General features: G+C 63.6%; 49 protein-coding genes, 5 tRNA genes, 1 pseudogene and 1 riboswitch (1 of these 56 running past the window's edge). Of the genes and pseudogenes, 37 read left to right on the top strand and 18 right to left on the bottom strand.

Annotation, left to right across the window (positions count from 1 at the left end; translation table 11 throughout):
• From def to orn, 3 genes are all read right to left on the bottom strand, one after another.
• Positions 1-45 carry the 5' end (the start) of a peptide deformylase gene (def, locus tag AB4068_RS14275; protein ID WP_441433708.1) on the bottom strand. The gene continues 528 nt to the left of window position 1, outside the view, so the window shows 45 of its 573 coding nt (coding positions 1-45); its start codon is at positions 43-45; its stop codon lies off the left edge, out of view.
• 124 nt (positions 46-169) lie between these two features.
• A tRNA-His gene (locus AB4068_RS14270) sits at positions 170-242 on the bottom strand.
• Between the two features lie 130 nt (positions 243-372).
• Complete coding sequence (orn, locus tag AB4068_RS14265) at positions 373-999, bottom strand: oligoribonuclease (protein ID WP_084784354.1); 627 nt, start codon at positions 997-999, stop codon at positions 373-375.
• A 151-nt stretch (positions 1,000-1,150) separates the two neighbouring features.
• Here orn and mptB (AB4068_RS14260) point away from each other — a divergent pair, with 151 nt between their 5' ends.
• Positions 1,151-2,776 carry a polyprenol phosphomannose-dependent alpha 1,6 mannosyltransferase MptB gene (gene mptB, locus AB4068_RS14260; protein ID WP_441433711.1) on the top strand — a complete coding sequence of 542 codons (1,626 nt, stop codon included), beginning with the start codon at positions 1,151-1,153 and terminating at the stop codon, positions 2,774-2,776.
• On the opposite strand, the gene AB4068_RS14255 is transcribed toward mptB (AB4068_RS14260), so the two are convergent.
• Together AB4068_RS14255 and AB4068_RS14250 are read right to left on the bottom strand one after the other, a co-directional pair.
• Positions 2,760-4,013 carry a glycosyltransferase 87 family protein gene (locus tag AB4068_RS14255; protein ID WP_441433707.1) on the bottom strand — a complete coding sequence of 418 codons (1,254 nt, stop codon included), beginning with the start codon at positions 4,011-4,013 and terminating at the stop codon, positions 2,760-2,762. The genes mptB (AB4068_RS14260) and AB4068_RS14255 overlap by 17 nt on opposite strands.
• A 34-nt stretch (positions 4,014-4,047) precedes the next feature.
• Positions 4,048-5,361 carry a glycosyltransferase family 87 protein gene (locus AB4068_RS14250; RefSeq protein WP_284991225.1) on the bottom strand — a complete coding sequence of 438 codons (1,314 nt, stop codon included), beginning with the start codon at positions 5,359-5,361 and terminating at the stop codon, positions 4,048-4,050.
• A 270-nt stretch (positions 5,362-5,631) separates the two neighbouring features.
• Between AB4068_RS14250 and mptB (AB4068_RS14245) the strand changes: the two genes are divergently transcribed.
• Positions 5,632-7,203 (top strand): polyprenol phosphomannose-dependent alpha 1,6 mannosyltransferase MptB, encoded by a 1,572-nt coding sequence (mptB, locus tag AB4068_RS14245; RefSeq protein ID WP_441433706.1) that lies wholly within the window; start codon positions 5,632-5,634, stop codon positions 7,201-7,203.
• Positions 7,204-7,210: 7 nt separating this feature from the next.
• Here the strand turns inward: mptB (AB4068_RS14245) and AB4068_RS14240 are convergent, their stop codons facing one another.
• Entirely contained in the window at positions 7,211-7,888 is a 678-nt protein-coding gene (locus AB4068_RS14240; RefSeq protein ID WP_441433705.1) for a DNA alkylation repair protein, read from the bottom strand.
• 137 nt (positions 7,889-8,025) lie between these two features.
• Between AB4068_RS14240 and map the strand changes: the two genes are divergently transcribed.
• Positions 8,026-8,793: a type I methionyl aminopeptidase gene (gene map, locus AB4068_RS14235; protein ID WP_306959387.1), complete on the top strand. Its 768-nt coding sequence runs from the start codon at positions 8,026-8,028 to the stop codon at positions 8,791-8,793.
• 31 nt (positions 8,794-8,824) lie between these two features.
• On the opposite strand, the gene AB4068_RS14230 is transcribed toward map, so the two are convergent.
• From AB4068_RS14230 to AB4068_RS14220, 3 genes are all read right to left on the bottom strand, one after another.
• Complete coding sequence (locus AB4068_RS14230; protein WP_441433704.1) at positions 8,825-9,409, bottom strand: GNAT family N-acetyltransferase; 585 nt, start codon at positions 9,407-9,409, stop codon at positions 8,825-8,827.
• 134 nt (positions 9,410-9,543) lie between these two features.
• Positions 9,544-9,616, bottom strand: a tRNA-Arg gene (locus AB4068_RS14225).
• Positions 9,617-9,661: 45 nt separating this feature from the next.
• Positions 9,662-10,930 (bottom strand): hypothetical protein, encoded by a 1,269-nt coding sequence (locus AB4068_RS14220; RefSeq protein WP_284991190.1) that lies wholly within the window; start codon positions 10,928-10,930, stop codon positions 9,662-9,664.
• A 278-nt stretch (positions 10,931-11,208) separates the two neighbouring features.
• Between AB4068_RS14220 and AB4068_RS14215 the strand changes: the two genes are divergently transcribed.
• The 3 genes from AB4068_RS14215 (at position 11,209) to ettA (ending at position 14,137) form a co-directional block, all read left to right on the top strand.
• Positions 11,209-11,775, top strand: a complete 567-nt coding sequence (locus tag AB4068_RS14215) for a single-stranded DNA-binding protein (RefSeq protein WP_332603588.1) — start codon at positions 11,209-11,211, stop codon at positions 11,773-11,775.
• Between the two features lie 362 nt (positions 11,776-12,137).
• Positions 12,138-12,407 carry a DUF6993 domain-containing protein gene (locus tag AB4068_RS14210; protein ID WP_441433703.1) on the top strand — a complete coding sequence of 90 codons (270 nt, stop codon included), beginning with the start codon at positions 12,138-12,140 and terminating at the stop codon, positions 12,405-12,407.
• A gap of 47 nt (positions 12,408-12,454) precedes the next feature.
• On the top strand, positions 12,455-14,137 hold the full coding sequence (gene ettA, locus AB4068_RS14205; protein ID WP_306959392.1) for an energy-dependent translational throttle protein EttA: 1,683 nt from the start codon (positions 12,455-12,457) through the stop codon (positions 14,135-14,137).
• A 108-nt stretch (positions 14,138-14,245) separates the two neighbouring features.
• Here the strand turns inward: ettA and AB4068_RS14200 are convergent, their stop codons facing one another.
• A complete protein-coding gene (locus tag AB4068_RS14200) occupies positions 14,246-15,151 on the bottom strand; it encodes an acyl-CoA thioesterase (protein WP_441433702.1) in 906 nt (301 codons plus the stop codon).
• Positions 15,152-15,214: 63 nt separating this feature from the next.
• On the opposite strand from AB4068_RS14200, the gene AB4068_RS14195 reads away from it, so the two are divergent.
• Entirely contained in the window at positions 15,215-15,889 is a 675-nt protein-coding gene (locus AB4068_RS14195) for a hypothetical protein (protein ID WP_441433701.1), read from the top strand.
• A gap of 45 nt (positions 15,890-15,934) precedes the next feature.
• Here the strand turns inward: AB4068_RS14195 and AB4068_RS14190 are convergent, their stop codons facing one another.
• From AB4068_RS14190 to pepN, 4 genes are all read right to left on the bottom strand, one after another.
• Positions 15,935-16,408 carry a globin gene (locus tag AB4068_RS14190; RefSeq protein WP_284991194.1) on the bottom strand — a complete coding sequence of 158 codons (474 nt, stop codon included), beginning with the start codon at positions 16,406-16,408 and terminating at the stop codon, positions 15,935-15,937.
• 1 nt (position 16,409) lies between these two features.
• Entirely contained in the window at positions 16,410-17,138 is a 729-nt protein-coding gene (locus AB4068_RS14185; protein WP_059387781.1) for a mechanosensitive ion channel family protein, read from the bottom strand.
• A 147-nt stretch (positions 17,139-17,285) separates the two neighbouring features.
• A complete protein-coding gene (locus AB4068_RS14180; RefSeq protein WP_059387782.1) occupies positions 17,286-17,765 on the bottom strand; it encodes an OsmC family protein in 480 nt (159 codons plus the stop codon).
• 99 nt (positions 17,766-17,864) lie between these two features.
• On the bottom strand, positions 17,865-20,426 hold the full coding sequence (gene pepN, locus AB4068_RS14175; RefSeq protein ID WP_441433700.1) for an aminopeptidase N: 2,562 nt from the start codon (positions 20,424-20,426) through the stop codon (positions 17,865-17,867).
• A gap of 137 nt (positions 20,427-20,563) precedes the next feature.
• Between pepN and AB4068_RS14170 the strand changes: the two genes are divergently transcribed.
• The 3 genes from AB4068_RS14170 (at position 20,564) to AB4068_RS14160 (ending at position 23,096) form a co-directional block, all read left to right on the top strand.
• Complete coding sequence (locus tag AB4068_RS14170) at positions 20,564-21,565, top strand: hypothetical protein (protein ID WP_441433699.1); 1,002 nt, start codon at positions 20,564-20,566, stop codon at positions 21,563-21,565.
• Between the two features lie 137 nt (positions 21,566-21,702).
• Positions 21,703-22,185, top strand: coding sequence for a ribose-5-phosphate isomerase (locus AB4068_RS14165; RefSeq protein WP_284991197.1), 483 nt, complete (start codon positions 21,703-21,705; stop codon positions 22,183-22,185).
• Positions 22,185-23,096, top strand: a complete 912-nt coding sequence (locus AB4068_RS14160) for an Fpg/Nei family DNA glycosylase (protein ID WP_332603593.1) — start codon at positions 22,185-22,187, stop codon at positions 23,094-23,096. The genes AB4068_RS14165 and AB4068_RS14160 overlap by 1 nt, the downstream gene beginning before the upstream one ends.
• Positions 23,097-23,165: 69 nt before the next feature.
• Here AB4068_RS14160 and AB4068_RS14155 read toward each other — a convergent pair.
• Positions 23,166-23,239: transfer RNA gene (locus tag AB4068_RS14155), tRNA-Gly, on the bottom strand.
• A gap of 154 nt (positions 23,240-23,393) precedes the next feature.
• Between AB4068_RS14155 and AB4068_RS14150 the strand changes: the two genes are divergently transcribed.
• The 6 genes from AB4068_RS14150 to AB4068_RS14125 all read left to right on the top strand — a co-directional run bounded on the left by AB4068_RS14150 (position 23,394) and on the right by AB4068_RS14125 (position 28,621).
• A tRNA-Pro gene (locus AB4068_RS14150) sits at positions 23,394-23,468 on the top strand.
• A gap of 68 nt (positions 23,469-23,536) precedes the next feature.
• Positions 23,537-24,904 carry a trigger factor gene (gene tig, locus AB4068_RS14145; protein ID WP_059390251.1) on the top strand — a complete coding sequence of 456 codons (1,368 nt, stop codon included), beginning with the start codon at positions 23,537-23,539 and terminating at the stop codon, positions 24,902-24,904.
• 242 nt (positions 24,905-25,146) lie between these two features.
• Positions 25,147-25,758: an ATP-dependent Clp protease proteolytic subunit gene (locus AB4068_RS14140; protein WP_284991226.1), complete on the top strand. Its 612-nt coding sequence runs from the start codon at positions 25,147-25,149 to the stop codon at positions 25,756-25,758.
• A 37-nt stretch (positions 25,759-25,795) separates the two neighbouring features.
• Positions 25,796-26,455, top strand: a complete 660-nt coding sequence (locus AB4068_RS14135) for an ATP-dependent Clp protease proteolytic subunit (RefSeq protein ID WP_234749864.1) — start codon at positions 25,796-25,798, stop codon at positions 26,453-26,455.
• Positions 26,456-26,639: 184 nt separating this feature from the next.
• Positions 26,640-27,926, top strand: a complete 1,287-nt coding sequence (clpX, locus tag AB4068_RS14130) for an ATP-dependent Clp protease ATP-binding subunit ClpX (RefSeq protein ID WP_284991201.1) — start codon at positions 26,640-26,642, stop codon at positions 27,924-27,926.
• An 80-nt stretch (positions 27,927-28,006) separates the two neighbouring features.
• Positions 28,007-28,621 carry a mycothiol-dependent nitroreductase Rv2466c family protein gene (locus tag AB4068_RS14125; RefSeq protein ID WP_059389364.1) on the top strand — a complete coding sequence of 205 codons (615 nt, stop codon included), beginning with the start codon at positions 28,007-28,009 and terminating at the stop codon, positions 28,619-28,621.
• Between the two features lie 34 nt (positions 28,622-28,655).
• Here AB4068_RS14125 and AB4068_RS14120 read toward each other — a convergent pair whose 3' ends face one another.
• Positions 28,656-29,531, bottom strand: a complete 876-nt coding sequence (locus tag AB4068_RS14120) for an Fpg/Nei family DNA glycosylase (RefSeq protein ID WP_284991202.1) — start codon at positions 29,529-29,531, stop codon at positions 28,656-28,658.
• A 400-nt stretch (positions 29,532-29,931) separates the two neighbouring features.
• Entirely contained in the window at positions 29,932-32,553 is a 2,622-nt protein-coding gene (gene valS / locus AB4068_RS14115; RefSeq protein ID WP_441433698.1) for a valine--tRNA ligase, read from the bottom strand.
• 63 nt (positions 32,554-32,616) lie between these two features.
• Here valS and AB4068_RS14110 point away from each other — a divergent pair, with 63 nt between their 5' ends.
• The 7 genes and pseudogenes from AB4068_RS14110 (at position 32,617) to ndk (ending at position 40,361) form a co-directional block, all read left to right on the top strand.
• Positions 32,617-32,994, top strand: a complete 378-nt coding sequence (locus AB4068_RS14110; protein WP_306959414.1) for a DUF488 domain-containing protein — start codon at positions 32,617-32,619, stop codon at positions 32,992-32,994.
• Positions 32,991-33,632, top strand: coding sequence for a class I SAM-dependent methyltransferase (locus AB4068_RS14105; RefSeq protein WP_441433697.1), 642 nt, complete (start codon positions 32,991-32,993; stop codon positions 33,630-33,632). Before AB4068_RS14110 ends, AB4068_RS14105 begins: the two co-directional genes overlap by 4 nt.
• Before the next feature lie 9 nt (positions 33,633-33,641).
• On the top strand, positions 33,642-34,400 hold the full coding sequence (locus tag AB4068_RS14100; protein ID WP_284991206.1) for an SDR family oxidoreductase: 759 nt from the start codon (positions 33,642-33,644) through the stop codon (positions 34,398-34,400).
• 335 nt (positions 34,401-34,735) lie between these two features.
• Positions 34,736-38,062 (top strand): annotated as a pseudogene (gene ileS / locus AB4068_RS14095) (isoleucine--tRNA ligase); the annotation flags it as partial.
• Positions 38,063-38,068: 6 nt separating this feature from the next.
• Positions 38,069-39,430: a bifunctional folylpolyglutamate synthase/dihydrofolate synthase gene (locus tag AB4068_RS14090; RefSeq protein ID WP_441433710.1), complete on the top strand. Its 1,362-nt coding sequence runs from the start codon at positions 38,069-38,071 to the stop codon at positions 39,428-39,430.
• Between the two features lie 2 nt (positions 39,431-39,432).
• On the top strand, positions 39,433-39,888 hold the full coding sequence (locus AB4068_RS14085; protein ID WP_307055087.1) for a DUF4233 domain-containing protein: 456 nt from the start codon (positions 39,433-39,435) through the stop codon (positions 39,886-39,888).
• Between the two features lie 53 nt (positions 39,889-39,941).
• Complete coding sequence (ndk, locus tag AB4068_RS14080; protein ID WP_284991209.1) at positions 39,942-40,361, top strand: nucleoside-diphosphate kinase; 420 nt, start codon at positions 39,942-39,944, stop codon at positions 40,359-40,361.
• 77 nt (positions 40,362-40,438) lie between these two features.
• Here the strand turns inward: ndk and AB4068_RS14075 are convergent, their stop codons facing one another.
• Positions 40,439-41,122: a vitamin K epoxide reductase family protein gene (locus tag AB4068_RS14075; RefSeq protein ID WP_441433696.1), complete on the bottom strand. Its 684-nt coding sequence runs from the start codon at positions 41,120-41,122 to the stop codon at positions 40,439-40,441.
• 469 nt (positions 41,123-41,591) lie between these two features.
• Here AB4068_RS14075 and AB4068_RS14070 point away from each other — a divergent pair, with 469 nt between their 5' ends.
• From AB4068_RS14070 to glgP, 14 genes are all read left to right on the top strand, one after another.
• Entirely contained in the window at positions 41,592-44,735 is a 3,144-nt protein-coding gene (locus AB4068_RS14070) for an Rne/Rng family ribonuclease (RefSeq protein WP_441433695.1), read from the top strand.
• A 144-nt stretch (positions 44,736-44,879) separates the two neighbouring features.
• Positions 44,880-44,976, top strand: a riboswitch (TPP riboswitch).
• The gene (locus AB4068_RS14065; protein ID WP_441433694.1) at positions 44,968-46,488 is read left to right on the top strand and encodes a bifunctional hydroxymethylpyrimidine kinase/phosphomethylpyrimidine kinase; all 1,521 of its coding nucleotides are present in this window, start codon (positions 44,968-44,970) and stop codon (positions 46,486-46,488) included. Its footprint overlaps the riboswitch before it by 9 nt.
• A gap of 420 nt (positions 46,489-46,908) precedes the next feature.
• Positions 46,909-47,217: a 50S ribosomal protein L21 gene (gene rplU / locus AB4068_RS14060; RefSeq protein WP_028267456.1), complete on the top strand. Its 309-nt coding sequence runs from the start codon at positions 46,909-46,911 to the stop codon at positions 47,215-47,217.
• Between the two features lie 60 nt (positions 47,218-47,277).
• Positions 47,278-47,541: a 50S ribosomal protein L27 gene (gene rpmA, locus AB4068_RS14055; protein WP_003803426.1), complete on the top strand. Its 264-nt coding sequence runs from the start codon at positions 47,278-47,280 to the stop codon at positions 47,539-47,541.
• 145 nt (positions 47,542-47,686) lie between these two features.
• On the top strand, positions 47,687-49,276 hold the full coding sequence (gene obgE, locus AB4068_RS14050) for a GTPase ObgE (RefSeq protein WP_284991215.1): 1,590 nt from the start codon (positions 47,687-47,689) through the stop codon (positions 49,274-49,276).
• Complete coding sequence (gene proB, locus AB4068_RS14045; RefSeq protein ID WP_284991216.1) at positions 49,266-50,456, top strand: glutamate 5-kinase; 1,191 nt, start codon at positions 49,266-49,268, stop codon at positions 50,454-50,456. The genes obgE and proB overlap by 11 nt, the downstream gene beginning before the upstream one ends.
• Positions 50,453-51,823 (top strand): gamma-glutamyl-phosphate reductase, encoded by a 1,371-nt coding sequence (locus tag AB4068_RS14040; protein ID WP_441433693.1) that lies wholly within the window; start codon positions 50,453-50,455, stop codon positions 51,821-51,823. The genes proB and AB4068_RS14040 overlap by 4 nt, the downstream gene beginning before the upstream one ends.
• 79 nt (positions 51,824-51,902) lie before the next feature.
• The gene (locus AB4068_RS14035; protein ID WP_059389357.1) at positions 51,903-52,142 is read left to right on the top strand and encodes a hypothetical protein; all 240 of its coding nucleotides are present in this window, start codon (positions 51,903-51,905) and stop codon (positions 52,140-52,142) included.
• Between the two features lie 55 nt (positions 52,143-52,197).
• Complete coding sequence (gene nadD, locus AB4068_RS14030) at positions 52,198-52,818, top strand: nicotinate-nucleotide adenylyltransferase (RefSeq protein WP_059389356.1); 621 nt, start codon at positions 52,198-52,200, stop codon at positions 52,816-52,818.
• Positions 52,819-52,825: 7 nt separating this feature from the next.
• Positions 52,826-54,070 carry a hypothetical protein gene (locus AB4068_RS14025; protein WP_441433692.1) on the top strand — a complete coding sequence of 415 codons (1,245 nt, stop codon included), beginning with the start codon at positions 52,826-52,828 and terminating at the stop codon, positions 54,068-54,070.
• A 63-nt stretch (positions 54,071-54,133) separates the two neighbouring features.
• On the top strand, positions 54,134-54,532 hold the full coding sequence (gene rsfS / locus AB4068_RS14020; protein ID WP_059389355.1) for a ribosome silencing factor: 399 nt from the start codon (positions 54,134-54,136) through the stop codon (positions 54,530-54,532).
• Between the two features lie 143 nt (positions 54,533-54,675).
• Positions 54,676-54,751 (top strand) — tRNA-Ala (locus AB4068_RS14015).
• Between the two features lie 323 nt (positions 54,752-55,074).
• The gene (locus AB4068_RS14010) at positions 55,075-56,091 is read left to right on the top strand and encodes a LacI family DNA-binding transcriptional regulator (RefSeq protein WP_441433709.1); all 1,017 of its coding nucleotides are present in this window, start codon (positions 55,075-55,077) and stop codon (positions 56,089-56,091) included.
• A 622-nt stretch (positions 56,092-56,713) separates the two neighbouring features.
• Positions 56,714-57,671: alpha-glucan family phosphorylase (gene glgP, locus AB4068_RS14005; protein WP_441433691.1), on the top strand; the 958-nt coding region annotated here is incomplete at its 3' end.

Here is a 57,671-nt window from a genome sequence, read left to right as displayed (position 1 = left end):
GTGAAGCACGGGTTCGCCCCAGATGGTGACTGGCAGGACGGTCATGTCAGGTGTTCCTCTGGTTCTCGGGTCTGGAATGGCCGGAATCGGCCGAAACAAAGCAAAGGCCGCACTGGATAACCAGTACGGCCTTTGGCTGCGATCGATAAACTGCTACCGACCTCATGAGGGTGAGCGACGGGGGTTGAACCCGCGACCTCCTGGACCACAACCAGGCGCTCTGCCAACTGAGCTACGCCCACCATGAGCCTTTTGCGCTTTCGGAATGACCCGTTAGCTGCGAAGGCAACGACAAAAACTATACCCCGTCTTGAGGGGTGGTTTTGCCACTTTTGACCGTTTGGCTGAAATTTCCCGAAAAGGTGCCTCAGATCACGTGTCCTCCGGAGTCTCCGGGCCGGCTGCGATCTGCTTGGAAATCTTCTGCGCTGTGGCCGTATCGGGACCCGGAGCCGGGACGAACACCGCCTCCCGGTAATAGCGCAGTTCGTCGATGGAGTCCCTGATGTCGCCAAGCGCGCGGTGGCCGCCGTGTTTAGCGGGGGACTGGAAATAGGCGCGGGGGAACCATCGGCGCGAGAGTTCCTTGATGGTGCTCACATCGATGACCCGGTAGTGGAGGTGTTCAACGATGTTGGGCATGTCCCGTGCGAGGAACATCCGGTCGGTTCCGACTGAGTTGCCACCCAGCGGGGCCTTCTTCGGATCCGGTACCCACTTCTCGATGTACTCCAGGACGATCGCTTCGGCTTCGGCCATGGTCTTGCCGTGCGGGAGTTCATCCAGGAGTTTCGAGCGGGTGTGCATGTCGCGGACGAAGTCGTTCATCTGTTCAAGTGCGGCGTCTTCGGGTTTGATGACGACGTCGACGCCGTCACCCAGGATGTTCAGCTCCGAATCGGTGACCAAGGCCGCAACCTCGATCAGGGCGTCGTTGACCAGGTCGAGACCGGTCATCTCACAGTCGATCCAGACGATGCGTTCATTAGTAATAGGCACCCGACCAGCCTACAGTTCAGGCGCATGGGAAGGGTGGCGGGGCGCTCCATTCCGCCCCTGCGGCGTACCGCGGCTGGTAAACTGGGCCGTTGTCGAGCGGTTGTTGCCTGCATCGATGAGCTGGACCAATGTACGTAGGGACTGGAATATCATGACGGCAGGCGGAACGGGCGTGGGCACCTCAAATAGCCGGGATGAGGCAAAGGAACCTGCGGTGCCGTCAGAGAAGGCCGCCGCCGGGCTCTACTCCCCGGATGCCGCGCACATCGGAGCCGGCAGCCCCGGACAGATCAAGGCCTACGTGGCTGTCTGGCAAGGTTTTTTTGGATCCCTGATGATCTTCGTCGGCTCAATCGGAGCCGGCTGGATCGCCAACGGCTCGCCCATGTTCAGGCACCCCCTTGTCATCGCCCTGCGCACCGAAGGTTGGGGCGTGACGACCTCCACGATCCTGCTGACGGCGGGGGCCATGCTTTTGGTCAGGTCATGGTTGAGGCTCGGGCAAAGGCTCAAGGACTGGGGGCCGGGCTCGCTCAGGTCCGTGGTTGTCGCCGTTGCGGCGTGGGCGGCTCCCCTCATGTTTGCCGTGCCCATCTATTCGCGCGACGTATACGCCTACACCGGCCAGGGCAGGCTGGTGCTGGAAGGCCAGAACCCTTACACGGCCGGCATTTCCACGCTCAGCAACTGGTTTTCCCTGGGCGCCGATCCTGCCTGGGCTGAAGCCAAGACGCCGTACGGACCCTACTTCCTGTGGCTTGCCAGATGGGTTGTGGGCATCACCGACGCCCAGCCCGACTTTTCCGTTCTGCTCTTTCGGGTGCTTGCGACCGTGGGGGTGGTGCTCTGTGTGGCGTATGTTCCCAGGCTCGCCGAACTCCACGGGATCAACCCCGGCCGTGCGTTGTGGATCGCCGTGGCCAACCCGCTCTTTCTCATCAGCTTCGTCGCCAGTGCCCACAACGATGCCCTCATGGTGGGCCTGGCGGTGGCCGGAATGTACTTTGCAGCCACCGGTCGCCATATCACCGGGCTTCTGCTGGTGACCGCTTCCATCGGCATCAAGCCGATCACCGTTCTCCTCTTGCCTTTCATAGGCCTCATGTGGGCTGGTCCTGCCGCGAGTTGGGCCCGCAAGTTCCTGTTCTGGGGCGCGACGGCGGGTATCAGCTTCGCCGTCCTGGCAGTGAGCGGAATTCCTTACAACCTTGGCTTTGGATGGGTCTGGGCCATCCTCGATCCCACACCGGGCTATACGGGATATTCGCCTTCGGGCTTCCTCGGCCAGCAGGTCGAGGTGATCGCCAATCTCCTGGGCTTGCCGGGCTCCACCGTGGCCACCGGGCTCCGGACCCTCATGAAGTGGGCCGGAATCGGGTTGGTGGTTGTTCTGATGTTCCGCGGCGACTATTCACGGCTGGTGCGGCGCGCCGCCCTCGCGTTTGCCGCCGTCGTCATGCTTTCGCCGATTATCCAGCCGTGGTACGTCCTGTGGTTCATCCCGCTGCTCGCGGTCACGGGCATCAGGGACGACTGGCAGATCAAGTCCCTCTATGTCGCCGTCACGTTTTTCGTTGCCTTTGGCGCGCAGGACCAGATTTCGGTGTTGTCTTTCGTGGAATTGAACGTCAAAGTGTCCTCCCTGGCCTTCCTGGTGGCCGTGGGATTCACCGTCTACCTGATGGTGTTGGACGTTCACACACGCCGACTCTTGATCCGCTCCAGCCCAACGCAACTGCTTCGCAGGCTTGAACAGCGGCTCAGGCGCTCCGAATAGCGCTTCGTGCGCCGGACTTGCGGCCCAGCTCCACGGTCCGCTGCACGGACCACCAGAGCAGGACCACCAAAAGCACATTCCGTGTGGTGAGCACTGCCGCCATCACGGGGTTGGCATGGATCAGCGGCGTGTAGAACAGCGGGTAGATGACGAAAGTCGTCATGGCGATCCCCATCAGGAGGGCGGCAGGAACCCTCCAACGGTTCCAATCGTGGGTCAGCCCGGCTACAACCACCGGCGCAAGCCAGATGATGAATTGCGGCGAACCCACCTTGTTGAACACGATGAACGCGGTGGTCATCATGAGGGCGCCCTCGAGAAACAACTCTTCCGGCTCGGCACCCCGCCGAAGCGCCCAAAGCAAAAGGGCAGAGCCCGCGACGGCGGCAAGCACCAAGAGCGGCTGCATCAGGAACGCTGCCACGTTGGCTCCCGGCCCATACACCTCCGTGGAATTGATGGCGACGTTGTCGGCGATTTTGGAACCGCCGATATTGAGCACGCTCAACCAGACCCAGGGGGTTGAGAACGTGGCTTCCAGTTGCATGCCGCGTTCGCCCTGGTTGGTCAAGAAGTCGAGGATATGCGGCAGGCCGCCCGAAAGGTAGGTGCCCAGTGCGACGGCGGCAGTGACGGCGGCGCCGCAGGCGATGATCCGCAGCCTGCGGTGGCTTGCGATGACGATGGGCACCAGAACGGCGGCTGGCCAGACTTTGATCCACGTGGCGATGCTGAGGAGGATCCCGGCTGCCACAGGTCGCGTGGCCGCATACAGCAGGGCGACCAACACGATGGGTGCCGTGATGCCCTCCACCCGGGCGAAGCTGAGATAGCCCATGAAGGCGGTGAAGAACAGCCACCACCAAGCAGGGGCAATTCCCGTTGTCCTGCGCGGGCCGCGGGTCAGGATGAACAAGCCGGCGGCATTGAGCGCAGTGATGATCAACGTCCACACCAGCAGGTAAGGACCCGGGCCCGCGATGTTGGCCAGGAAGATCGGAATCTGGGCAAGCACCGGGTAAACCCAAGGGCTGATCGCTCCGTGGAGATCCGCGGGGTTGTAGCCGGCCATCGCCCATTGGCGGTACTGCTCAGTATCGCTGAACGTGTTTCCGGCCAGGAAGAAGCTTGCCATCCAGCCGAGGAAATACACGTGGATCGCGGCGAAACCCCACCATACGCTGGATGGACGGCCGAACCAGGCGACGGCGGCAGGCGGCAGGGCGGCGTCGCGCACGCGGGCCAGCCCGTCGAATAATCGAACGGAAATCTCAGGACTCCTTGGCAGCGGCGGCCGGTTCGTTGGCCGGGATCTTCTTGCCCAAAAGGTACAGGCGGCGAACGGACCAGCAGAACAGGACCACCAGCAGGACATTTCGCACCGTCAAAACCAGCGCCATGAAGGGGTTGTTGTGGCTGAGCGCGTCGTAGAAGAGGGGATAGATAAAGTATGTGGCCACACCGATGGCGATGAGCATCGCCGCGGGAACCCGCCATTCTTTCCAGCTGTGGGCAAGCCCGACCGCGACTGCAGGCGCGAGCCACACCATGAACTGGGGTGACCCGACCTTATTGAACACGACGAAAGCCGTGGCCATCGTCAGGGATCCAGCCAACAACAGTTCGGTGCGGTCCGCCCCGCCGGTTCGCTTGCCGTTGTGGAGTGCCCAGAAGGTCAGGGCCGCCACCAGGATCGCGGCCAGGGCGAGAAGCGGCTGCATGAGGAAGGACATGAAGGCGGTGCCGGGGCCATCCACTTGCATCGAGTTGATGTCCGTGTTCATGTACATCCTCGAGTCACCCACGTGGAGGACTGACAGCCACAACCAAGGAGTGGTGAAGGTGGCTTCCAATTGCATGCCACGATCGCCTTGCTGGGTCAGGAAGTTGAGGAGCCGCGGCAGTTGACCCACTGCCGCCGTGAGGGCGATGACGAAAACGCTGGTCAGAATTCCGGCAGCGACCACTTTGGTTCGCTGCTTGACCACGGTGAACAACGAAAGCATGACGGCGGCCGGCCAAACCTTCATCCACGTGGCAATGCTCAGGAGGGTCGAGGCAATGAAAGGGTGTGATACGCCGTATGCCAAGGCGATCAGCACGATCGGGGCAGTCAATCCGTCCACCCGGGCGAATCCAAGCCAACCCATGATGAAGACGAAGACCAGCCACCACCATCCCGCCGGGATGGCCTCGTGACGGCGGCCCCGTCCGGTGAGCTTGGCTAGAGCGACGCCGTTGAGCACGGTGATCATGAGCACCCAGAGAAAGAAGAACGGACCGGGTCCGGCCAAGCCTGCGATCGCCATAGGCACCAAGGCGAGAACGGGGTAGACCCACGGGCTGGGGCCGCCGCTGAGGTTCTCATCCCGGAACCCGGCGGAGGTCCAGTCCCGGTAGATGAAAGTGTCGCTAAAGGCCTCGCCGCGCAGGGAAAGGATCAGCGCGAACACCAGGAAGACCAAGTGCACGACGCAGAAGCCTACAAGCAGGCCTTTGGGGGAATTGAGCCTTACCTCCAGCGAAGGGGGAAGAACCCGATGACGGAACCGTGTGAGCGCGCTGAAGAATGAGTCCGTGGAAATGGGAGGATCCTTGTCAGGTAGTAATCGTCACAGGGTGCCGTAAGGCGCAGCGGCCCGGAGCCGCCAGAGCCCCATCCATTCTATCTCAGGCCACTTTCGCAGGCCGACCGATGGTCCGGTTGGCCCCGGGAAGCCAAGGGTGGCGATGCTACAGTTGCAATAATCCATGGCATCCGGAAGTGCCACTTTGGCCTGGATGCGGCAGGGAACCGGACAGGATTTTGTTTGATGGTGACGTCGAAGTTTCGTGAGCGTGAGGTGGGGAGTTCGTTGGCTCATCCAGAGGCGCTTGGCGATTCCAACGCCCCGGTACACGGCACCGTGATAGCCAAAGCGGCGAGGACGGCGATCCTCCAAGGGTTCGTCGGGTCGTTGCTCATGGTGGCAGGCTCGATCGGCGTCGGCTGGCTGGCCAGCAGCAGCGCCTTGATCCGTACTCCTATTTTCATCATGGCCAGGACATCTCCGGTTGGCGTGATCCTTTGCACCGTGATGCTCTGCCTCGGTGCACTCCTGCTCCTACGCTCTTGGCTGCGCATTGCCCAGCGGATCGGCGGATGGAACCCGTCCTCGCGTCCGGTGCTGCGGCGAGCACTGTGGATGTGGGCACTCCCGATGATGTTCAGTTTGCCGTTGTTCAGCAGGGACGCTTATGCCTACATCGGCCAAGGCCGGCTCATGGAGCAGGGCCTGAACCCATACACCAACGGCATCTCGGCCCTGAGCAACTACTTTTCACTCGGGCCCGACAAATTATGGACGGAAGCACCTACGCCTTACGGTCCGCTATGGCTCTGGATCGAACAAGGTGCCGTGTGGGTGAGCGCCAGCGTCCCCGAGCTTGCTTTGATTCCCTTCCGCCTGTCTGCCCTAGCCGGTGTCATCCTGCTCGCTGTCTACGTTCCCCGTCTGGCCGCGCTCCACGGCGTGAACCCGGACCGTGCGCTCTGGCTTGGCGTCCTCAACCCGGTCCTCCTGATCAACTTCATCGCCAGCGCGCACAATGACTCCTTGATGCTGGGACTGGTTGTTGCCGGACTGTACTTCGCCTCGGTAAGACGGCCTGTGTTGGGAATCGTGCTGATCACGGCCTCGATCGCCATCAAGCCGATTACCTTGATTGCCTTGCCTTTTGCGGGGCTGCTGTGGGCCGGTGCCCGTGCCGGTTGGGGCCGCAGAATGCTCTGTTGGACGGCCACCTTGGGTTTGTCCTTAGGCTTGCTGGCCGCCGCAGGACTGGTGAATGGCCTGGGCTTTGGCTGGCTTGGCGCCCTGCAGACTCCGGGCGCCGTCTGGATCTGGTACGCGCCGGTGGGTTTGCTGGCACACACGGTGGGATTCGTCGTCGGACTTTTCGGCGGTCCAGGCGTTCCGGTGACGGATGTTATCCAGACTGCCGGAACGGCGGTCTCGGCGCTTGCCATCGTCTGGCTCGCCGTTCGGACCCCCGGCCGCGGAATCGGCATGCCCGCGCCGCTCGACGACGAACCCGAGTTCAACAAGACTGTGCTTCGCCGGATGGCCTGGGCATTCGCCGCTGTCGTCGTCCTGGCGCCTGTGATTCAGCCTTGGTACATGGTGTGGCTGCTGGTGTTCTTCACCGTGACGGGAGTCGCGGACGGCGCCCAGCTCCGGACGGTCTTCTATTTGACGGCGTTCTTCACCCTTATTGCCCTGACAGACCAATTGAGTGTCTTCCAGTGGATCCCCATCGAGGTGGTACGCGGAGTGGCCATTGCCATTGCGGTTTCTTTCATCGCCTACTTGGTGTTCTTTGACAAGAAGACCCACGTGCTGTTCCGCCCGCGTCGCGGGATTTTGAAGCTCAAGCCGAAGTCCTGAACCGGATTCAGCCGAGGTGTTTCATGGCTTCACGCAGGGATAGCGGGCTGAGCCTGGTCCTCCGGCTTTCAACGTAGCTCCGCACCCATTGAGGATCGGTCTTGGCGTACTCCCGCAGGGTCCAGCCGATTGCCTTCCTGATGAAGAACTCCTTGTCGGCAAGGTTGGCGTCAAGTGCCGCGGCCAGAAGTTCTTGGTCAGTGGCCGACTTTGCCTTGAGCTGGGAGGTGATGGCCGCCCGACGGATCCAGAAGTCCTCGTCGCTTGCCCATGTCCGCAAGAGCGGGGTCAGCGTGCTTCGGTGGTGTTGCAGAAGGGCGCAAATACGGTCGGAGACACCGTCAACGAAGTCCCACCATGCGCCGGTCCGGATGATTTCTTCGTACAGCGGCAGCATCTCCAGATCCTTGGCCACGGACTTGAGCGAGGTCAGATCGATGGCCGCGTAGCGTTCTTCCCGCCATGTGGCTTCCCGCCACAGCAGCCGGACATCGTCACGAAGTTCGGAAGGGGACCCGAAAGGGATTTCCTTCGCGGTCGCGAGGACAATGCGACGGACTACGGGGACCCTGACACCGAGGACAGGCATGGACGATTTCATGTAGGCCTGTGCCGCCTTCGCGCGGTCCGGGTCTGCCTCTGCCTGCAGGCGTTCACGGATGATGGCGATTCTTCGGTGTTCCATACGGCGACTTTAGGACACCCGTGGGCCGGCGCGGACGCGCAACCCTGTTGACCGGGCTGATGGTGCCCATAGAGTGGGTGGAAGGGTTTGTCCGGTGGCCGGTCCGGCCCCCTCTTCTTGATGCTTGGAGGCCTTTGATGTCCATGGTGAAGACGCCAGAAGAGATTGCGCTCATGCGCGAAGCCGGAAGGGTGGTTGCCAACACGCTTTCGGCGGTTCGTTCGCACGCCGGGGTTGGCGTGTCGCTCAAGGAACTGGACGAGGTTGCAGCCGCTTTCATGGAGGCCGCCGGAGCTAAGCCGGCGTTCCTGAACTACCGCCCGCGGTGGGCGTCCACGCCCTTTTCAGGGGTCATCTGCACGAGCGTCAACGACGCCGTGGTGCACGGCATCCCGGACGGGTATGTGTTGCAGGATGGCGATCTGTTGAGCGTCGATTGCGGGGCCTTCGTGGAGGGCTGGTGCGGGGACGCGGCAGTCAGTTTCATTGTGGGCACCTCGGATCCGGTGGACCAGGAATTGATCGATGCCACCGACGCCGCCCTCGCCCGCGGTATCGACGCTGCCCGGATTGGAAACAAGATGGGCGACCTTGCGTACGCCATTGGCGGAGAAGCCAAGCGCAGCGGCTACGGGATCCTCGCCGATCACGGCGGGCACGGCATTGGCCGGACCATGCACGCCGAGCCGAGCGTGCCGAACATGGGGCGGCCCGGCCGCGGCGTGAAGCTCGTGGACGGCTTGGTGATCGCCATCGAGCCGATGTTGATCCTGGGCGGCAGCGACGACTACTACCACGACGACGATCAGTGGACCTTGCGCTCGGCCAACGGCCGCCGTGCTGCGCACAGCGAACATACCGTGGCGATCACCGCGGATGGACCGCTTGTCTTGACGTTGCCCTAGCTGGGTAGTTTCGGCATACGGGACCGGGAAGTCAGCGCCGCAGGCGCATGACCGCCCTTCCGGGCACCGCCGTGGAAACCGTGGAGAAGCCGGCCGCCCCAAACAACTTCACAGTTCCCTGGTAGAGATCGGCCGGACCGGCCTTGGGCCGAAGCGACGGATCAACGGGGTAGCCTTCCACGATGTCGGCGCCATGTGCGAAGGCATGCCCGACGGCGGCCTCCAGCAATGCGCCGGCCACCCCGCTCCGGCGGTGGCCGGGAGAAACCACGAAACAGCTCACCGACCAAACTTCCGCGCCTTCCAGGCCGCCCGTTCCTGCGACCTTGAGGACTTGGGATCGTTCGATGCGCGGATAGCACTGGCGCGGCTCCACCGCGCACCAGCCCACTGCTTCGCCGCCCCGGAAAGCGAGGACGCCAGGTTCGGGGCCGTCGTCGAATTTGGCTTTGAGCTGTTCCTTCCGTGCCTTGGGGGAAGTGTTCTTCCAATCCTGACCGGCGAGAGCGAACCACCGGCACCAACAGCGCGAAGGCTCGCCGCGGACGCCGAATAGCCTTTCGACATCCGGCCAGCTTGCGGGGCCCGTGATGATGGCTTCGGAATTGTTTCTCATCCGACCAGCCTAGATACCGGACGTCCTGCCCGCCTCAGTTGGACGCAGAGAATGAAAAACACCCCGGTCCGAAGACCGGGGTGTAACCGATGGCCCGACTCATCCATGAAGGATGTCTCGACTCATCACACAAGTGCCCCAGGAGGGAATCGAACCCCCGACCGTCGGATTAGAAGGCCGCTGCTCTATCCTCTGAGCTACTGGGGCTGGAACCGCACCCAAGTGTATCGCTGGGTTTGGCTAGCCAACAATTCAGGAGGATTGCCGGGCCTTCAGGACCGGGCAGGGGATTCGTACTATGCCTTTGAAAAATACAGGAGAGGTCGGAATATCGTAGAAGTCGGTATCGGACGCGGGTGCACAGAGATTGCGCGCGGTGCGGACGTGCTCGGCCCAGACAGGACCATTGTTTCTGGACGTCGAGGGCGGGAAGTACATCGACGCCAAGAGAAGCGAGAAAGCCATGAGTGCCGCAATGGGTGCAGCACGCCCAAACCTTGCCAACGCGGAAGCAAGCAACGGAACCGTGGCGAGGACGAACATCGTAGGCACTACCGAGTACCTCCCAAACACGAACCTGGCGGGCCAATCCGCCGCCGAGAAGGTTGCGTAGTCCAGGTACGGTGCCGGGTTCGAAGCGACGCAGGCAACCCAAATAACCATCGAGGCCGTGATGAAGAACGCGGCCAGCCATTTCTCCCGCGCAGAGCCCAAGATCAGGACAGCCACCGGGACGGCGAGGACGAGGAGCGAGGCCACGATCATCGGAGCAGCTCCGAAGTTCACGATTTGTTGCATGACACCGGACGCGGTGCCGTAGACGATGGGTCCTGCGGTGTTGATAAACCACCCGTAAACCGGGGACCAGGGGTCAAGCTGGTAGCTCGCGCCGCCGCTTGTTCGAGGATGCGTCACCGTCGCAATAACCTGGCAGGCAAGACCCAGGCTGAGACCCGCGCGGGCGGCCCACATGTTTTTGTCCCTCAGCCGGTGAAGGAAGAGCGGAACAAAGACAATCGAGATGATCTCGGTCAAGGAGGCGAGGGCCGCGACGACAAAAAGCATGCCTCCCTCGAGTTTGGACTTTGCCGGTTTCATCAATAGCCAGGGAGTGAGCCAGAGCAGGTACCAGTGCAGGTTCGCGAAGTTTCCAAGAGCCTCAAAAGCGCCGACGTTCACGAAAATGGGAACCGCGGCCCAAGCTACGCGGATCCAGGTGTTGCTGGTCAAGGCTTGGGCGCAGTGGTACGTCATGAGGGCGACGCCGGCCACAGCCGCGCAAGCCAATACAGTAAGCGCAATAGCGTAGTCCTCAAGTGCGAAGAACCGGACAACCACCTCGGCTGCGAGGCGGGGGACGACGTGGAGATAGCCTGCGTAGGGCCGGATCGGCGTGAAAGTCCGGGTCGGGTTCAAAGCGTCCGTGAGAAACACCGCGCCGTCTTCCGCCCAGACGACGCCTTGGGCCGTTGCTGGGATCCGCCAGAACGACACCAGCGTCAGCAAAATAAGGGCGCCCACATAGGACGCACTTCTAGCCAGAGTAATTTTCACGATCTGTCCCCCAAAGAGCAGGCCCGAGACTGGGCGATCGTACCCAATTTAGATGGCGGTTCCGTATTTTCAAAAACCCCGCCGGTCCTTGTGGGCGGCGCCCCATTCTGCGTCCAACTTGTCCTCCACAATCCGCGTAAGAACAGGGCTATCCACATACGTGGATTTGGTACTCCCGCGGGCGTTCGCGGCACGCGAAGCTGGGAGAGCCAGACAGGCAGCTCAACTCACGTTAGGACAAGACCATGAATGACATCATCACTGTCCGGGGATTCGTTGCCACGGAACCCAAAAGTTCGACGACCCCGGGCGGAACCCGGACGGCATCGTTCCGGCTCGGTTCAACGGAGCGCAGGTTCGACCGTGCCAATGATGTCTGGGTGGATGGCAACACAAATTGGTTCAGCGTCCAGGCGTTCAGGCATCTAGCGGGAAACATTGGCTGCAGCGTCAAGAAGGGCCAGCGGGTCATCGTCGTCGGGAAACTGAAGCTGAGGCAATGGGAACACGACGGCAAGATCTACCACGTCGCCGAAATCGTCGCCGAGTCGGTGGGTCACGACCTCATGTGGGGCTCGGCGAACTTCATCCGGACCACCGGCAGCAACAGCCCGCAGACCATGCCCGCCGCCCCCGAGGTGGAGCCAGAGACCCCATGGCCTTCGGCGGAGGAAGATGCGGAAGGCGACCCGCATGACGACGAGGATGGCAGTGCCGCAGCCGAGCGGGAAGTTATCCTTCCGGCAGGAGAAGGCGATGAGTCGGTTCTCGTTGATACTGAGACGGGAGAACTTGTGGACGCCAAGGTTTGAAATGGAACTGGCCTTGAAATGGAGCCGGTCTTGAAACAGGGGCCGCCGCGGATGCCATGCGGCGCGGCGCGTGGTGTACCGCATGGCAGAATAGCCGGGTGATGAGCAGGGGAAAGCCGCAAAAACCATCTGGACGCCGCCACGCTGCCGGAAGCCCGGGTTTGCTGCTTGCGGTGCCGTTACTTCTGGCCGGACTGGTGTCCGGCTGCACGGCGCCTGCACCAACGGTGTCAAGAAGCACTGGGGTTTCATCGCCTACCCCCTCGACTACAGCCAGCTCCACTCCCGCCGTCACACCCAGTGCTGGCAACCCCTCGGCATCGACTTCGCTCAGCGCGGGCACTGCCGCGCTGAAGCAGACCATGGAGTCCGTACTCAAGACCATTGCCGCGGCAACCCCCAAACCGGCACAAGACGCACTGCGATCACAGCTCGTTTCGGCCGGCATCGCCGACTCTGCCCTAGAGGTGTCCGCGAGCAAGACGCCGACGGGACTGGATGTCGACGCCATCGAGGCCGCGGCCAGGCTGGACAAGGACTGCGTCATGGGTGAGATCAGGGACGGGCAGGTTTCAGTGTCGGTCCTGCCCGTGTTGGCCAGCGGCAAATGCTTCGTCGGGGATTCCCGCTAGCAGGGCCGAATGTGAGTTATGCCTTGCCACCCATTAGATTTAACGGCATGGCGGAATTCATTTACACGATGACCAAGGCTCGCAAGGCCGTTGGCGAAAAACTAATCCTGGACGATGTCAGCATGTCGTTCTTCCCTGGCGCGAAGATCGGTGTCGTTGGCCCGAACGGAGCCGGTAAATCCACGATCCTGAAGATCATGGCTGGTATCGACACACCGTCGAACGGCGAAGCCCGCCTCAGCCCCGGCTACTCCGTGGGCATCCTTCTGCAGGAGCCGCCCCTGAACGAGGAAAAGACCGTCCTGGGCAACGTCCAGGAAGGCGTGGGCGAGATCTACTCGAAGATCCAGCGCTTTAACGCGATCTCCGAGGAAATGGCCAACCCGGATGCAGACTACGACACCCTGCTGGAGGAAATGGGCCACCTTCAGGAAGCCATCGACGCTGCGGATGCGTGGGACATCGATTCCCAGCTCGAGCAGGCCATGGACGCACTCCGCTGCCCGCCGGGCGACTCCGACGTGACGGTCCTGTCAGGTGGTGAGCGCCGCCGCGTGGCGCTCTGCAAGCTCCTGCTGCAGAAGCCTGACCTCCTGCTCCTTGACGAGCCCACCAACCACTTGGACGCCGAAAGTGTTCTGTGGCTCGAGCAGCACCTCTCTTCCTACCCCGGTGCCGTCCTCGCCATCACCCACGACCGCTACTTCCTCGACCACGTCGCCGAGTGGATCTGTGAAGTGGACCGCGGCCGTCTTTACCCCTACGAAGGCAACTACTCCACGTACTTGGAGAAGAAGCGCGCCCGCCTCGAAATCCAGGGCAAGAAGGACGCCAAGCAAGCCAAGCGCCTCAGCGAGGAACTTGAGTGGGTCCGCTCCAACGCCAAGGGTCGCCAGACCAAGTCGAAGGCCCGTCTGGCCCGGTACGAGGAAATGGCAGCCGAGGCTGACCGCACCAGGAAACTCGACTTCGAGGAAATCCAGATTCCGCCGGGACCGCGTCTGGGTGGCCTGGTCCTGGAAGCGAAGAACCTGCAGAAGGGCTTCGAGGACCGGACCCTGATCGACGGGCTTTCGTTCACACTGCCCAGGAACGGCATCGTCGGCGTCATCGGTCCTAACGGCGTGGGCAAGACCACCTTGTTCAAGACCATCGTCGGGCTGGAACCGCTGGACGGTGGCGACCTCAAGATCGGTGACTCGGTCAAGATCTCCTACGCCGACCAGAGCCGTGGCGGTATCGACCCCAACAAGACCCTGTGGGAGGTCGTCTCAGACGGCCTGGACTTCATTCAGGTCGGCCATGTTGAAATGCCGTCCCGCGCCTACGTCGCGGCCTTCGGCTTCAAGGGGCCGGACCAGCAGAAGAAGGCTGGTGTGCTCTCCGGTGGTGAGCGTAACCGCCTGAACCTGGCGCTGACCCTTAAGCAGGGCGGAAACCTCCTGCTTCTTGACGAGCCCACCAACGACCTCGACGTCGAAACCCTCAGCAGCCTTGAGAACGCGCTGCTCGAGTTCCCCGGCTGCGCCGTCGTGGTCTCGCACGACCGGTGGTTCCTCGACCGCGTTGCCACCCACATCCTGGCCTACGAAGGCGACGAGGAAAACCCCTCGAAGTGGTACTGGTTCGAGGGCAACTTCGAGTCCTACGAGGAGAACAAGGTGGAGCGACTCGGCCCGGACGCTGCCAAGCCACACCGTGTCACGCACCGCAAGCTGACCCGCGACTAAATCGGATCGCTCCGCAGAAGGCCGGCGCACTGGATATATCTTCCGGGGCGCCGGCCTTCTTTGCTGCACGGAATCTCGGCCGCGTTGTGGCAGCTACCTGAGCAGCGATTACGGGATCCGGAGCATGCCCTCTTGCGCCACCGTGGCGACATGCTGGCCATCGCGGCTGAAGATCTTGCCCGTGGCAAGTCCGCGGGCGCCTTGGGCGCTGGGGGACTCCTGCACGTAAAGCAGCCACTCGTCGACGCGGACGGGCCGGTGCCACCACATGGCGTGGTCAAGGCTAGCGACGCTCATGCCTGGCGTCATCCAGCTCAATCCGTTCTTGCGAAGCACCGATTCCAGGATGGTGTAGTCGCTCGCGTAGGCCAGGGCGGCCAAATGAAGGTTGGGGTCGTCCGGCATCGGGCCAAAGGTCTTCATCCAGACGGCATTGCTGGCTATCCGGTTTTTGGGCGCTTCGACATAGATTGCGGGATCGATGTGGCGGACATCGAAGGGCCGTTCGAAGGACATGTGGCGGGCGAGCGGGTGGTCGTACTTCTGCAGGAGTTCGGCGGTACTCGGCAGCGTTTCGGGGTCCGGGATTCCGGCCGGCATCAAGGACTGGTGTTCCACGCCCTCCGCCTCGGTCTGGAAGGACGCGATCATTGACAGGATCGGTTGGCCTTCCTGGTAGGCGTGCACCCGCCGGGCCGAGAACGAGCGTCCGTCGCGAAGCCGCTCAACACTGAAAGTGATCGGCTGGTTGGCGTCGCCCGGACGAAGGAAATAGCCGTGCATGGAATGGACCGTCCGATCCTCGTCCACCGTGCGCATTCCGGCCACGAGTGACTGGGCGAGCACCTGCCCGCCAAATACCCGGTGGCGCGGCTGTTTCTGGGAGGGTCCAAGGAAGATGTCCTCGGCTGTCCTCGCGCCGTCGAAGTCGGCGAGGGACAACAGTTCGATGAGGGTGGATGTGGGGTCCTCAAGGGCAACCTGATGTTCCAGGCCGGCGTGCGCGTCAGTCATGGTTCGACTCTAGACGCCACCCTGACCCCTCTCAACCGCGGACATGCCGGTAGAGTCGATGATGTGTCCGATGTATTGACCCAGTCCTTCCATTTCGTCGATCCCCGTGATCTGGCGGATCTCCGCACCTATGTCACGCGTGCCAAGAGCATCGATGATGGCGCCATCCGGCTGCAGGCCTCCGGCCGCGTCCTGGCTGCATATGTGTGCGTCTTGAGGCCGCGCCTCCTGGGCGAAGCGACCCCCACTATTCTCGGGCTACGGACTATCGCCCTTGCCGAAGACGCGCATGCGGACGTCACCGTGACTCTTTCCTCGGTCCTCGACCGCCTGGCGCGTTCCGGTGCCGACGACGTCGAGCTTCCCATCCCGCCGTCGACCGTTTCCGAATCGTGGGCGGGAGTCGGGGCGCCCCGCAGCGGCTGGGAGCCGCTGCGTTCAGTGCCCGACGCCGAACTCAAGTCTGTCGCGAATGCCGGCATTGCCGAGGTGGCCGGGATTGTTCCGGATCAGCCCGGCGCATTGATCGTCAACAACGCGAGGGCCGCGGTGTGGGGACGGGAGATCCCGGGACTCGACCGCGTGCCCGCAGGCGCTGCGTTCGCCGCCTTGGCGCTCGGTTTCCTGGGCGACGGCGAACACCGGCTCTTCCGCAACGGCCGTTGGTTCCGGCTCAGTGGGAGCCGGGGCCACATCCTGGCTCGATCCGGATCAGGCCTGGGCTTCCAGGCCCGCTGAACCCGAGCCTAGGCCCGGCCCGACACACAGCACCGTCCTACAAGCTCAGGGCTGCTGGACCGACGGGCTATTGACCATCGTGAGCGCAGCCCGCTCCATGTAATCCCACAACGTCCCTTCGTGAAGCGGCGACAAGTTGAGCGAATCGACTGCCGCGCGCATGTGGAAGAGCCAGCGGTCCTTGGCTTCGGGCGTCACTTGGAACGGCATGTGCCGCATCCTCAAGCGGGGGTGACCGCGTTCCTCGCTGTACGTGCCCGGACCGCCCCAATACTGCTCAAGAAACATGAGGAACCGCCGCTTTGCGGGGTCGAGGTCTTGTTCCGGGTACATCGGCCGGAGCAACGGGTCTCCCGCTACACCGTCGTAAAAGACATCGATCAGTTTCACGAAAGTCTCGTGGCCACCGATGGCCTCATAGAAACTGTCGGTGTACGCAGGCTGGCTGAACGGATCGTTTTGCATCAACTGACGCCGCTCTGCCGGCTGGGGTGCTGCGGATTCCGGCTGGCTGCCCATGTCACTCACCTGCTTTCTGCTCTCGAATCTTGAGGGCTTCCTTTGAAGTCGGAGGCGCACCGGAGGCGGCGGTTTCGGCAGGCGCCGTCCCTGGAGGTGCAGGCGGAACGTCGTCCGGGACGGTTGAGTCTTCAGGCACGTAATCGCCTTGCGAGCGGTTGCCCACCCGCAGGATTTCCCCGTTGCGCAGATACCAGATGGCCCCGTCTTCAGCCTTGAGCCGGGTGATCCGGAGTCCTACCGATTCAACGGTGCCGATCACTTCAGTGGTTACGATCACATCGCCGATCCCGAACTGGTCCTCGATGGTGATGAAGATGCCGGACAGGAAATCGCGTATGAGCTGTTGGGCGCCGAAGCCAATGGCCACACCCAAAATACCGACGCTCGTGAGCAGCGGGGCAATATCCACATTCAGGTATTTGAGGACGTAGATGATGACAATGACCACCACCACCACGCTGAGCACGCTTGTCAACAGTGAGCCGATGGTGTGGGCGCGCTGGGCGCGGCGTTCATGGTCGAGCGCCCGGAAAGCCGGCTGGACCCACCTGAAATGCGGTTTCTTGAAGAAGCTGGTGCCCTCTGCCACCCGGCGGGTTATGCGCAGAATGATGAACCGGGCCACAACCCAGACCACCAACCCGATGCCTAGCGTCACGAAGATGGACGCGTAATCGATCTTGGCTGCATCGGCCACGATGTTGTCGGTCGACGAGGCGACGTTCATATGCGGGAATGCTCCTCACGGGATCCAATTGTTCGCCTGGCCCCTGATTGCCGGGCGCTGAACACTCTGTCCACGGTCAACCCTATCGCCGTAGCGTGGCCGGATCCGCATCGTGGTTCTTGGCCGGACGGCCTTCTTGACACCTGATTAGCTGGCGGCCGCCGTCGTGCTCGGCTCATGCAGAACGGGAAAATTGACGCTCCGGGCAATAAAGCACACCTGGTTGGCCTCATGGTGCAGTTTGTCCACCAGGGAAAGATGCGCCGGGTCGGCAACCGTGACGTGCGGCTTCAAGGTGACGTTCTCGAACTGGCCGCTGCCATCGCGATTGAGCCTCATCATGCCCTCGGCGTGATCCACGTAATCGGTCACTACCACCCCGTGCTTGACGGCGACATGCAGGAAAGACAGCATGTGGCACTGCGAGAGGGCGGTGAGGAGCAGTTGTTCGGGGTTGTATCGGCTGCGGTCGCCATGGAAGGTGGGGTCCGAGGAGCCCTTCAGGACGGGCAGGCCGGGGATCTCGACGTCGTGGTCCCGGGTGTAGCCACGGTAGGTGGATGTCCCGGTGCCCAGGTTTCCGGTCCAGCGCACGGTCAGCGAGTAGTGGTGTTCGTCCAGGCTCATGCGGAAAGTCTAGCGGCGGTGCACTCGCGGGCGGCACACGGAAAGGCCCCGGTTCCAGTGAAGCGGAACCGGGGCCTTTCGGTGGGCTATCCGACCGTTTTAGATGTCTGCCGCGCGGGCCTTCAAAGCACGGGCTACGCCGTCGCGGTTTTCTAGCATCATGCGGCGCAGGGCACTGCTATCCGCCGGCAGTTCGGCGAGGAACTTGTCCGTGCGGTCAACCGTGGCCTGCGTTGTCAGTTGCGCAGGGTAGAGCCCGACGACGATTTGCTGGGCCAGCGCATGGGTGCGGTTGGCAACAATCTCCGGAACCGCCTCGAAATACTGTTCCGCGTACGGCTCCAACAGGGAGGTGTCCAGCACCCGGGTGAAGCCCGTGACGGCGGAGCTTTGAATGGCGTTGGAGAGCTCGCCCGTGACCACGATCTTCTTCCACGCGGCGGCCTTGGCCTCGGGTGTGGGAAGGGCCGCCGTCGCCAAGGCTGCGGCGTTCTGGCCATTGGCCGTGTGGTCGCGCTCGAGTTCGGCGTCGATCCGGTCCTGGCCCTGGCGCCCGCCAACCACCAATGCGGTGAGAAGTTCCCAGCGCAAGTCCTGGTCGACCGTCAGGCCATCCAGGACCATGCTGCCGTCCAGGACAGACTGGACTGCGTCGAATTGGGAGCTGCTTGCGGCGAGCAGCGCGAAGGACTTGACGAATTGGAGTTGCGCGTCCGATCCCGCAGCCGCCGTGCTCGAAAGCTCCCAGAGAGCGTCCGCCGCGGCCACCGTGGCGGCATCCTTGTGCTCGGCTGCGACGTAGTACGTCAGGGTGGTGGCCAGCTGTCGAAGCTGGGTCTGGATCACTGAGGAATCGGTCTCGGACGCGATGTTCGCCAGGATCAACTCGGCGTAGCCGCGGGCCGGGGTTTCGCCGTCGCGCGCCGCATCCCAGGCCGAGCCCCACACGAGGGTGCGTGGCAGGCTGCCGGCGAAGTCCTTCAGGTGGGCTTTCGCAGTGGCCAAGGATGCGGGGTCGAGGCGCACCTTCGCGTAGGCGAGATCGTCGTCGTTGAGCAGGACCAGGTCCGGACGCGCCTTTCCGGCAAGGGCAGGGACGTCGGTCCGGGCGCCGTCGACGTCGAGCTCCTCCCTGTGGGTCCTCTCAAGCTTGCCTTCGGCTGAGAGGTCGTAGAAGCCGACGGCGAGGCGGTGCGGGCGCAGCGTGGGCTGCTCGTCGATAGCGGTCTGCACGATCGCAAAGGACGTGATGGTGCCGTTGGTGTCGACCTCGATCTCGGGGGAGAGGGTATTGACGCCGGCAGTCTCGAGCCAGAGCTTGCCCCACTGGTCCAGGTCGCGGCCGCTGGCAGCTTCGAGTTCCTTCATGAGGTCCACAAGCTCGGTGTTCTGCCAGGCATGCTTCTGGAAGTATTCGCGGACGCCGGCCATGAACTGTTCCGGCCCAACCCAGGCGACCAACTGCCGCAGCACGGAAGCTCCCTTGGCGTATGTGATGCCGTCGAAGTTGACCTCGACGTCCTGGAGATCGTTGATCTCGGCAAAAATCGGGTGCGTCGTGGGCAATTGGTCCTGCCGGTACGCCCAGGATTTCTCCACCGAGGCAAAGGTGGTCCAGGCCCGGTCGAATTCGGTGTTTTCGACCGCGGCCAGGTGGGACATGTACTCGGCAAAGGACTCGTTGAGCCAAAGGTCGTTCCACCAGCGCATCGTGACGAGGTCCCCGAACCACATGTGGGCCAGTTCGTGCAGCACGGTGATGGCGCGGCGCTCGATCTGGGCGTCGGTGACCTTTCCGCGGAAGACGTAGCCCTCGAGGATGGTCACCGCGCCGGCGTTTTCCATGGCGCCGGCATTGAACTCGGGAACGAAGAGCTGATCGTACTTCTCGAAGGGGTACGGGAATCCGAACTGGGCCTCGAAGAACTCAAAACCCTGGCGGGTCAGTTCGAAGATGTTGTCGGCGTCCAGGTACTGCATGAGGGACTTGCGGGCGAACACCCCAAGCGGAATGACCCGGCCATCGGAGCTCGTGACCTTGCTGCGGACCGATTGGTACGGTCCCGCGATCAAGGCGGTGACGTAGGAAGAGATGCGGGGAGTGGGGGCGAAATGCCAAACCGAGCGCGCCCCGCCGTCGTCCCCGGGAGTGGTTTCCAGCGGTACGGGAGTGGGCGAGTTGGAGATGAGGTCCCAATGCGACGGTGCGGTGACCGTGAAGGTGAATGCGGCCTTCAGGTCCGGCTGCTCGAACACAGCGAACATGCGGCGCGAATCCGGCACCTCGAATTGCGTGTACAGGTAGGCCTCGTTGTCCACCGGGTCCACGAATCGGTGCAGGCCCTCACCGGTGTTCATGTACGGGGCATCCGCGACTACCTTCAGCTCGTTTTCGGCGGCGAGCCCGGGCAGTTGGATGCGCACGCCGTCGGACACCACCGCCGGATCGAGTTCGGTGCCGTTCAGCGTCACGCTGTGCACGGTTTCCGTGATCGCGTCGATGAAGCTCGAGGAACCCTCGACGGCGGAGAACTTCACCACGGTCGTGGAGCCGAAGACCGTGGCGCCCTTGGTCAAGTCGAGGGTGACGTCGTACGAGGTCACGGTGAGCAATTCTGCGCGCTGTCCGGCTTCGGCGCGCGTCAGGTTCAGGCCTGGCAAGGTTTGCCTCCAAGAATGGTTTCGAGAAGCCGGTTGGTTTCAGCCAGCGCCGGCGCTGTGAAGTCATTCTTTCACTTGATTCCGCCTTGGCAAGGAAGCTCGATCACAGTGTCGCCGGCGCGGGGTAGCGTTGGAATATGGGAAAGATGCGCGACTCGCTGGACCTCCGGGCACTCCGCTTTGCAGTGGCATTTCCGCTGCTGCTGGCCGCCGCATTTGCCGTGTGCGCCCTCATGTTGCGCAACAACCTCCCGGATCCCGTGGCCATCGCTTGGAATGCCGACGGCGGAATCAGCTTTGCGCCGTTCCTCGCCTACGTACTCGGCGGAGGAGGGTTTCTGGTCGTCGCGGGTTGGCTGGTGTTCATCCAGGCTGTTCCCCTTGCCCGGCCGGTGATTATGCGCAGGGTCATGATGGGCATGGGCCTCATGGTGACTCTCTTCATTACCTCCGTGCTGGCCGCTGGCCTTGTGGGGCAAACAGGCCTCGCCGACGCCCGCGGCTCGCACGTTGATGCCACGGTCCTTGCCCTCGGCGCGGGTGCGGCTTTGCCCTTGGGCGTGGTCATGATGATGGCTTTCAAACCGGACCCGCATTGGACTCCGGAAGACGACGCCGCCCTCGAGGCCGAGCGGATCCGGACGGAAGACCCTGGCCTGGCGGAAGATTCCATGTTGCTGTGGGTCCATGCGCGGAGTTCGGTGTTCGTCATGATCTGCGTCGCCACCTTGTTCCCGGCCATGCTGATCGCGATTGCGCTCCCGTGGTTGGGCGCATTGTTGGCAGTGGTCGCGGTCATCGGAGCGTGTTTCCTGTTCGTCCGGGTGAGGGCGGACAGGAGAGGGGTGCAGGTCTTTGTTGCGGGGGTCCTGCGGGTCCTCACGGTGCCGGCCGTTGACATCGCCGGCGCAGCCGCTCAGGAAGTCAGGGCCGCGGACTTTGGCGGCTGGGGACTCCGGCACCACGGAGGTGCGACGGCCATGCTCGTGAGCAGCGGTCCCGCCGTCGTCGTCCGCCAGGTCAGCGGCCGCAGGGTGGCGTTCAGCGCCGGGACCTCGGCCACTGCGGACCGGCTCGCCGGGATCCTGAACCGCGTCGCGGCACGTGCCCAGCGCGGCGAGCAGCCTCCAGCCCCGTGAGCGCCGGAAGGTCTCCCGGTCTGCCGGCTTCGTCTTAAGAGGTGGGCCGGGGCACGATCCTAGTAACCTAGGAACCGCATCCCTCAACGCCGCGCCCGGCTTTGCCGCGTTCGCGCGCCAGACTGAATGGACTTCCTGTGACCACACCCCGCGTCCACATTGCCACGGACCACGCCGGCATGGAGCTCAGCGCCCACCTCGTAAGCCACTTGACCGCCAAAGGCTACGACGTCGTTGACCACGGCCCCAAGGTGTACGACGCCCTCGATGACTACCCTTCGTTCTGCATCAACGCTGCCACCGCGGTGGTCGCCGACCAAGAAGCCGGCGTTCACGCATTGGGCATCGTCCTGGGCGGATCCGGCAACGGCGAACAAATCGCCGCGAACAAGGTCAAGGGTGTCCGGGCCGCGCTCGCCTGGAACCTTTCGACCGCAAAGCTTGCCCGGGAGCACAACGACGCCAACGTGGTTGCCGTCGGCGGCCGCCAGCACACCGTCGAGGAAGCCACCGAACTGATCGAGGCCTTCCTGGAAGAACCGTTCAGCAACGACGAACGCCACGTGCGCCGCATCGGAAAAATCGCTACCTACGAGAACACCGGCGAAATCGTTGCCTAATGCCTGAAGGGCATTCCATCCATCGCCTGGCGCGCCAGTTCCAGGATGTTTTCGCCGGCCACGTGCTGGAAGTCTCCAGCCCCCAGGGCCGTTTCACCGCGGGTGCGGCGCTTTTGGACCGCCACGAACTGCTCGAAGCGACGGCGCACGGCAAGCAGCTCTTCCTCCGTTTTGACCACGGGGTGCTCCTGCATGTCCATCTGGGTCTCTACGGTGCGTGGAGCTTCGGTGGCGATGAATCCTTCACCGGGGCCTCGAGCATCGGGGCTCCGCGGCGGATCGGCGAACGGGAGAGTTTCTCGCAGGAAGCAGAGCAAGGTGCCGGCGAAGGGGGCGCCAGAAGCTACGCGGGTCCGCCTGAGCCCGTGGGTGCCGTCCGCGTTCGCCTCATTTCAGCGAACGGCTGGGCGGATCTCAGGGGCGCTACGACGTGCGCAGCGATCACCGATGCGGAGGCCGCTGCCGTCCTGGCGCGCCTGGGTCCCGATCCTCTCCACAACCGGCCCGACGATCGCGACGAGTTCGTCCGCCGCTTGCTGCGCCGCAAGACCGCCGTCGGGCTCCTCCTCATGGACCAGGCAATCGTGGCCGGAATCGGCAATATCTATCGCGCGGAGGTGCTGTTCCGCCAGCGCGTTGATCCGTGGACCCCGGGCAGCTCTCTGGGCGCCGAAACCGCCGGACGACTGTGGGATGACACCGTGGCGGCGATGTCCGACGGCGTCCGTGACGGGCGGATTGTTACGACCCCATCGGCTTTGTGGAGCGGCGGGAACGCCGGAGCGCTCGACGGCGAGGCGCACTTTGTCTACAAGCGGCACGGACAGCCGTGCCGGCGATGCGGCGAAACAGTGGGACTGGCCGAGATCGGTGCGCGCAAACTCTATTGGTGCCCCGGCTGCCAGAACTGAAGTGCGCCTTTGGCGGGCGCAAACAGGCGGAAACACGAAGGGCCCCTCATGGAGGGGCCCTTCGTTCTGTGGAGGGGACGACGGGAATCGAACCCGCGTAATCAGTTTGGAAGACTGAGGCTTTACCATTAAGCTACGTCCCCGGGCAAGGCTGCATGGGTCTCTACGAATCCATCAGAGGGTTCCGTGCATCTTTCCGGCGGCTGTTGAAGCCGGATATAACTAAACCTAATTCAGGGGCCAAGTGTCAAATGTGCATTCTCCGGCGAGATGCCCGTAGACTGTCCTGTGCATTCACGGGGTGTAGCTCAGCTTGGCTAGAGCGCCTGCTTTGGGAGCAGGAAGTCGCAGGTTCAAATCCTGTCACCCCGACTCTGTGTGCCTGTTCCGATCCGGAACGCGGCAGAACCCCATCCCACAAAACCAGGAGTACTTAGACTGTGAAGAGCGCTGTCGAGAACCTCACCGCCACGCGGGTCAAGCTCAACGTTGAGGTTCCCTTTGAGGAACTGAAGCCGAGCATCGATGCCGCTTACAAGACCGTTGCTTCGCAGATCCAGGTTCCCGGGTTCCGCAAGGGCAAGGTTCCCTCCAAGCTGGTTGACCAGCGCGTTGGCCGCGGCTACGTCCTGGAGACCGCCATCAACGATGGCCTCAACGGCTGGTACCAGGCTGCCGTCCAGGAAGCCGGCCTCCGTCCGCTGAGCCGTCCCGAGGTTGAGATCACCGAGGTTCCGGACCCGTCCTCGACCGACGGTGAACTGAAGTTCCAGGTTGAGATCGACGTCCGTCCCGAGGTTGAGCTCCCCGACTACGCCGGCATCAAGGTAGAGGTTGCCGCAGCCGATTCCTCCGACGCCGACGTCGACAAGGCCCTCGACGAGCTCCGCGGCCGCTTCGGCACGCTGAAGTCCGTTGACCGCCCGGCCGCCGATGGTGACTTCCTGACCATCGACATCACCGCCACGATCGACGGCGCTGAGATCGACTCCGCCACCGGCCTGTCCTACCAGGTTGGCGCAGGCACCATGCTTGAAGGCCTCGATGAGGCCGTCACCGGCCTTTCTGCCGAAGAAGAAGCAATCTTCGACACCACCCTGGTTGGCGGCGAGCACGCCGGCGAAGCAGCCCAGGTCAAAGTTGTTGTCAAGACCGTCAAGGAGCGCGAGCTTCCTGAGGCCAACGACGACTTCGCCCAGTTGGCATCCGAGTTCGACACCCTCGCCGAACTGCGTGAAGACCTTGCCAAGCAGGCCGCTGAGTCCAAGGTCGTCGGCCAGGGCGTCGAAGCCCGTGACAAGGTCCTGGACAAGCTCGTGGAGCTCATCGAGGTTCCGGTTCCGGACTCTGTAGTCGAAGAGCAGCTCGAAGCGCACTTCAACCCGGAGAACGCCCACGGTGAAGGCGATCACGACACCGAGGAACACCGCGCCGAGGTCAAGGCCAACACCGCCCGCGCCTTCCAGAACGAGATCATCCTTGACGCCATTGCCGACAAGGAAGAAGTGAGCGTCAGCCAGAACGAGCTGATCGACTACATCGTCACCACGGCAAGCCAGTACGGCATGGACCCGAACCAGTTCGCCCAGATCATCGATCAGAGCGGCCAGGTTCCCATGATGGTTTCCGAGGTCCGCCGCCGTAAGGCTCTCGCAGTTGTCCTCGGCCAGGCCGAGGTTGTCGACTCCGAGGGCAACAAGGTCGACCTCAGCGACTTCGTGCGCCCCGCGGGCGAAGAGGCCTCCGTCGAGGAAGCCGAAGAGGCAGCTGTTGTTCCCAGCGACGACCCCGCCGCAGTGAAGTTCTAGTTTCAACTCAAGCCGCCCCCGGATCATGGATCCGGGGGCGGCTTGGTTTAAGCCCCGGAACCGTGCAAAGTACGCCCTTCCGCAATCGTGCGCCGTCAGCGAACAGCGCGATTTGGGAGAACAAATCGCCGTGGAAAACGGTTAGTGTCCAAGTAGTGAAGATCAGGGATGGCAAGTTCAGCAATGGCCATGTCACCAGCGAGAGGTAAGTACTTATGTCACAGCACGCAGAGGCCCCCAGGATGGCAACCGTCGATCCAGCGGCCCAGGACAACTACATCTACAACCGCCTGCTGAAAGAGCGCATCATCTGGCTCGGATCCGAAGTCCGTGACGAAAACGCCAACGCGATCTGCTCCCAGCTCCTCCTCCTCTCGGCTGAAGACCCTGAGAAGGACATCTACCTCTACATCAACTCGCCTGGCGGCTCCGTGACCGCCGGCATGGCTATCTACGACACCATGCAGTTCATCCCGAACGACGTCGTGACGGTTGCCACCGGCCTCGCGGCCTCCATGGGCCAGTTCCTCCTTTCCTCGGGCACCAAGGGCAAGCGCTACGCCACGCCCAACGCCCGCATCCTGATGCACCAGCCTTCCGGCGGCATCGGTGGCACGGCGTCGGACATCAAGATCCAGGCGGAGCTGATCCTTCACATGAAGAAGGTCATGGCCGAGCTGACAGCCGAACAGACCGGACAGACCGTGGAGACCATCCTCAAGGACAACGACCGCGACAAGTGGTTCACGGCCACCGAAGCGCTCGAGTACGGCTTCTTCGACAAGATCTCCGCCCACGCAGGCTCTGTGGCCGGTGGCGGCGGAACGGCCAACTCGTCGAATTCCGAGAAGTAACCGGCACCAAGAAACATTCAGATCAGGAGCAATGAAAATGAACTACAACTTTGGATGGTCTGCCGGTAATCTCCCGTCCAGCCGCTACGTCCTCCCGCAGTTCGAGGAGCGCACGCCCTACGGCTTCAAGCGCCAGGACCCGTACACGAAACTCTTCGAGGACCGCATCATCTTTCTCGGTGTGCAGGTTGACGACGCTTCTGCCGACGACATCATGGCCCAGCTGCTGGTGCTCGAGTCCACGGACCCGGACCGCGACATCACGTTGTACATCAACTCCCCGGGTGGCTCGTTCACGGCCATGACGGCGATCTACGACACGATGACGTACATTCGTCCGGAGATCCAGACCGTGTGCCTCGGCCAGGCGGCCAGCGCGGCGGCTGTGCTGCTCGCGGCAGGTACGGCGGGCAAACGCCTCGCCCTGCCCAACGCCCGGGTTCTGATCCACCAGCCGTCGCTGTCCGGCGGCCAGGGGGGCCAGGCTTCCGACCTCGAGATCCAGGCCGCAGAAGTCATGCGCATGCGCTCATGGCTTGAGGACACGCTGGCCAAGCACTCCGGTCGGACGCCGGAACAGGTCAACAACGATATCGAGCGCGACAAGATCCTCACCGCTGCCGAGGCAATGAACTACGGATTGATCGACCAGGTGCTCGATTCCCGCAAGATCAAGCCCCAGGCTATCGCCAGGTAACTGGCCAAAACTCGACGCCGGTGCGGTTCAGGAAATATGGACCGCATCGGCGTTCTGTTTCAACCCAAGCAGCCCATTGTGTCCTACAGTGGAAGTTGTCATGGTGGCGCCCCCGCTGCGATCGGCGCGAAATCGCGGATAGGTACGGGGCTGCACCACCCGCATGAAACGAAGGGATTCCCACATGGCTCGGATTGGCGAGAGCACGGATCTGCTGAAGTGTTCTTTCTGCGGAAAGAGCCAAAAGCAGGTTCGGAAGCTGATTGCCGGGCCCGGCGTGTACATCTGCGACGAGTGCATCGAACTCTGCAACGAGATCATCGAAGAGGAGCTCGCCGAAGTATCGGATCTCGGTAGCTTCGAGTTGCCCAAGCCGCGGGAGATCTTCGACTTCCTCCAGGAATACGTCATTGGGCAGGAGCCCGCGAAACGCTCCCTCGCCGTCGCGGTCTACAACCACTACAAGCGCATCCAAGCGGGCCACGCACCGAAGACCGGCCTCGGTGAAGGTGGACACCATGAGGACGTGGAGATCGCCAAGTCCAACATCCTGCTGATCGGTCCCACCGGCTGCGGCAAGACCTACTTGGCACAAACCCTTGCCCGCCGCCTGAACGTACCGTTCGCTGTTGCCGACGCCACGGCCCTGACGGAGGCCGGTTACGTTGGCGAAGACGTCGAAAACATCCTCCTGAAGCTCATCCAGGCCGCCGACTACGACGTCAAGAAGGCCGAACAAGGCATCATCTACATCGACGAGATCGACAAGATTTCGCGCAAGAGCGAGAATCCGTCCATCACGCGCGATGTGTCCGGCGAGGGTGTGCAGCAGGCGCTTCTTAAGATCCTCGAAGGCACAGTGGCCTCGGTTCCGCCCCAGGGCGGACGCAAACACCCGCACCAGGAATTCATCCAGATCGACACCACCAACGTGCTGTTCATTGTGGCCGGTGCGTTCGCCGGGCTCGAGGACATCATTGGATCGCGGTCCGGCCGCAAAGGCATAGGCTTCGGGGCCCCGCTCAACGAGGTCAAGGACAACGTGGACAGCTATGGCGAGGTGATGCCGGAGGATCTGCTCAAGTTCGGGCTGATTCCCGAATTCATCGGGCGCCTGCCCGTGATCACCACTGTGTCCAACCTTGACCGTTCCGCGCTCATCCAGATTCTCTCCAAGCCCAAGAACGCCCTGATCAAGCAGTACCAGAAGATGTTTCAGCTGGACGGCGTGGAGCTTTTGTTCGACGACGACGCCCTGGACTCGATCGCGGACCAAGCCCTTGAACGTGGCACCGGAGCCCGCGGCCTGCGTGCCATCATGGAGGAAGTGCTGCTACCGGTCATGTTCGACCTGCCAAGCAGGGACGACATCGCCAGCGTCGTCATCACTGCCGATGCCGTGAACAAGAAGGGCCAGCCCACCATGATCGCGCACGAGGTCATTGCGAAGCGTCGGAATAAGTCCGCCTAGCCAGAGGTTGGCATGATTGGTGCCGGACACCGTTTTCGTCCGCCTACCCGCGCCCCTTACGCCTATCGAAGGAGTTCCCTGTGCCCGAGCAGACCGCCAACAAGGTCGATTTCTGGTTCGATCCCATGTGCCCATTTGCCTGGGTGACATCCCGCTGGATCGGTGAAGTGGAAGACGTCCGCGGCATCGAGACCAACTGGAACGTCATGAGTCTCTCGGTCCTCAACGAAGGCCGCGAACTGCCTGCCGAATACACCGAGAAGATGAAGCAGGGCTGGGGACCTGTCCGGGTCATCATTGCCGCCCGCGAGCTGCACGGAGACGAATACGTCAAGCCGTTGTACGACGCGATGGGGTCCCTCATCCACCACGAAGGCATCAAGGATTTCGCCGAGGTCATCTCGAAGGCCCTGGCTGAAACCGGCCTTCCCGCCGAGTTGGCACGTTTCGCCGATTCCGAGGAATACGACGTCCAGCTGCGTGCAAGCCATGAATCGGGGATCTCCTTGGTGGGCCAGGATGTTGGCACCCCCGTGGTCGCCGTCAACGGCACGGCCTTCTTCGGTCCTGTCCTCACCCGTATTCCCCGTGGCGAGGAAGCCGGCCGGATCTGGGACGCCACCGTCACCTTGGCCGGGTACCCGCACTTCTTCGAACTCAAACGCAGCCGCACGGAAAGCCCGGAATTCAACTAGCCCGGAATTCAACCAGCTTGAGCCGTGGGCCAGGCTATTTCAGGAACCGCGACGTTCGACGGTCTGCGAGGATCTTTCCGTTTGTCTGGCAGCCAGGGCAATACTGCAATGACGTGTCGGCAAAGGACACCTCGCGGATCGTGGTTCCGCACACGGGGCAAGGCTGGCCCGCCCTGCCGTGGACCCGCATGGTGTTCCGCTTGGTGTCCTTGAGTTCGCTTGACGCTTTCCCGACGGCGGCGGCCACAGCCGCACCCAGGACGCTTTCGATGGACTCATAGAGGACACGGGTGGTGTCCTTGTCCAGCGACTTGGCGATCGCGAACGGTGAAATCCTGGCTGCGTGAAGGATCTCGTCGCTATAGGCGTTCCCGATGCCCGCGATGACGCCTTGGCTCCGAAGGACTCCCTTGATCTGGTGCGCGTTTGTGGAAAGGATTCCGGCCAAGGTCTCCTCCGTGAAGGCCGGGCTCAGCGGGTCCGGGCCAAGGGTCGCTATTCCCGGAACGTCCAGGGGCCTGCGCACCACGTATACGGCCAGGCTTTTCTTCGTCCCGGCCTCCGTCAGGTCCACTCCGACGTGGGTTGAACCGTCGCTCTTGGTGAAGCCAATCCTTGCCGCGATATTGCTGCCGCCCATCCGAAGCTGGGTTTGCGACGGCTGCTCCGTGTACCGGAGCCACCCGGCCTTGGCGAGGTGGAAGATGAAATGGATGCCTTCGGCGTCGAGGCTGACGAACTTTCCGAAGCGTTCCACACCGACGATCTTGCGACCCTCCAGCGCTGAGTAAGGGGGATCGGCTGTCTTCAGCACGGCAAAAGAGGTGATCTGGATCTTCGTCAGTTCGGCACCGAGAAGATTCCTGCCCAGAAAGGCAGTCAGCCCGGCCACCTCGGGAAGTTCTGGCATAGCAACACTGTGCCACAAAGCACCGGCACCCAGAACCCCGGAGGCCCGCAGCGAGGCGTCCGAATTACATGCCAGTAGTTCGTGAAGGGGGCTTGTGCTGGCCGGGGAGCGGGTCAAGAATAGAACTTACCCACTTCGAAAGAAGAGGGACACGGAAACCAGAGATTCAGTGATATGCATCTGACGCAGCCTTCGGCAAAGTTGGATGCAAGCTACCAGTGACGAGGTAGGAAGACCTGAAAGTCCGAGGATTCCGCCAGACTGCCAAGACGTCACCGGGCAGCCGAAAAGTCGAAGCCCCACCAACGGCTAAACGCTGATGGGGCTTCCCCTTTGCCCTGAAATCCCAAGTGCCTGGAACTTCCCGGGCGGCCCGGAAAAACTCCCGGGCTCTTCCAAACTACGCCTGGGCGGGTTCCTCGGCAGGCGCCAGGACTACGTCGCTCACCGTGAGTTCGCCGTCCCCGGCCACCAGTGAAATCTCCTGGGCGTTGGCCGCGGCCTTCAGGTCTCCCAGTCCGGCTTCCAGCTGTGCCACAAATGACTCGGTAGCGGTGATCGTGGCCGACAGGACCTCGGTGCGCTGCTTGACCTTGGCCTCGGACTTGGCCTTGCGGATGCCGCTCAGCGCGATGCCGACGGTGCCCAGCATGGTGGTGTCGCCGTCGACGATTTCCACTGCTGCCGGCCACGCCGCGCGGTGGACCGAACCCGTGCGCCACCAGCTCCAGACCTCTTCGGTGGCGAAGGGCAGGAACGGCGCGAACAGGCGCAACAGCGCATCCAGCGTGGTGGCAAGGGCAGCAAGCACGGATGCCTGCTCGGTCTCGCCGGCCGCACCGTAGGCGCGGTCCTTGATGAGCTCCACGTAGTCGTCCGTGAACTGCCAGAAGAACGATTCCGTGATCTGCAGGGCGCGGGCGTAGTCGTAGTTGTCGAACGCCTTGGTGGACTGTGCCACGACATCGGCCAGCTGCGCGAGCAATGCCCGGTCTAAGGGGTTGCTCAGGACGGAGAGGTCCGCGCCGACCACCGAGTTCTCCGTGGCGCCCAGGTTCAACACGAACTTGGAGGCATTGAGCAGCTTGATGGCCAGGCGGCGCCCGATCTTCATCTGGGCGATCTCGTAGGCGGTGTCGGCGCCGAGCTTGGCCGAGGCGGCCCAGTAACGGACGGCGTCGGAGCCGAATTCGTTCAGGACGTCGGTGGGAACAACCACGTTGCCCTTGGACTTGGACATCTTCTTGCGGTCCGGGTCCAGGATCCAGCCCGAGATGGCGGCGTGCTTCCACGGCGCGCTGTCCTGCAGGGCATCTGCCCGGACAGCCGAGGAGAAGAGCCAGGTGCGGATGATGTCGTGGCCCTGCGGCCGGAGGTCGAAGGGGTAGACCTTGCCGAACAGTTCCTCGTCACGGCTCCAGCCGCCCACGATCTGCGGGGTCAGCGAAGACGTGGCCCAGGTGTCCAGGACATCCGCGTCGCCGATGAAGCCATTGGGCTGCTCGCGCTGGGACTCGTCGAAGCCGGGGGCCGCGTCCGCCGCAGGGTCCACGGGAAGGGACTCGTCGGACGGCAGGATCGGGTTCTCGTAGTCCGGGTTGCCCTGGGCATCCAGCGGGTACCAGACGGGGATCGGCACACCGAAGAAGCGCTGGCGTGAAACGAGCCAGTCACCGTTCAGCCCGGAAATCCAGTTCTCGTAGCGGGAACGCATGAACGACGGGTGGAATTCGATCTCGTGTCCGCGCGCGATCAACCGCTCGCGGCGGTCCTCGTCCCGTCCGCCATTGCGGATGTACCACTGGCGCGAGGTGACAACTTCAAGGGGCTTGTCGCCCTTCTCGAAGAAGTTCACGGGGTGCGTGATCTTCTTGGGCTCGCCATCCAGCAAATCGGCGGCGGCGAGAAGCTCGACCACCGCCTCCTTGGCAGAGAACGCAGTCTTGCCGGCAATCGCCGCGTAGGCTTCCTTGCCGGCGTCGGTGGTGATCCACTCGGGTGTCTCGGCGATGATGCGGCCGTCGCGGCCCATGATGGCGCGGGTGGGCAACTGCAGCTCGCGCCACCAGGTGACGTCGGTCAGGTCGCCGAAGGTACAGACCATGGCGATGCCGGAACCCTTGTCCGCCTTGGCGAGCGGATGGGCTTTGACCTCGAGTTCGACGTCGAACAGGGGAGACGTGACGGTCTTGCCGAACAGCGGCTGGTAGCGCTCGTCGTCGGGGTTCGCCACCAACGCGGCGCACGCGGCGAGGAGTTCCGGACGTGTTGTCTCGATGTAGATCTTCTCGCCGTCAGCGGTGAAGAAAGGGTAGCGGTAGTACGCGCCGGCAACCTCGCGGTCCTCGAGTTCGGCCTGCGCGACGGCGGTACGGAACGTCACGTCCCACAGGGTGGGGGCCTCGGCCATGTAGGCGTCACCGGCGTTCAGGTTCGCGAGGAACGCACGCTGGGACACCGCACGGGAGGTGTCGTCGATGGTGCGGTAGGTGAGGTCCCAGTCAACGGACAGGCCGAGTGTCTGGAACAGGTTCTCGAAGACCTTTTCGTCTTCGACGGCGAGTTCCTCGCAGAGTTCGATGAAGTTCTGGCGCGAGACGACGTCGAAATCGCGCTGGTTCTTGGCCGGCTGTGCCGGCGGGCGGTAGTCGGCGTTGTAGGGAATGGCGGGATCGCAGCGGACGCCGTAGTAGTTCTGGACGCGGCGCTCGGTAGGCAGCCCGTTGTCGTCCCAGCCCATCGGGTAGAAGACGTTCTTGCCGGTCATGCGCATGTAGCGGGCCTGGACATCCGTCTGCGTGAACGAGAACATGTGGCCCACGTGGAGCGAACCGGATGCGGTGGGCGGGGGAGTGTCGATCGAGTAGACCTGCTCCCGGGTGGTGTCCGGGTTGAACTTGTAGGTTCCGTCGTCCAGCCAGCGCTGCGTCAGGGCAGCCTCGAGGCCTTCAAGGGCCGGCTTGTCGGGAACGTTGATGGGGGCGGTGGCGGGCGTGTCTGTACCCTGCGTTGATTCAGCCATGGGCCAATTGTTTCATGGCGCCCTTTGTTCCGTGGCACGCAGGGGTGCAGTAGCATGCGGGCCATGACGGAACTCAAGGACGTTTTGGTTATCAAGCGCATCTATGACGAAGCAGCGGACGACGACGGCTACCGGGTTCTGGTCGACAGGCTGTGGCCGCGAGGGGTATCCAAAGAACGCGCCCACCTGGATCTCTGGCTCAAGGAGATCGCTCCCTCGCCGCCCCTCCGTACCGAGTTTGCCCATATGCAGGAGCGATTCGAGGACTTCCGCCGCTCGTACCAGGCTGAGCTGGAACAGAATCCCGCCGTGGAGCAGCTGCTGGAGCTGGCGGCCGCGGAAAAGCGCGTCACGCTGCTCTACGGCGCCAGGGACCCTGAAATCAATCACGCCCGCGTCCTGCTGGAGTTCCTGCTGGGCGCCGGGAAGACGGACATATGACCACGCCGCAGCATCCGCGCTTCGCGAGGGCCTACGCCCGGGCGGTTCCGGCGATAAACCTGCGCGGCGGCACCGAGCACCGGCGCACCCTGCTGGCTGGCCTGCGAGGCCGCGTCATCGAGGTTGGCGCCGGCGAGGGCTCGTCGTTCGGCCTGTACCCGGCCACCGTGGAAAGTGTCCTCGCGGTTGAACCTGATGACTACCTCAGGGAACTTGCTGGAGCCAAGGCAGGGCTTGCCGCAGTGCCGGTCACGGTTGTTCCCGGAACCGCCGAAAATATTCCAGCGGCCGACGGCCAGGCGGACGCCGTCGTAGTCAGCCTTGTCCTCTGTAGCGTCGAGGACCAGGCGGACGCGCTGGCGGAAATCCGYCGGGTGCTTCGGCCCGGCGGAACCCTGGCGTTCTACGAGCACGTGCGCTCGGACAAGCGGTTTCTCGCTGCCGTCGAAGATCTTCTCACTCCGGCCTGGCGGCACATGGCCGGAGGCTGCCATCCCAACCGCAATACACTGCACGCGATCGGCGCAGCCGGCTTCCAGGTGCTGCACAGTGAGCGTTTCGGCTTCTCCGCCGGCCCGCTGTCTCCGTCGATCGCCCACATCCTTGGGCGTGCGGTTTCTCCCGGTGAACAGCGTTAGGGTGGTGCCATGACTGAGGAAGTACAGACGAAGACCGCAGTAGTGACCGGCGCCAGCACGGGAATCGGCGAAGCCACGGTGAGGGCCCTCACCGCCGAGGGTTGGAAGGTATTCGCCGTCGCCCGCCGTGCCGAGCGGCTTGAGGCACTCGGCGCCGAGAGCGGCGCCGTGCCGTTCGCCGCGGACATCACCAACGACGACGACGTCGCGGCCTTGCTCTCAGCCGTCACCGAGGCAGGGGGAGCGGACACGCTCATCAACATTGCCGGCGGTGCGCGGGGCGCCGACACCCTGGCCAATGCCCAGACCGAGGACTGGGACTGGATGTACCAAGTCAACGTGCTCGGCACGCTGAAGCTGACCCGGGCCTTCCTCCCGATGCTGCGGGCCAACGGCGAGGGCACCGTTTTGAACCTGACGTCGACGGCGGGATTCACGGCCTACGAAGGCGGCGGCGGGTACAACGCGGCAAAGTTCGCCCAGCACGCCATGACCGGCGCCCTGCGCCTGGAGGAAGCCGAGAACAACATCCGCGTCATCGAGGTGGCACCCGGCCTCGTCCGCACGGAGGAATTCGCTCTCAACCGCCTCGGCGATGCCACCGCGGCAGCCAAGGTATACGCCGGCGTCGAGAAGCCGCTCACCCCGGAGGACGTCGCCGACGTCGTCAAGTACGCGGTCTCATTGCCGCACCACATCAACCTGGACGAGATCATCGTCCGCCCGGTGGCGCAGGCCGCTACCCACAAGTTGATCCGCAAGGGCTAAGGTACCGGCGTCGCCGACGCCCGCGCGGCAGCCCAAGTGGAGCTCGCAGTGCCGCTGCCGCTAGACTTGTGGCACAAGCTTTGACCCGGACATCACCGGTGAGCTTCCGGAAGAACGCCCCCGCCACCCCGGGGGTCAGTAGAACCGGACGGGTAAGCCCGTCACAGCAGCAATGAGCGGCCGACGCCGGAACAGCTCCTCTTCGAAGGGGCCGCGCCAGCGGCGGTAAGTGAGGTGGTACCGCGGTACCGGCGCTGTTGGAAACAACGCAGCTGGCGCCGTCCTCGCATCCTGAATGAAACTTTGTGTTCACCGGCTCAACCCAGGATGAAGAGATGACGTATTACCCCAAGGCCTCCACAGCTCTCTCCGGCACCCCCCGAGGGGTGTCCGCCTCCGTGAAGTTCCCGGAGATCGAAGAGCGCATCCTCAAGTACTGGGATGAAGACGGCACCTTCCAAGCCAGCATCGACAACCGCAGCGCGGACCTGCCCGGAGGGCACCCCGGCAGTAACGAGTTCGTCTTCTATGACGGTCCTCCCTTCGCCAACGGGCTGCCCCACTACGGCCACCTCCTGACCGGCTACGCCAAGGACCTGGTGGGCCGCTACCAGACCCAGCGCGGCAAGCGCGTCGAACGGCGCTTCGGCTGGGACACCCACGGCTTGCCCGCCGAACTCGAGGCCATGAAGCAACTGGGCATGACGGACAAGACCCAGATCGAAGCGATGGGCATAGACAAATTCAACGACGCCTGCCGCGCCTCGGTCATGAAGTACGCGGACGAATGGAAGAGCTACGTCACGCGGCAGGCACGCTGGGTGGACTTCGACAACGACTACAAGACCCTCAACGTCGAGTACATGGAGTCTGTCCTTTGGGCCTTCAAGCAGCTCCACGAGAAGGGCCTCACCTACAACGGGTACCGCGTCCTGCCGTACTGCTGGAAGGACGAGACGCCGCTGTCCAACCATGAGTTGCGCATGGATGACGATGTCTACAAGAACCGCCAGGACCAGACCGTCACCGTGACCTTCCCCATCAAGGCAGGGGAGTCGGAACTCTCCAAGTCCCTTGAAGGCGTGCAGGCGCTCGCGTGGACCACGACCCCCTGGACGCTGCCCACCAACCTGGCGCTCGCCGTCGGGCCCGACATTTCTTACGCGGTGGTTCCGGCCGGTCCCAACGGGATCAAGGCCGCCTCCGCGGAGGCTCCGGTGAAGGGCAGCTTCCTGCTGGCCGCCGATCTCCTCGGCACCTACGCCAAGGACCTGGGGTACGACGACGGCGCTGCCGCTACCGCCGCCGTCACGGCAAGCTACACGGGCACCGAGTTGGCCGGCCTGGAGTACGAGCCGCTTTGGGACTACTTCTCCGATACCGAGAAGTACGGCACCCAGAACGCCTGGCGTTTCCTCGTGGCGGACTACGTCACCACCACCGACGGTACGGGCATCGTCCACCAGGCTCCGGCCTACGGCGAGGACGACCAGAAAGTCTGTGAGGACGCGGGCATCCCCGTGGTCCTTTCCGTCGACGAGGGCGCCAAGTTCCTCCACCTGTTCGCGCACGGATCGCTCGCCGAAATCTCCGGGCTGCAGGTGTTCGATGCCAACAAGCCGATCACCCAGGCACTGCGTTCCGGCGGTCGCTTGGTTCGCCAGGCCAGTTACGAGCACAGCTACCCGCACTGCTGGCGCTGCCGCAACCCCCTGATCTACCGTGCCGTGTCCTCCTGGTACGTGGAGGTCACCAAGTTCAAGGACCGGATGTCCGAACTGAACCAGGAGATCAACTGGATCCCGGGCAACGTCAAGGACGGACAGTTCGGCAAGTGGCTGGCCAACGCCCGCGACTGGTCCATCAGCCGCAACCGCTACTGGGGCTCGCCCATTCCGGTGTGGCAGTCCGACGACCCCGAGTACCCGCGCACGGACGTTTATGGCTCCCTCGCCGAGATGGAGGCCGATTTCGGCCGCCTTCCGATGAACAACGACGGCCAGGTCGACCTGCACCGCCCGTTCATCGACGAACTGACCCGGCCCAACCCGGACGACCCGCGCTCGCCTGAAGAGGGCCAGTCCACCATGCGCCGGGTGGAGGACGTCCTGGATGTCTGGTTCGACTCGGGCTCCATGCCCTACGGGCAGGTGCACTATCCTTTCCAGAACGAGGAATGGTTCGACACCCACAACCCTGCCGACTTCATCGTCGAGTACATCGGGCAGACCCGCGGCTGGTTCTACATGCTGCACATCCTGTCCACGGCACTCTTCGACCGGCCGGCCTTCCGCAATGTGATCAGCCATGGCATCGTGCTGGGTTCGGACGGGCAAAAGATGTCCAAGAGCCTGCGCAACTACCCGGACGTCTCCGAGGTCCTGGACCGCGACGGCTCCGACGCCATGCGCTGGTTCCTGATGTCCAGCCCCATCCTGCGCGGCGGCAACCTCGTGGTCACCGAACAGGGAATCCGCGACGGCGTCCGCCAAGTCATCCTGCCGCTGTGGAACGTGTACAGCTTCTTCACGCTGTACACGAACGCCTCCCACACAGTGGATGGGACAGCCGCCGGCTATGACGCCAAGCCGCGCTACGACGGCTACACGGACACCATGGACCAGTACTTGCTGGCAAACACCGGTGACCTCGTCCGCAACGTCACCTCCAGCCTGGACGAATACGACATTTCCGGGGCTTGCGATGAACTGCGCAGCTACCTGGATATGCTCACCAACTGGTATGTCCGCCGCAGCCGCCAGCGCTTCTTCGACGAGAACACCGACGCCTTCGACGCCCTCTACACGGCGCTCGAAGCGGTCTGCCGAGTCTCGGCGTCGCTCCTTCCTTTGGTTTCCGAGGAGATCTGGCGCGGCCTGACCGGCGGGCGCTCCGTGCACTTGGCTGACTGGCCCGAGGCGTCGCTGTTCCCGGCGAACCCGGAACTCGTCGAGGCGATGGACCGGGTCCAGCAGATCTGCTCCACCGGTTCCAGCCTGCGCAAGGCCGCCAACCTCCGCGTTCGCTTGCCGCTGCAGGAACTCACTGTGGTGGCGCCCGGTGCTGATGCGCTGGCAGGCTTCGCCGCCGTCGTCGCGGATGAACTGAACCTGCGTTCCGTGCGCCTCCTCGACGCCGCCACGGCGTCGCCGGAGGAATTCGGTATCGAGCAGAAACTCGTGGTCAATGCCCGCGCGGCAGGTCCGCGACTGGGCAAGAACGTCCAGCAGGCCATCAAGGGTTCCAAGTCCGGCGACTGGTCTGTTTCCGATGCGGGAGTGGTCACGGCGGGCGGCCTTGAGCTGGAACCGCAGGAGTACACGCTCGAGACTGTCGTCGCGGAATCTGCTGACGGCTCGTCCGCGGCCGTCGCTGTCCTTCCGGGCGGCGGCTTCGTGGTCCTGAACACCGAAGTCACTCCGGAACTGGCAGCCGAAGGCCTGGCTCGCGACATGGTCCGCGCCATCCAGCAGGCCCGCAAGGACGCAGGACTCAACGTGAGCGACCGCATCCACACCACGGTCCTGGCCGTCCATGACGTCGTTGACGCCTTGCGCGCCAACGAAGAGCTGGTCAAGACCGAAACCCTGTCCCTCAAGCTCGACCCCGTCGTCTCCGGCGATGCCGCCGAGCCGCAGATCACCGTTACCAAGATCGAGGCCGGGTACATGAGCGACGAATTCTCCGTAGAAAGTGTCTACGCCGAACTCCTGGGCCGCGCCCCGGAAAACAAAATGGAGCCGCGGCTGGCGCCCCTGTACCGGGCGATGGATGTGCTGGGGGAGCCCAACAAGGCGTTCCCGATCATCCACATCACGGGCACCAACGGCAAGACCTCAACAGCCCGGATGATCGAGGCCGGGCTTCGTGCCCACGGATTGAGTACAGGCCGTTATACGAGTCCGCACCTGTCGAAGGTCACCGAGCGCATCAGCATCGACGGCGAGCCGGTTTCGGACGAGACCTTTGTCCGGATCTGGGACGAGATCCGTCCGTACCTCGAAATCGTGGACAAGGAGCTCGAGGCGGACGGCCAGCCCAGGCTCACGTACTTCGAGTGCCTGACCATCCTGGGCTTCGCGATCTTCGCGGACCAACCCGTGAATGTCGCCGTGATTGAAGTGGGGCTCGGCGGCATCACCGACGCCACGAATGTGGGCGATGGACAGGTTTCCGTGGTGACGCCGATTTCGCTTGACCACACGGATCTCCTCGGCGATACCACCGAGGACATCGCGCGCGAGAAGGCCGGAATCATCAAGCCCGGCGGCTTCCTGATCAGCGCGGCCCAGCCGGTGGACGCCGCGCAGGTGCTCCTTGAGAAGGCGCGCGAGGTTGGGGTGCCGTTCCGCTTCGAAGGCGTCGAATTCGGCGTCGAGTCCCGCAGCGTTGCCGTCGGAGGCCAAGTCCTGACCATCCAGGGGCTCGCGGGCCGCTATGAGGACCTGCTGCTTCCCTTGCACGGCGCCCATCAGGCCGAGAACGCGGCCGTCGCGGTCGCGGCCCTGGAAGCGTTCTTCGGTGGCGGTGAAAAAGAGCTCGACGGCGACCTCCTGCGCGAAGCGTTCGGCAACGTCACGTCGCCTGGCCGTCTTGAAGTGGTGCGCACCGCTCCCACGATCATCGTGGATGCGGCCCACAACCCTGACGGCATCCGCGCCTCGGCCGAGGCAATTGAAGAGGCCTTCAGCTTCAGCAAGCTCGTGGTGGTCCTCGGGGTCCTCAAGGAAAAGGACGCGGAGGAAATCCTGCGGCAGCTCAAGGAATCGCTGGGTGGACTGGCAGAGGAGTTCTGCTTCACACAGTCCAGCTCGCCGAGGGCCATCCCGGCGGCGCAACTGGCCGATCTCGCCGTCGACCTTGGCTTCGGTGGGGACAATGTCCACATTGCCGAGAAACTGGATGACGCGATCGAGTGGGCCGTGGAGCGTGCCGAAGCGAACGATGACCTGGCCGGCGGCGTACTCGTCACGGGTTCCATCACCGTGGTGGCCGAGGCCCGCATGCTCCTGGGGAAGGTTGGTTCCTGAGCATGGCCAAACTCACCAAAGCCCAGCGCGAATGGCGGCCCGGGATGCCCAAGAAGCGCCGCTCCACCAAGGTGATGTTCGCTTCGACCGTCCTGCTTTTGGAGGCCTTCGTCGCGTTCTTCGCCACCTTGGCAGTCTTCGGACTGAAGCGCGGAGAGGTGCAGCCGGCCCTGATCCTGACCTTCGGCATCAGCCTGAGCGTCATCCTGATCCTGGCCTGTGCCGTGCTTAGCAAGCCGTGGGGCATCGGGGTCGGCTGGGTAATGCAGCTGGTCTTGATTCTTTCCGGCTTCGTCGAGCCCACGATGTTCGTGGTGGGAGTCCTGTTCGCGGCCTGCTGGTGGTACGGCATCCGTGCCGGCATCAGAATCGACCGCGAGAACGCCCAGCGTGATCGTGAGCAAGCCGAATGGAACGCTTCGCACGGGGACTCTGGGGGCAGCGCGGGCGTCGCCTGAGCTAAACCCCGTAAACTGGCTGGGAAACCCACACATCCAACATTGGAGCAACCGTGAGCATTGAGCGCACCCTTGTACTGATCAAGCCCGACGGCGTCGCCCGCAACTTGAGCGGCAGCATCCTCGCCCGCATCGAGTCCAAGGGATACTCCTTGGTCGAATTGAAGAAGGTCAACGCAACCCGCGATCTCCTTGAGCAGCACTACGAAGAGCACCTGGGCAAGCCGTTCTACGAGCCGCTGGTCGAGTTCATGCTCAGCGGCCCGGTTGTCGCTGCCATCTTCGAGGGCCACCGCGTGATCGAAGGCTTCCGTTCCCTTGCTGGAACCACGGACCCGACGACTGCGGCGCCCGGCACCATCCGCGGTGACTTCGGCCGTGACTGGGGCCTGGCTGTGCAGCAGAACCTGGTCCACGGTTCCGATTCGGTGGATTCCGCCGAGCGCGAGATCAAGATCTGGTTCGGCGCGTAGTTTTCAGACACACCAAAAGCGGAAGGGGCCCATGTTCATGCGAACATGGGCCCCTTCCGCTGTTGACGGCTTGGTGCTTAGTAACCCGACGTGCCGATGAAGACGTTGATGAAGGCAAAGAAGATACTGGCGATCACGCCAACGTAGAGCAGCGCGGAAATGATCCAACCGGATTCGCTCAGGATCTTGGCCAGGCCTGCGGGCGCTGGAATGACTCCGTGCGCCACGTTCCTGATGGTCACGAAGACGAAGAGCGGGATCATGCATGCCCACACCACCATGCAGAACGGGCACAGGATATGAATGACATACAGGGCCTGGGACCAGAGCCAGACGATGAAGATGAACCCCAGTGTGACGCCCGTCTGCAGTCCGATCCAATACCAGCGGGCGAACTTGGCCCCGGCAAAGATCGCCATGGCGGTGGTGATGATCACGGCGAAGGCGACAATCCCGATGAACATGTTGGGGAAACCGAAAACCGAACTCTGCGGTGTTTTCATGACGCTGCCACAGGACACCCACGGATTGAGGTCGCAGGCCGTTATGTGGTTGGGGTCCATGAGAACCTGCAGCTTTTCCAGCACGAGTGCGCCGGACGCAAGCCACGCGATCGCGCCGGTGGCGAGCAAGAGCCAGGCAAAGGGGCGGTCGCGGACCATGCGCGGCATGGCTGCGTCGTCGGTGTGTCTGCCGGTTCCCTCCTGCCCGAGGGAGCGGGCATCGTTATTGGCCAGGTTCGGGCTGGCGGGGCTCGGCATGGTTGGCTGTCCTTTTCTGGATGGCCCGGCGCAGGACCGGGGACTGCTCTTGGGAGGATTCTAGCCGCGGAGGCTGGAGGACGCGTCCAGCAAAGGCGGCGGCACGGAAGCTTTCAGGGCATGCTTCCTGCCGGGAGTGCGGGCGTGTGAGAGAATGAACATGGCCGGAAGCCGATCCACATGCGGAATCCGGTCCGGTATCTTGTTCCCAAGACCGCCAATCATTTGCAGGGCATGCCCAGGATCCAATGATCCCCGGCAGGGCCGCAGTGACCATGGACGGCACCTGGTTGTGGCATTAGAACAACGGGTTTGGAGCGAAGCCGGCTTTCCGTGGATGCCGCACCCCCATGCTGGTGCGAACCGGAAAGACTACTACTGACTTCTGTCAACGCCTGCGGGTTTTGACAATATTGCCCCTCTGGGCACCGGATGTGGCGGTTGCGCAAGGGCAGGAGTGTTGCCACATATGGATAACGAGCAAGTTGTAGCCGCCGCCGAAGATGCGGCGTCCACCGAGACCACCGAAGCACCCAAAAAGGTCACCCGCACCCGCCGCAAGGCTGCACCGAAGACGGTCGCCGCGGATGAAGCCCCCGACGCCGGAGCTGCCGCAACCGCCGCCGAGCCTGTCGCCGAAGCGAGCGACGCGGAAACGCCCAAGGCTCCCGTCCGGCGCACCAGGGCTCGAAAGAAGGTCGAAACCTCCGAGCCGCTGCCGGGTTTCGCTGAAGAAGCGTCCACGGAAGGTGGCGAGGCACCGGAGGCTGCTGCCGCCGTCGTACCTGAAATAGCACCAGAGGCCGAAGCCGCCCCCGAAAAGCCGGTCCGCCGGCGTCGTACGACGAGGGCAAAGAGCGCCGATCCCGTTACCGAAGAAGCCCCGGTTGAAACGCCGGCTGCCGACGTTGCCTCGCCCGGGGAAACCACTGTGGAGCCGCCGGCCGAGGAGCCCGCGCCCGAGGAAACCACCGGGGAGCCGGCCGTCGACGCCGAAGCCGCAAGTCCGATCGCGTCGCTGTTCCTGGAACCTGCCTCCGTCACGTCCATGATCTTCCAGGCACCTGACTTGAGCGCCGTTGTCCGTCCGGCCGTCGTCGACGAGGAACCGCGGGCCGAAGCTGAGGAAGGTTCCGAGGAGAACGAACTGGACGAAGCCGGCAGCCGCCGTCGGCGTCGCAGCCGTGGCCGTCGCGGACGCCGGGGCACCGAGCGTGATGACGCGGGAGAAGAAACCTCTGCGGAATCCGAGGACGAGGCAGAAGCCGGTACCGAGGAGGCCCTCGAAGAAGGCGTGACCTCCCGCCGTCGCCGGCGCCGTCGTCGCGGCGATCAGGACCTGGAACTGACGGGCGGCGGAGACGACGATCCCCCCAACACTGTGACCCGCGTCCGCGCTCCCCGCGCGCACGTTGAGTCCACCAGCGGCTCCGACCGAGTCACGAGCGTCAAGGGCTCCACCCGACTTGAAGCAAAGAAGCAGCGCCGCCGCGAATCCCGCGAGACCGGCCGCCGCCGCCAGGTCATCACCGAAGCCGAATTCCTGGCCCGCCGTGAGTCCGTCGACCGCCAGATGATCGTTCGCCAGCGCGACGACAGGATCCAGATCGGTGTCCTCGAAGACGGCGTGCTCGCGGAGCACTTCGTGTCCAAGACACAGCAGGATTCCCTCATCGGCAACGTCTACCTGGGCAAGGTCCAGAACGTGCTGCCGTCGATGGAAGCCGCGTTCGTAGACATCGGGCGCGGCCGCAACGCCGTACTGTACGCCGGTGAAGTCAACTGGGATGCCGTCACCCTGGAAGGCAAACCGCGCCGCATCGAGAACGCCCTGAAGTCAGGCGACTCCGTGCTGGTCCAGGTCACCAAGGACCCGGTGGGCCACAAGGGCGCACGCCTGACGAGCCAGATTTCACTTCCCGGCCGCTACCTTGTGTACGTACCGGGCGGGTCAATGACGGGAATTTCCCGCAAGCTGCCCGACGTCGAGCGCAACCGCCTGAAGAAAATCCTCAAGGACCGCCTCCCGGAGAACGCGGGCGTTATTGTCCGCACCGCCGCCGAGGGTGCTTCCGAGGAAGAGCTGACGCACGATATCAACCGCTTGCGGGCCCAGTGGGAAGGCATCGAAAGCCAGTCCACGTCCACCAAGATCCTGGCTCCGGAACTGCTGTACGGCGAACCGGACCTCACCATCAAGGTTGTCCGTGACGTCTTCAACGAGGACTTCTCCAAGCTCATCGTCTCCGGCGATGAAGCCTGGGACACGATCGAGGCCTACGTCACGTACGTGGCGCCGGACCTGGTGGGACGCCTCGAGAAGTGGACCTCGGACCAGGACATTTTCTCGGCATGGCGTGTGGACGAACAGATCCACAAGGCCTTGGAACGCAAGGTCTTCCTGCCCTCCGGTGGTTCGCTCGTGATCGACCGCACGGAGGCCATGACGGTTGTCGACGTCAACACCGGGAAGTTCACCGGCAGCGGCGGCAACCTCGAGGAGACCGTCACCAAGAACAACCTTGAGGCTGCCGAGGAAGTGGTCCGCCAGCTCCGCTTGCGCGACATCGGTGGAATCATCGTCATCGACTTCATCGACATGGTCCTGGAATCCAACCGCGATCTCGTGTTGCGCCGCCTGGTCGAGTGCCTCGGCCGGGACCGTACCAAGCACCAGGTCGCCGAGGTGACCTCGCTTGGATTGGTCCAGATGACCCGCAAGCGCATGGGCACCGGCCTGCTGGAGGTCTTCGGCGAGCAGTGCGAGACGTGCGCAGGGCGCGGAATCGTCACGCACGACGAGCCCGTGGAGCACCGTCGGGCCAACGTCGTGGCAGCTGAACACCACCACCCGCGCACGGAGTCACAGCCAGCCGTCCGCCCCGAGCAGCGCAAGCGTCGCCGCGGCCGCGGCACGGGGCCGGGGACCACTGAACTGCCCGTCACCCCTTCGGTGCCGGTCCACACTGTGGAATCCACCGACCCGAACCGGCAGGCAGCCACCCGCGCAGCCCTTGCCACCATCGCGGCTGCAGCCCACGCTGCCCACCTGCACGACGACGAGCTCCACCACGCGGCGGAATTGCTCGCCGACGGGCACGCAGCGGAAGTAACCCCGGTCCGGGCCCCAGCGGCCCCGGTCCAGGCTCCGGCCGCTGCTTCGAGTGGCGAGGAACGTTCGAAGCCTGTGCTGCGATTCGGCGGCGAGGAAGTTGCGTTGCCTTTCGTCCACCACGAAGAGGAGGCTGCAAGTGGCACACCTGCCATGAGCCTGGACCTATTGGCACAGGCATTCGCAGGCCTCGGAGAAGCTCCGGACACCGCCACGACGTCAACGTCAGCCAAGGAAACCCCCGCAGAGGCCCCCGCAGCCGTTGCAAGCGGTGAATCCCCGGACTCGGGTTCGCGTGGACGCCGAGGCCGACGCAACCGTAGCGCCAGCCGGGCCCAGGGTGCCGCCAACGCCACCAACGTGGAGCACCACGAGGTTGCCGCGGCTGCTTCCGGTGGGGCCGCGCACGAGGCCAAGGCGGCAGACGCCGCCCCGACGAAGCCGACGGCGGCAGCGGAACCGATCATCCTCGGCGTCGGTGTGCCGAAGTCCGAACTCTGAACGCAGTACCGTGCCTAAGCCCCGGCCGTTTCCGCTCCTGTGGAAACCGCCGGGGTTTCGGCGTTGTGGGCCAATCCGCCGACCCTGGCAGTCCGGTTGCAATGGGCGATTTCAGCGGGCGAGGCGTGATCAGGGTTAAGCTAGGGGACTGACACGGGGTGCCGCGCACCGAGCCGGCTGAGACCAGACCCGTTGAACCTGTCCGGTTAGCACCGGCGAAGGGATGTCTCGCATGACTGTTTCGGCGCAATCATCTGTCTACCCGCTCAAGGCCATCCAGCGCCCCATCCCCAGGGTCCTCAGCATCGCCGGCTCGGACCCCTCAGGTGGTGCTGGGATCCAGGCAGACCTGAAGAGCATTGCGGCCAATGGCGGCTACGGCATGGCCGTCATCACGGCGCTCACTGTACAAAACACACAGGGCGTCACTGGCGTCCATGTGCCTCCCGTGGAGTTCCTGCGCCAGCAATTGGACGCCATTAGCGACGACATCACGGTTGATGCCGTCAAGATCGGCATGCTCGGGGACGCGGCGGTCATCCACGAAGTCCGCCGCTGGCTCGGCGAGGCGCGCCCCGCCGTCGTCGTCCTGGATCCAGTGATGATCGCGACCAGTGGCGACAGGCTCCTCGCGGAGTCCGCTGAAACCGCACTGCGGGAACTGCTGCCCCTCGCAGACCTGGTGACCCCCAACCTTCCGGAATTGGCCATGCTGCTTGGCGAGCCTGTTGCCACTGATTGGGCATCGGCGTTGGAGCAAGGCAAGCGCCTGGCCGCTAGCTGCGGAAACACCGTCCTGGTGAAGGGGGGCCATCTGCAGGGAGCCGGCTGCCCCGATGCCCTGGTCAATACCGGGGGAGTCCTGAGCCAGGACGTGGTGGAATTCGCCGGCCAACGGGTGGAGACCCGCAATAGCCATGGGACGGGATGTTCCCTGTCGTCGGCGATGGCGACGGCCAAGGCGCGGCTCGGCGATTGGGAGTCTGCTTTGCGTGTCGTCAAGCCCTGGCTCCAGGAGGCGCTGACCCGGTCCGAGGTGCTGGAAGTAGGGAAGGGCAACGGGCCGATCCATCATTTCCACGCGCTCCAGCAGGCCCTTCAACCGGGGGACTTCGCCGTCCGGATGTGGGACGCCGCCCAAACGGAACTGGCAGCCATTTATGGCTTGGACTTCATCCAGCACTTGCAATCCGGTGGTCTCAGCGAAGCGCAGTTCAGCTACTACCTGTCCCAGGATGCCATCTATCTCAACGGCTATTCCAGGGTCCTGGCACGGGCAAGCGCCCTCGCTCCGAGTGAAACCGAACAGCTGTTCTGGGCCCGCGGCTCGCAGATGTGCCTTGAAGTCGAATCCGAGCTGCACCGGAATTGGCTCAGTGGACGCCAGGTGAGCGGAGAGCTGGGCCCGGTCACCAAGGCCTACGTGGACCACTTGCTGGCGGCATCGGCGTCGGGAAGCTATGCGGTGCTGGTTGCTGCCGTGTTGCCTTGCTACTGGTTGTACGCCGAGGTGGGACAGCGGCTCCACCATGGGTTTGTCGAGGCCGGAGTATCGGACGAGCACCCCTATGCGGATTGGCTGCGCACCTACGCGGACGAGGCGTTCGCGGAGGCCACCCGCAAGGCGATCGACATCACGGATGCCGCCGCGCAGGTTGCGTCGCCCGCGGAGTGCACAGCGATGATGGAGGCGTTTGCCCAATCCTGCCGCTATGAAACGGCGTTCTTCGATGCTCCAAGGTTGCACGGCTGAGCCGGTCTTCCGGGGAGGAGGCACCGGAACGCGGCTTGCCCCCGCAGGCGTTGCAGCGTGTCGGCGTGAGGATCCGAGCTTTTCGCGGCCGGCAGGGTAAGGTGGACGGGCACGGTACCGGATGGCGGCATAGCCAGTCTGTGGCAGCCATCACGTGGCAGCCTCCGGACCTGGCCTCATTTGCAGCCGAAGGCGAAACTAGCGTAATCTAGATCTTCGGTGCTTACGCCAACACTTGGGTTATGCCCCTAGAAACCGTTCATTTGGAACTGACCTTTCATTTAGAACTATTCGAGGGATGACTCATGGATTCCGTACCGGAGTCCACGGCGTTGAGGCACAGCGTGAACCAGGCCCGTTTTTGGATCGGGGTTCCGCACGCAAATTTAGTAATAAACGTCGAGAGAAGTGAGTGCCCAAGTGGTGTACGCGATTGTCCGCGCAGGCGGCCGCCAAGAAAAGGTTTCCGTTGGAGACTACGTAACCCTGAACCGCGTCCCCGGTGGAGCCGGCAGCACCCTTGAGCTGCCCGCACTGCTCCTGGTGGACGGTGACAAGGTCACCTCCGCAGCTGCGGATCTGGCCAAGGTCAAGGTTACGGCTGAGATCCTCGAAGACCTCCGTGGTCCGAAGATCGTCATCCAGAAGTTCAAGAACAAGACCGGCTACAAGAAGCGCCAGGGTCACCGTCAAGAACTGACCAAGATCAAGATCACCGGTATCAAGTAACCACTGGTTGCTGTTCAGGTTTTCAACAGATTCCCCAGAATTTAAAGGCAGGCATTTCAAATGGCACATAAAAAAGGCGCGAGCTCCACTCGCAACGGTCGTGACTCCAACGCCCAGTACCTCGGCGTAAAGCGCTTCGGTGGCCAGGTCGTTTCCGCAGGCGAGATCATCGTCCGCCAGCGCGGCACCCACTTCCACCCGGGCGCCGGTGTCGGCCGCGGTGGCGACGACACCCTGTTCGCCCTGCAGGCAGGCGCGGTTGAGTTCGGTACTCGCCGTGGCCGTCGCGTAGTGAACATCGTTGCTGCTGCAGCTGCAGAGTAATAACACGTTCTGAACGGGTGGAGCGGGCCGTATGGCCCGCTCCATCTGTCTTTTTAACCGCACTAGAATTTACTAGGGCGGGCGGCCGCGCAACAGCGGCGCAACACGCACTTCAAGCAGTAATTTCCACATAGAGGAGAAACACGTGGCGACCTTCGTAGACCGGGTAGTACTTCACGTATCCGGCGGAACAGGCGGCCACGGCTGTGTTTCTGTTAAGCGCGAGAAGTTCAAGCCCCTCGGTGGACCCGACGGCGGCAACGGCGGCAATGGCGGCGACGTCATCCTGCGCGTCGATGCCCAAACCACCACCCTGCTTGATTACCACCACGCACCGCACCGCCACGCAACCAACGGCGGCCCGGGCATGGGCGACTGGCGGGGCGGCAAGAACGGTGAAACCCTCGTCCTTCCCGTCCCGGACGGCACGGTGGTCAAGACCAAGGACGGCGTCGTCCTTGCTGACCTCGTCGGCGAAGGCACCGAGTTCGTCGCCGCCGCAGGCGGCATGGGCGGCCTTGGTAACTCTTCGTTGTCTTCGCAGAAGCGCAGGGCGCCCGGTTTCGCCCTCCTCGGTATTGAAGGCGAGTCCAGCGACATCGTCCTGGAACTGAAGTCCATCGCAGACATCGCGCTGGTTGGCTTCCCCTCCGCGGGCAAGTCGAGCCTTGTCGCGGCGATGTCCGCGGCGCGGCCCAAGATCGCCGACTACCCGTTTACCACCCTGATCCCCAACCTTGGCGTGGTCCAGGCCGGTGACGTCCGGTTCACCATCGCCGACGTTCCCGGGCTGATCGAGGGCGCCAGCGAGGGCAAGGGCCTCGGCCACAACTTCCTGCGCCACGTAGAGCGTTGCGCCGCGCTGGTGCACGTGCTGGACTGCGGAACCTTGGAAGCGGACAGGGACCCGCTCACCGATCTTGCGATCATCGAGCAAGAGCTGGACAAGTACGCGGTGGACATGAGCTACGCCGGCGTTGACGGCGAAGTGGTCCCCTTGAACGAGCGCCCCAAGCTTGTGGTCCTGAACAAGGTGGACTTGCCTGACGGTCGGGATATGGCCGAGTTCGTCCGCCCAGAACTGGAACAGCGCGGCTACCGCGTCTTCGAAGTCTCTGCCACGAGCCATGAAGGCCTGCGCCAATTGAGCTTCGCCATGGGCGAGATCGTCATGGCCGCCCGCAAGGCCGTTGCGATTGCGCCTCCCAAGGTCGCAGCGCCTGTCCTGCGCCCCCGGGCCGTCAACGAGTCCGGCTTCAAGATCCGCCGCGAGGAGAAGAACCTCGAGCCGCTCTTCCGCGTGCTCGGGGAAAAGCCGGTCCGCTGGGTCAAGCAGACCGATTTCACCAACGAAGAAGCCATTGGCTACCTCGCCGATCGACTGGCCAAGCTCGGCATCGAGAACGAGTTGTTCAAGATGGGTGCCGTTCCGGGCGACACCGTGGTGATCGGCGAGGAAGACGGCGTGGTGTTCGACTGGGAGCCCACCATGATGGCGGGCGCCGAACTCCTGGCGACGCCTCGAGGAACCGACATTCGCGTTGCCGACATCGGCGACCGTCCCACCCGTTCGCAGAAGCGCGACGAGCAGCTCGAGCGCCGCGAGGCCAAGGCTGCAGCACGTGCCGAGCTCGAAGCCGAGCGGAAGGCGGGCATCTGGACCGAGTCTGTCAGCGGCCGCCGTCTCCCCAAGCCCCTGAAGGAAAGCGGCCTGGAAGCCGGAAATGACGACTAGCACGGCCCGCATCGCTGAAGTCACCGAAGGCGACGACGCCGCGGAACGCCAGGCGTTGGCCGGCGCCAAGCGGATTGTGGTCAAAGTAGGTTCGTCCTCGTTGACCAGCATCAAAGGCGGCATCTCGGAGAAAGCGCTGACGGCCCTGGTCCACGCCCTGGCCGAGAAGCGCAATTCCGGGACGGAGATCATCCTGGTCTCCTCCGGTGCCATCGCGGCGGGTCTCGCACCGCTCGGGCTCGCCAAGCGTCCCAAGGACCTCGCCACGCAGCAGGCTGCGGCCAGTGTGGGCCAAGGGCTTTTGATGGCGCGCTATTCGCAGGCTTTTGCTGCGCACGGGGTCACGGTCAGCCAAGTCCTGTTGACTGCCGATGACCTGATGCGGCGCACCCAGCACAGCAACGCATACCGGGCGCTCGACCGCTTGCTGAACCTCGGCGTCGTGCCGGTCGTGAACGAAAACGACACCGTGGCAACCCACGAAATCCGCTTCGGTGACAACGACCGGCTGGCCGCCTTGGTGGCGCACCTTGTCCGGGCCGACGCGCTGGTCCTGCTTTCCGACGTCGACGCCCTGTATGACGGTCCGCCGTCGTTGGGTGCAAAGCGCATTCCGCTCGTTACCGGTCCCGCCGACCTCGTCGGCGTGACCATCGGCAAGGCGGGCAAAGCCGGCGTCGGTACCGGCGGCATGACCACCAAGGTGGAGGCGGCCTCGATCGCCGCGGGCTCCGGCATCCACGCCCTCGTCACGTCCACGGCCAATGCCGCCGCAGCGCTGGCCGGCGAGGACGTGGGCACTTGGTTCGCCATCAACGGCAACCGCAAACCGGTTCGCCTGCTGTGGCTGGCCCACCTCGCTTCGGTTCGGGGCCGTTTGATGCTCGACGACGGCGCCGTCAAGGCGGTGCGCGACCGTCACACCTCGCTGCTGCCCGCCGGAATATCGTCGGTGCAGGGGGACTTCGAGCCCGGCGATCCCGTGGAGATGGTTTCCGCCGACGGCACCGTAATTGCCAGGGGACTGGTGAACTACTCCGCGGAAGAGCTTCCCCGCATGCTTGGCCGTTCAACCAAGGAGCTCGCCAAGGACCTTGGCCGTGGATATGACCGCGTAGTTGTTCATGTTGACGACCTCGTACTGGTCCAGCCGTCCCGCTCCACTAAACTTGGAGAATGACTGAGGCCCTTACCCCTGATTCTCCTGTGATAACCGACGCCCTGGCTTCCGGCAATGCCACCCGGGTGCCGGAAACTCCGGAGCTGGGAACTGCGCCGCTCACGCCCGGGCAAGTGGAGGCGGCCGTGCATTCGATCGCGGACCGCTCCCGGCAGGCAGCGCGGCACATGGCCCAGGCGAACCGTGCCTGGAAGGACCGCGCCCTGCGCGCTATCGGCGCGGCCCTCCGGGAACAGCAGGATTCAATCCTCGCCGCCAACGCGAAGGATGTTGAGTCCGGCCGCAACAACGGAACCTCCGTTGCCATGCTGGACCGCCTGACCTTGACTCCTGCCCGCATCGACGGCCTTGTGGCCGCCCTTGAAAACCTGGCGGGTCTGCCGGATCCCGTGGGCAACGTCGTCCGTGGCCAGACCCTCCCCAACGGCCTGCGCTTGCGCCAGGTCAACGTGCCCATGGGAGTAGTCGCTGCGATCTACGAGGCCCGCCCCAACGTCACGGTCGATATCGCCGGACTTGCCTTGAAGAGCGGCAATGCCGTGATCCTGCGCGGCGGATCGGCTGCCGCCCACACCAACGCAGCCCTTGTGACCATCCTCCGCGATGCGCTGGAATCCGTAGGGCTGCCGGCCGACGCCGTCCAGAGCGTGGACGAGTTCGGCCGCGAGGGCGCGAATGTCCTGATGCGTGCCCGTGGCCGCGTGGACGTGCTGATTCCCCGCGGTGGACGGGACCTGATTCAGACTGTGGTGAACAACTCGTCTGTGCCCGTCATTGAGACCGGCGAAGGCAACGTGCACATCTTCATCGATGAGTCCGCCAGCGAAGAGATGGCCGTCGACATCCTGCTCAACGCCAAGACCCAGCGCCCCAGTGTGTGCAACACCGTGGAAACCCTCCTGGTCCACTCGAAATCCACCGTGCTGCCCGCGGTCGCCGCCGCACTTCGTTCCGCCGGGGTCACCCTGCATGTCGACTCCCGGATTGAAGCGGCGCTGTCCGGCTCCGTGGACACGGTCCCCGCCGACGACGTCGATTGGGCTACGGAATACATGGACCTTGACCTCGCTGTTGCGATGGTGGACAACCTTGACGAGGCCGTCTCGCATATCCGCAAATGGTCGACCGGCCACACGGAGGCCATCCTGACGAACAATCTGGCGAACGCTGAGAAGTTCATTGCGGACATCGACTCGGCGGCGGTCATCGTGAACGCTTCCACGCGCTTCACCGATGGCGGCGAACTCGGGCTGGGCGCCGAGGTGGGAATCTCCACCCAGAAGCTGCACGCACGCGGCCCCATGGGCCTGACCGAGCTGACCACCACCAAGTGGATCGTCCAGGGTGAAGGCCAGGTCCGCGCCTAGCAACGCTGTAACATAGAACAGAAGTCCTGAACGGCGGGAGGATCCGCCGTCGAAATCCTTTGAACCGCTAGGGGAGAAAATGCAGTTTCAGCAGATCGCCATTTCAATTCTCACGCAAGGGGGCGAGAGCGGAGCCGAAGCGCCGGCACCGTTGTGGGCTGAACCTTGGGTTTTCGGTGTCTCCATGTTCTGCATCCTGCTGGTCCTGATGTTTGTGGCAGTCTCCTACACGAACCTTGGCAACCGTCACGACGCCGTCGAAGAACATTCGGATCCGCACCGCCAGCACCCGGCCAAGCACCCAGGGCTGGGTCACTAACATTTCCGCCGCGAAACCCTTCGAGGAAACGGGGCGCCGACTTCGCTTGGGCGTGATGGGTGGGACGTTCGATCCCATTCACCACGGCCACTTGGTTGCTGCCAGTGAGGTTGCTGCCAAGTTCCGCTTGGACGAGGTGGTCTTCGTGCCCACCGGACAGCCCTGGCAGAAATCGCACAAGCAAGTCAGCGAAGCCGAGCACCGGTACTTGATGACGGTCATTGCCACGGCTTCCAACCCCAATTTCACGGTGAGCCGTGTGGACGTGGACCGCCCCGGTCCCACCTTCACGATCGATACCCTGCGGGATCTGCGGACGCAGCGGCCGGATGCGGACTTGTTCTTCATCACGGGCGCGGACGCCCTGGCACAGATCCTGTCCTGGAAAGATGTCGACGAGCTTTGGTCCTTGGCGCATTTTGTCGGTGTCACCAGGCCCGGTCATGTTCTTGACGGCATGGGCAGGGAAGACGTCAGTCTGTTGGAAGTGCCCGCCATGGCGATTTCGTCGACGGATTGCCGCGCCCGCGTGGGTGCAGGCAATCCGGTCTGGTACCTCGTACCTGACGGAGTAGTGCAGTACATCGCCAAATACAAGCTGTACTCGGGCAAACCCGGCATGGGGGAGCCCCTGCATGCTATGACCGGAACAGAACACCAAGCCCGTACCGAGTGAGTTTTGAATGAGCCAGGAACAGCCCCCCATCCCTAGCCGGCGCGAGCTTCGACGAGCCCGGGACGCACGCCTGGAAGAAACAGGCGCACGTCCCGCGGTAGCCGAGGCCGTTACCTCCGACGACGCCAACCACGCGTCCGGCGGCGCCTCGGCCAATCGGGTGCGCCGGGTGGCAGATGCTCCCTTGGACGCCAAACCCGCCTCGGAACGTTCCTCCCAGGCGCGTGCGCGCGACCGCGCCGCCCTCCGTGCCATCAAGGAACTCGCGGACAAGGAGCAGCAGCTTTCCCGCGGCGGTCCGCCCACGCGCCGTCAGCTGCGCCTCCAGCAATTGCAGGAAGAAGTTGCACCGGGCACCTCGGCGATCCCCGTTGTCCCGGCACCGGGCTCAGGGCCAAGGACATCCAGTGTCCCGGTCCAGGCTCCCGGCAGGCAGCAGTCCGGTCCTGATCGCCCGGGCGTTTTGCCCGGCGGCGGCGTCCGCGTCACGGCAGGACCTCCTCCCGGTGCGCCGGAAATGACCGTGGAGCAGGCCTTGATGGCCCGCGAGCTTTTGGCCGCCCAAGCGAACAACCAGTCCAACAAGCTTGAGCACATCGCTGCAATGGAATCTGCGGTGCAGAAAGTCCCCGCCGCCGAATCAGCGGTTTCCAGTTCCGACGTCGAGCCGGCGGACCCGGAGGCCCTGGCCGAACAGATCGCCCAGGCTGAACGCGAGGCCATCCTCAACAAGAGGGCCATGGCCAAGCAGAGGCTCGCCGAACAGAACAGCCGTCCTTCCGGGCCTGTCCGTGCTGAACCTTCTGTAGCCAGCAACCTGGCCATGGTGACGCCCCTGGAATTCGTGAAGGTTCCGGGACTCGATCGTCCCGTCATGAAGCCGCCCGGCACCACATTCGTTCCCCTTGTGACCTCCCCGGCGCCGAAACTGAAGCCGGGGCAGTCGGCGTCGGGCAAGCCACGCAACCTGCGCGGCCGCGCAGGAGTGCTGGCGCGCGCAGAGGCCGCTGCGAAAGCGGCCGGTCGACGCCCGACGTCGGGCTCCGAACCCGATGGCGAAGCGCTGGCCGAGGCGGCAGAACATCCGCCCATTTCGGCAAGTTCGGCCTACGGACTTGAACCGCTCGACGCCGCGACGGCGGGACTTGGGCGCGCCCAGCGTACCCGGCTCCTGGTCCTGGGACTGGTTGGCATCGGAGCCATCGCCCTGATTGCGGGCATCATCATGATCACCAGCGGACTTTCCCGCTGACCATAACGGCTTTTGCCACCAAACAGGCTTCGTCTATTCTCGAAGCCGCATACAAGGAGTCCCGTGACTGCACATGAACAATCCGTCCTCTTGGCCCGCCACGCCGCCCGCGCGGCAGCGGACAAGCTGGCCGAGGACATCATCGCCCTCGACGTCAGCGAGCGTCTGGCCCTGACTGACGTCTTCCTGATCGCCTCGGCCCCGACCGAGCGCCAGGTCAACGCCATCGTCGACGGTATCGAGGAAGAGCTGCTCAAGCAGGATCTCCGCCCGGTCCGCCGCGAAGGACGTTCCGAGGGCCGCTGGGTCCTCTTGGACTACGCAGACATCGTGGTGCACGTCCAGCACTCCGAGGACAGGGTCTTCTACGCCCTGGAACGCCTCTGGAAAGACTGCCCCGTAGTGGACCTGGAACTCGGTGACGACGCCTCCGCGAAGGCTCCCGCCGTCGAGGAATCCTAGGCTTTAAGGCACCGACCAACTGAATATGCCCGATTTGGAATTTTCGGAAATGCTGTTCTAAGATATTTGAGTTGCTTCGGAGGAATCCGAAAACTGGACGGGGTTTTCCGGCCAGTTCACGGTTCGTGAAGCAGCGAAAATATGGGGCTGTGGCGCAGCTGGTAGCGCACCTGCATGGCATGCAGGGGGTCAGGGGTTCGAGTCCCCTCAGCTCCACCATGGAGGCCTTGCTTGGAACGTGGGTTTTATGTTCCGGGCAGGGCCTCAGATTTTTTGGAAATTGAAAGAGCCTCCCCGCCGGGGGTGGCTCTTTCGTTTCTCCGGCATTTTCAGCGGTGTCTTGGGTTGTAGGCAAGAACGCGTAAATCCCGGCACCCTCGCTTAGCCGCCGCGTGTATGCAACAGTGGGCTCAGCATGCCTCCACCACTTTCCCAACCGATTACGGTTTACTATGAGGCATTACCGTCTGGAGGCTCGCGGTCTTTCGCGGGCCCATCGCAAAGCAGCCACCGACAATACAGGGGGATAGTCCTTGGTAACTATGGCCGATGTTGCGCGGGTAGCAGGCGTTTCCAGGAGCACTGTGTCCTATGCCCTCAGTGGTGTCCGGCCGATTGCTCCCGAAACGCGGGAGCGCATCCTGAAGGCCATGTCCGATCTTGGCTATACGCCGAACCTGCTCGCCCAGGGCTTGGCCGGCAAACGGACCGGCATCGTCTCCTTGATTTTTCCGGTCGGGGAGCAAGGCATGAACACCACGGAATTCGAATACGTCCAAGGTGCCGCCGAGCAGGCGCGTGCTGACGGATACCATCTCCTTCTGTGGCCAATGGACCCCGACGACCTGGGCGAGATGCAGCGGATCGTGGCCCAGGGCCTCGTAGATGGAATCCTCCTAATGGAAGTCAGGTCATTCGACGAACGGATTCCTGTCCTGCTGGAAACCGGTGTTCCCTTCGTCACGATCGGACGGCCCACGGATGCTGATGGCCTGACATTCGTGGACGCAGATTTCGAAGCAATGGGGGAGCTGGCAGTGGCGCATCTCGTCAGCCTGGGGCACACGGAGATCGGCCTTGTGACGCATTCGCGTGAGTCCCTGGACAGCGGATACGGCCCGATGGTCCGATCCTGGGATGCCGTGGCAGCTGCTGCGTCGAGGCACGGGATCAGCGCTCGGCTGTATCCGGCCACGAGCTCACTTGCCGGCGGTCGCGAGGTGTTTGGACAGATCCTGGAAGAATCTCCGGAAACAACCGGGCTCGTGATGATCAACGAAGCGGCGACTGCAGGCCTTCTGGGTGCGGCGGCGGCCCATGGTTGGCGAGTGCCCGAGTCTCTCTCCATTGTCGCGATCAACACCAGTGCCGGCTCCGCGGAGCGCTTCATGCCCGCCCTGACGACGGCGTCCGCCGAACCGAGCGTCATGGGTCGTGAAGCAGCACAATTCCTTACCCGGCGCCTCAGGAGTGACGGGCCGGATGCCGTGCAGTGGCTCGCTGAACCGGTGTTGACGTTGCGCGGAAGCACCGCCGTGGCACGCGCCGTGCAGCCGTAGAATCGCCCCGCCGTCCGGGTGCAGTCCGCCAATTCGAGGCATTCATTACGCGCTCCTATCGAACGTGATTGTGACATTTGACACACCGTCGCGCTGCCAACTACTGTCGAGCCATCGACCCGCGTCGACAAGGCGCGTCGACGAACGGCGATGAGATTCCTCCTGATACAACATGGCGGATGGTCACCGATCAGAGTTCCCGGAGACTAAGGAAGTAAGTCGTGCTTGGAATCATTCGGTACCAATCATCCGAATTGACGATGCGGTCGATGTCGCGCAAACCTGAGCGGGAATTCGCCGGCTTCCGCCGCGGATCCACGAGTAGCCGCGTCCCCTTGTTCCCGGCTCGTGAAGCCCCCGGAATAGCGCGTGGACGGAACCTGGAGACCGCTGCCTGCTTCTGAGTTCCGGGACCGGGCGCAGGAGGGGCCAATAATGCCCGTCCACAGCATGTAAGCGCTTGCCCTGTGCCGGTTGTGCCCGCAGAGGCCTACCCACCCCGGCGCCGCGGTGGTCCCACCCTTAGCCAACATCTCCCCAATCATCACAACAACCTCTTGGAGGTAACCCGCATGGAAACGTCGACAAAACCTGCCCAGTCCGCGTTCGAAGGTGGCCGGAAGTGAAAGCGATTCGACGGTTCACGGTACGAACGGTTCTGCCGGAAGCAATCGCCCCGCTCGCACGATTGGCGAAGAACCTGCGCTGGTCCTGGCATTTGCCGACACGCGAACTGTTCTCCGCGCTGAACGCCGAAGCCTGGGAGCAAAGCAATCATGACCCCATGACCTTCCTCGGCCTGGTCAGCCGCGAGGAACTGCAGGAGCTCGCAGCGGATGGCGCCGTCGTCGAGCGTGTTCAGCAGGCGGCTTCGGATCTGGACCGGTACTTGGGTGAGCCGCGCTGGTACCAGGGCCTGGGTCCGGATGCTCCGGCGTGCATCGCGTATTTCTCGCCTGAGTTCGGCATCACGGAGGTTCTTCCGCAGTATTCCGGCGGGCTCGGGATCCTGGCCGGTGACCACCTGAAGGCCGCCTCGGATTTGGGCGTGCCGTTGATCGGCGTCGGGCTGCTGTACCAGGCGGGCTATTTCAAGCAGTCCCTGTCCCGGGACGCCTGGCAGCAGGAGACCTACCCGGTCCTTGACCCCGACGGCCTGCCGCTGACACTGCTCCGTGAGGAAGACGGTTCGCCGGCCCTGGTCACGCTTCCCCTGCCGGGCGACCGGACGCTGCGCGCGCACATTTGGCGGGCCGACGTCGGGCGCGTGCCGCTGCTGCTGCTCGATTCGAACGTTCCGGCCAATGACGACGCCGCGCGCGGGATCACGGACCGCCTCTACGGCGGCGGCGGTGACCACCGCCTGCAGCAGGAACTGCTGCTGGGCATGGGCGGGGTGAAGGCGCTGCGCGTCTACCAGCGCCTCACCGGCACCCCGGCCCCGGAAGTGTTCCACACCAACGAAGGCCACGCCGGGTTCCTGGGCATCGAACGCATCCAGGAACTCATGTCCACCGAGGCCCCGCTGAGCTGGTCCGAAGCCCTGGCCGCCGGGCGCGCGTCCACGGTGTTCACCACCC

Origin of the sequence: Arthrobacter sp. 2RAF22 (assembly GCF_052115325.1) — a bacterium.
Lineage (GTDB): Bacteria > Actinomycetota > Actinomycetes > Actinomycetales > Micrococcaceae > Arthrobacter.
Note: the sequence above shows the minus strand (reverse complement) of the source record. Positions and strands in the feature narration are given on the sequence as shown.

Coding starts and splice junctions, on each gene's coding strand:
- AB4068_RS14135 (WP_234749864.1), top strand. CDS start 25,796: ATGAACTACAACTTTGGATGGTCTGCCGGTAATCTCCCGTCCAGCCGC.
- AB4068_RS14065 (WP_441433694.1), top strand. CDS start 44,968: ATGACTGTTTCGGCGCAATCATCTGTCTACCCGCTCAAGGCCATCCAG.
- map (WP_306959387.1), top strand. CDS start 8,026: ATGTCCATGGTGAAGACGCCAGAAGAGATTGCGCTCATGCGCGAAGCC.
- AB4068_RS14085 (WP_307055087.1), top strand. CDS start 39,433: ATGGCCAAACTCACCAAAGCCCAGCGCGAATGGCGGCCCGGGATGCCC.
- AB4068_RS14160 (WP_332603593.1), top strand. CDS start 22,185: ATGCCTGAAGGGCATTCCATCCATCGCCTGGCGCGCCAGTTCCAGGAT.
- nadD (WP_059389356.1), top strand. CDS start 52,198: ATGGGTGGGACGTTCGATCCCATTCACCACGGCCACTTGGTTGCTGCC.
- mptB (WP_441433711.1), top strand. CDS start 1,151: ATGACGGCAGGCGGAACGGGCGTGGGCACCTCAAATAGCCGGGATGAG.
- proB (WP_284991216.1), top strand. CDS start 49,266: ATGACGACTAGCACGGCCCGCATCGCTGAAGTCACCGAAGGCGACGAC.
- AB4068_RS14075 (WP_441433696.1), bottom strand. CDS start 41,122: ATGCCGAGCCCCGCCAGCCCGAACCTGGCCAATAACGATGCCCGCTCC.
- AB4068_RS14070 (WP_441433695.1), top strand. CDS start 41,592: ATGGATAACGAGCAAGTTGTAGCCGCCGCCGAAGATGCGGCGTCCACC.
- AB4068_RS14120 (WP_284991202.1), bottom strand. CDS start 29,531: ATGCCAGAACTTCCCGAGGTGGCCGGGCTGACTGCCTTTCTGGGCAGG.
- AB4068_RS14090 (WP_441433710.1), top strand. CDS start 38,069: ATGAGCGACGAATTCTCCGTAGAAAGTGTCTACGCCGAACTCCTGGGC.
- AB4068_RS14200 (WP_441433702.1), bottom strand. CDS start 15,151: ATGACTGACGCGCACGCCGGCCTGGAACATCAGGTTGCCCTTGAGGAC.
- AB4068_RS14010 (WP_441433709.1), top strand. CDS start 55,075: ATGGCCGATGTTGCGCGGGTAGCAGGCGTTTCCAGGAGCACTGTGTCC.
- AB4068_RS14185 (WP_059387781.1), bottom strand. CDS start 17,138: ATGAACGTCGCCTCGTCGACCGACAACATCGTGGCCGATGCAGCCAAG.
- AB4068_RS14190 (WP_284991194.1), bottom strand. CDS start 16,408: ATGGGCAGCCAGCCGGAATCCGCAGCACCCCAGCCGGCAGAGCGGCGT.
- AB4068_RS14210 (WP_441433703.1), top strand. CDS start 12,138: ATGGAGTCCGTACTCAAGACCATTGCCGCGGCAACCCCCAAACCGGCA.
- AB4068_RS14100 (WP_284991206.1), top strand. CDS start 33,642: ATGACTGAGGAAGTACAGACGAAGACCGCAGTAGTGACCGGCGCCAGC.
- valS (WP_441433698.1), bottom strand. CDS start 32,553: ATGGCTGAATCAACGCAGGGTACAGACACGCCCGCCACCGCCCCCATC.
- AB4068_RS14230 (WP_441433704.1), bottom strand. CDS start 9,409: ATGAGAAACAATTCCGAAGCCATCATCACGGGCCCCGCAAGCTGGCCG.
- AB4068_RS14170 (WP_441433699.1), top strand. CDS start 20,564: ATGGGAAAGATGCGCGACTCGCTGGACCTCCGGGCACTCCGCTTTGCA.
- AB4068_RS14180 (WP_059387782.1), bottom strand. CDS start 17,765: ATGAGCCTGGACGAACACCACTACTCGCTGACCGTGCGCTGGACCGGA.
- rpmA (WP_003803426.1), top strand. CDS start 47,278: ATGGCACATAAAAAAGGCGCGAGCTCCACTCGCAACGGTCGTGACTCC.
- AB4068_RS14035 (WP_059389357.1), top strand. CDS start 51,903: ATGCAGTTTCAGCAGATCGCCATTTCAATTCTCACGCAAGGGGGCGAG.
- ettA (WP_306959392.1), top strand. CDS start 12,455: ATGGCGGAATTCATTTACACGATGACCAAGGCTCGCAAGGCCGTTGGC.
- AB4068_RS14215 (WP_332603588.1), top strand. CDS start 11,209: ATGAATGACATCATCACTGTCCGGGGATTCGTTGCCACGGAACCCAAA.
- AB4068_RS14240 (WP_441433705.1), bottom strand. CDS start 7,888: ATGGAACACCGAAGAATCGCCATCATCCGTGAACGCCTGCAGGCAGAG.
- AB4068_RS14040 (WP_441433693.1), top strand. CDS start 50,453: ATGACTGAGGCCCTTACCCCTGATTCTCCTGTGATAACCGACGCCCTG.
- clpX (WP_284991201.1), top strand. CDS start 26,640: ATGGCTCGGATTGGCGAGAGCACGGATCTGCTGAAGTGTTCTTTCTGC.
- AB4068_RS14140 (WP_284991226.1), top strand. CDS start 25,147: ATGGCAACCGTCGATCCAGCGGCCCAGGACAACTACATCTACAACCGC.
- AB4068_RS14110 (WP_306959414.1), top strand. CDS start 32,617: ATGACGGAACTCAAGGACGTTTTGGTTATCAAGCGCATCTATGACGAA.
- AB4068_RS14025 (WP_441433692.1), top strand. CDS start 52,826: ATGAGCCAGGAACAGCCCCCCATCCCTAGCCGGCGCGAGCTTCGACGA.